The 56686-nt window shown below is 60.3% G+C and carries 50 protein-coding genes (2 of these 50 running past the window's edge); 21 read left to right on the top strand and 29 right to left on the bottom strand.

The features are described from left to right. Both ACZ5DH_RS12855 and mutY read right to left on the bottom strand, forming a co-directional pair. On the bottom strand, nucleotides 1-1391 hold the 5' portion of the coding sequence (locus ACZ5DH_RS12855) for a type I secretion system permease/ATPase (protein WP_464254648.1). Its footprint begins 952 nt before the window's first position; only the first 1391 of its 2343 coding nucleotides appear in the window; the start codon lies at nucleotides 1389-1391; the stop codon falls past the left edge of the window. A 102-nt stretch (nucleotides 1392-1493) separates the two neighbouring features. Next, on the bottom strand, nucleotides 1494-2798 hold the full coding sequence (gene mutY, locus ACZ5DH_RS12860) for an A/G-specific adenine glycosylase (RefSeq protein ID WP_464254649.1): 1305 nt from the start codon (nucleotides 2796-2798) through the stop codon (nucleotides 1494-1496). A 118-nt stretch (nucleotides 2799-2916) separates the two neighbouring features. Between mutY and ACZ5DH_RS12865 the strand changes: the two genes are divergently transcribed. From ACZ5DH_RS12865 to ACZ5DH_RS12875, 3 genes are all read left to right on the top strand, one after another. Further along, entirely contained in the window at nucleotides 2917-3426 is a 510-nt protein-coding gene (locus tag ACZ5DH_RS12865) for a peptidylprolyl isomerase (RefSeq protein ID WP_464254650.1), read from the top strand. 255 nt (nucleotides 3427-3681) lie between these two features. Continuing rightward, nucleotides 3682-4161, top strand: coding sequence for a DinB family protein (locus ACZ5DH_RS12870; protein WP_464254651.1), 480 nt, complete (start codon nucleotides 3682-3684; stop codon nucleotides 4159-4161). Nucleotides 4162-4545: 384 nt separating this feature from the next. Then, nucleotides 4546-5061, top strand: a complete 516-nt coding sequence (locus tag ACZ5DH_RS12875) for a YceI family protein (RefSeq protein ID WP_464254652.1) — start codon at nucleotides 4546-4548, stop codon at nucleotides 5059-5061. Nucleotides 5062-5242: 181 nt separating this feature from the next. Here the strand turns inward: ACZ5DH_RS12875 and ACZ5DH_RS12880 are convergent, their stop codons facing one another. The 5 genes from ACZ5DH_RS12880 to ACZ5DH_RS12900 all read right to left on the bottom strand — a co-directional run bounded on the left by ACZ5DH_RS12880 (nucleotide 5243) and on the right by ACZ5DH_RS12900 (nucleotide 11068). Then, on the bottom strand, nucleotides 5243-5713 hold the full coding sequence (locus tag ACZ5DH_RS12880; RefSeq protein WP_464254653.1) for a hypothetical protein: 471 nt from the start codon (nucleotides 5711-5713) through the stop codon (nucleotides 5243-5245). A gap of 27 nt (nucleotides 5714-5740) precedes the next feature. After that, complete coding sequence (locus ACZ5DH_RS12885) at nucleotides 5741-6553, bottom strand: DUF4198 domain-containing protein (protein ID WP_464254654.1); 813 nt, start codon at nucleotides 6551-6553, stop codon at nucleotides 5741-5743. A gap of 299 nt (nucleotides 6554-6852) precedes the next feature. Then, a complete protein-coding gene (locus ACZ5DH_RS12890) occupies nucleotides 6853-7476 on the bottom strand; it encodes a class II aldolase/adducin family protein (RefSeq protein ID WP_464254655.1) in 624 nt (207 codons plus the stop codon). 189 nt (nucleotides 7477-7665) lie between these two features. After that, on the bottom strand, nucleotides 7666-8712 hold the full coding sequence (gene thiL, locus ACZ5DH_RS12895) for a thiamine-phosphate kinase (protein ID WP_464254656.1): 1047 nt from the start codon (nucleotides 8710-8712) through the stop codon (nucleotides 7666-7668). Nucleotide 8713: 1 nt separating this feature from the next. After that, the gene (locus tag ACZ5DH_RS12900; RefSeq protein ID WP_464254657.1) at nucleotides 8714-11068 is read right to left on the bottom strand and encodes an ATP-dependent helicase; all 2355 of its coding nucleotides are present in this window, start codon (nucleotides 11066-11068) and stop codon (nucleotides 8714-8716) included. Nucleotides 11069-11320: 252 nt separating this feature from the next. Here ACZ5DH_RS12900 and ACZ5DH_RS12905 point away from each other — a divergent pair, with 252 nt between their 5' ends. From ACZ5DH_RS12905 to panB, 5 genes are all read left to right on the top strand, one after another. After that, nucleotides 11321-12607 carry a multidrug effflux MFS transporter gene (locus ACZ5DH_RS12905; protein ID WP_464254658.1) on the top strand — a complete coding sequence of 429 codons (1287 nt, stop codon included), beginning with the start codon at nucleotides 11321-11323 and terminating at the stop codon, nucleotides 12605-12607. Between the two features lie 223 nt (nucleotides 12608-12830). Then, a complete protein-coding gene (locus tag ACZ5DH_RS12910; RefSeq protein ID WP_464254659.1) occupies nucleotides 12831-13364 on the top strand; it encodes a hypothetical protein in 534 nt (177 codons plus the stop codon). A gap of 3 nt (nucleotides 13365-13367) precedes the next feature. Further along, complete coding sequence (locus tag ACZ5DH_RS12915) at nucleotides 13368-13547, top strand: MnmM family RNA methyltransferase (RefSeq protein WP_464254660.1); 180 nt, start codon at nucleotides 13368-13370, stop codon at nucleotides 13545-13547. A gap of 295 nt (nucleotides 13548-13842) precedes the next feature. Next, entirely contained in the window at nucleotides 13843-14718 is an 876-nt protein-coding gene (gene speB, locus ACZ5DH_RS12920) for an agmatinase (RefSeq protein WP_464254661.1), read from the top strand. Between the two features lie 81 nt (nucleotides 14719-14799). Further along, nucleotides 14800-15633, top strand: a complete 834-nt coding sequence (gene panB, locus ACZ5DH_RS12925) for a 3-methyl-2-oxobutanoate hydroxymethyltransferase (protein ID WP_464254662.1) — start codon at nucleotides 14800-14802, stop codon at nucleotides 15631-15633. Nucleotides 15634-15875: 242 nt separating this feature from the next. Here the strand turns inward: panB and nspC are convergent, their stop codons facing one another. The 6 genes from nspC to ACZ5DH_RS12955 all read right to left on the bottom strand — a co-directional run bounded on the left by nspC (nucleotide 15876) and on the right by ACZ5DH_RS12955 (nucleotide 24162). After that, nucleotides 15876-17096 carry a carboxynorspermidine decarboxylase gene (gene nspC / locus ACZ5DH_RS12930; RefSeq protein WP_464254663.1) on the bottom strand — a complete coding sequence of 407 codons (1221 nt, stop codon included), beginning with the start codon at nucleotides 17094-17096 and terminating at the stop codon, nucleotides 15876-15878. A gap of 1640 nt (nucleotides 17097-18736) precedes the next feature. Further along, nucleotides 18737-19948: a saccharopine dehydrogenase family protein gene (locus ACZ5DH_RS12935; RefSeq protein WP_464254664.1), complete on the bottom strand. Its 1212-nt coding sequence runs from the start codon at nucleotides 19946-19948 to the stop codon at nucleotides 18737-18739. 360 nt (nucleotides 19949-20308) lie between these two features. Next, on the bottom strand, nucleotides 20309-21739 hold the full coding sequence (locus ACZ5DH_RS12940; protein ID WP_464256561.1) for a histone deacetylase family protein: 1431 nt from the start codon (nucleotides 21737-21739) through the stop codon (nucleotides 20309-20311). Further along, on the bottom strand, nucleotides 21732-22073 hold the full coding sequence (locus tag ACZ5DH_RS12945; RefSeq protein WP_464254665.1) for a hypothetical protein: 342 nt from the start codon (nucleotides 22071-22073) through the stop codon (nucleotides 21732-21734). The genes ACZ5DH_RS12940 and ACZ5DH_RS12945 overlap by 8 nt, the downstream gene beginning before the upstream one ends. 428 nt (nucleotides 22074-22501) lie before the next feature. Further along, nucleotides 22502-23155, bottom strand: coding sequence for a dTMP kinase (tmk, locus tag ACZ5DH_RS12950; RefSeq protein ID WP_464254666.1), 654 nt, complete (start codon nucleotides 23153-23155; stop codon nucleotides 22502-22504). After that, nucleotides 23131-24162, bottom strand: coding sequence for a 3'-5' exoribonuclease YhaM family protein (locus ACZ5DH_RS12955; RefSeq protein ID WP_179980300.1), 1032 nt, complete (start codon nucleotides 24160-24162; stop codon nucleotides 23131-23133). Before ACZ5DH_RS12955 ends, tmk begins: the two co-directional genes overlap by 25 nt. A 108-nt stretch (nucleotides 24163-24270) precedes the next feature. Between ACZ5DH_RS12955 and surE the strand changes: the two genes are divergently transcribed. The 3 genes from surE to gap (ACZ5DH_RS12970) all read left to right on the top strand — a co-directional run bounded on the left by surE (nucleotide 24271) and on the right by gap (ACZ5DH_RS12970) (nucleotide 27727). Next, nucleotides 24271-25038, top strand: coding sequence for a 5'/3'-nucleotidase SurE (surE, locus tag ACZ5DH_RS12960; RefSeq protein WP_464254667.1), 768 nt, complete (start codon nucleotides 24271-24273; stop codon nucleotides 25036-25038). A 728-nt stretch (nucleotides 25039-25766) separates the two neighbouring features. Then, complete coding sequence (gene fba / locus ACZ5DH_RS12965) at nucleotides 25767-26693, top strand: class II fructose-1,6-bisphosphate aldolase (protein WP_464254668.1); 927 nt, start codon at nucleotides 25767-25769, stop codon at nucleotides 26691-26693. 32 nt (nucleotides 26694-26725) lie between these two features. Further along, on the top strand, nucleotides 26726-27727 hold the full coding sequence (gene gap, locus ACZ5DH_RS12970; protein WP_464254669.1) for a type I glyceraldehyde-3-phosphate dehydrogenase: 1002 nt from the start codon (nucleotides 26726-26728) through the stop codon (nucleotides 27725-27727). Between the two features lie 100 nt (nucleotides 27728-27827). Here gap (ACZ5DH_RS12970) and ACZ5DH_RS12975 read toward each other — a convergent pair whose 3' ends face one another. Both ACZ5DH_RS12975 and ACZ5DH_RS12980 read right to left on the bottom strand, forming a co-directional pair. Further along, on the bottom strand, nucleotides 27828-28787 hold the full coding sequence (locus ACZ5DH_RS12975; RefSeq protein ID WP_464254670.1) for a TIGR01777 family oxidoreductase: 960 nt from the start codon (nucleotides 28785-28787) through the stop codon (nucleotides 27828-27830). A 488-nt stretch (nucleotides 28788-29275) separates the two neighbouring features. Beyond that, a complete protein-coding gene (locus ACZ5DH_RS12980; RefSeq protein ID WP_464254671.1) occupies nucleotides 29276-29737 on the bottom strand; it encodes a nuclear transport factor 2 family protein in 462 nt (153 codons plus the stop codon). Nucleotides 29738-29958: 221 nt separating this feature from the next. Here ACZ5DH_RS12980 and cysK point away from each other — a divergent pair, with 221 nt between their 5' ends. From cysK to ACZ5DH_RS12995, 3 genes are all read left to right on the top strand, one after another. Then, nucleotides 29959-30882 (top strand): cysteine synthase A, encoded by a 924-nt coding sequence (cysK, locus tag ACZ5DH_RS12985; RefSeq protein ID WP_464254672.1) that lies wholly within the window; start codon nucleotides 29959-29961, stop codon nucleotides 30880-30882. Between the two features lie 479 nt (nucleotides 30883-31361). Beyond that, nucleotides 31362-32348 carry a chemotaxis protein gene (locus ACZ5DH_RS12990; protein WP_464254673.1) on the top strand — a complete coding sequence of 329 codons (987 nt, stop codon included), beginning with the start codon at nucleotides 31362-31364 and terminating at the stop codon, nucleotides 32346-32348. 693 nt (nucleotides 32349-33041) lie between these two features. Next, complete coding sequence (locus ACZ5DH_RS12995; protein WP_464254674.1) at nucleotides 33042-34319, top strand: DUF4910 domain-containing protein; 1278 nt, start codon at nucleotides 33042-33044, stop codon at nucleotides 34317-34319. Nucleotides 34320-34458: 139 nt separating this feature from the next. Here ACZ5DH_RS12995 and ACZ5DH_RS13000 read toward each other — a convergent pair whose 3' ends face one another. The 7 genes from ACZ5DH_RS13000 to ACZ5DH_RS13030 all read right to left on the bottom strand — a co-directional run bounded on the left by ACZ5DH_RS13000 (nucleotide 34459) and on the right by ACZ5DH_RS13030 (nucleotide 40769). Next, the gene (locus ACZ5DH_RS13000; protein WP_464254675.1) at nucleotides 34459-34584 is read right to left on the bottom strand and encodes a hypothetical protein; all 126 of its coding nucleotides are present in this window, start codon (nucleotides 34582-34584) and stop codon (nucleotides 34459-34461) included. Between the two features lie 647 nt (nucleotides 34585-35231). Further along, complete coding sequence (locus tag ACZ5DH_RS13005) at nucleotides 35232-35924, bottom strand: DVU0298 family protein (protein WP_464254676.1); 693 nt, start codon at nucleotides 35922-35924, stop codon at nucleotides 35232-35234. A 624-nt stretch (nucleotides 35925-36548) separates the two neighbouring features. Beyond that, entirely contained in the window at nucleotides 36549-37148 is a 600-nt protein-coding gene (locus ACZ5DH_RS13010; RefSeq protein ID WP_464254677.1) for a LysO family transporter, read from the bottom strand. Beyond that, on the bottom strand, nucleotides 37145-37498 hold the full coding sequence (locus ACZ5DH_RS13015) for a LysO family transporter (RefSeq protein WP_464254678.1): 354 nt from the start codon (nucleotides 37496-37498) through the stop codon (nucleotides 37145-37147). The genes ACZ5DH_RS13010 and ACZ5DH_RS13015 overlap by 4 nt, the downstream gene beginning before the upstream one ends. A 477-nt stretch (nucleotides 37499-37975) precedes the next feature. Next, a complete protein-coding gene (locus ACZ5DH_RS13020; protein ID WP_464254679.1) occupies nucleotides 37976-38905 on the bottom strand; it encodes a hypothetical protein in 930 nt (309 codons plus the stop codon). Then, nucleotides 38887-40140, bottom strand: coding sequence for a bifunctional phosphopantothenoylcysteine decarboxylase/phosphopantothenate--cysteine ligase CoaBC (gene coaBC, locus ACZ5DH_RS13025; RefSeq protein WP_464254680.1), 1254 nt, complete (start codon nucleotides 40138-40140; stop codon nucleotides 38887-38889). Before coaBC ends, ACZ5DH_RS13020 begins: the two co-directional genes overlap by 19 nt. Then, on the bottom strand, nucleotides 40137-40769 hold the full coding sequence (locus ACZ5DH_RS13030) for a hypothetical protein (protein WP_464254681.1): 633 nt from the start codon (nucleotides 40767-40769) through the stop codon (nucleotides 40137-40139). The genes coaBC and ACZ5DH_RS13030 overlap by 4 nt, the downstream gene beginning before the upstream one ends. A 128-nt stretch (nucleotides 40770-40897) precedes the next feature. On the opposite strand from ACZ5DH_RS13030, the gene queA reads away from it, so the two are divergent. The 5 genes from queA to ACZ5DH_RS13055 all read left to right on the top strand — a co-directional run bounded on the left by queA (nucleotide 40898) and on the right by ACZ5DH_RS13055 (nucleotide 44900). After that, complete coding sequence (gene queA / locus ACZ5DH_RS13035) at nucleotides 40898-41995, top strand: tRNA preQ1(34) S-adenosylmethionine ribosyltransferase-isomerase QueA (protein ID WP_464254682.1); 1098 nt, start codon at nucleotides 40898-40900, stop codon at nucleotides 41993-41995. A gap of 200 nt (nucleotides 41996-42195) precedes the next feature. Further along, nucleotides 42196-42420, top strand: a complete 225-nt coding sequence (locus ACZ5DH_RS13040; RefSeq protein ID WP_464254683.1) for an indolepyruvate ferredoxin oxidoreductase subunit alpha — start codon at nucleotides 42196-42198, stop codon at nucleotides 42418-42420. Further along, nucleotides 42417-43532 carry a 3-methyl-2-oxobutanoate dehydrogenase subunit VorB gene (gene vorB, locus ACZ5DH_RS13045; RefSeq protein WP_464254684.1) on the top strand — a complete coding sequence of 372 codons (1116 nt, stop codon included), beginning with the start codon at nucleotides 42417-42419 and terminating at the stop codon, nucleotides 43530-43532. The genes ACZ5DH_RS13040 and vorB overlap by 4 nt, the downstream gene beginning before the upstream one ends. Nucleotides 43533-43534: 2 nt before the next feature. Further along, complete coding sequence (locus ACZ5DH_RS13050; RefSeq protein ID WP_464254685.1) at nucleotides 43535-44368, top strand: thiamine pyrophosphate-dependent enzyme; 834 nt, start codon at nucleotides 43535-43537, stop codon at nucleotides 44366-44368. Next, nucleotides 44361-44900 (top strand): 2-oxoacid:acceptor oxidoreductase family protein, encoded by a 540-nt coding sequence (locus ACZ5DH_RS13055; RefSeq protein ID WP_464254686.1) that lies wholly within the window; start codon nucleotides 44361-44363, stop codon nucleotides 44898-44900. Before ACZ5DH_RS13050 ends, ACZ5DH_RS13055 begins: the two co-directional genes overlap by 8 nt. 517 nt (nucleotides 44901-45417) lie before the next feature. Here the strand turns inward: ACZ5DH_RS13055 and lpdA are convergent. The 5 genes from lpdA to ACZ5DH_RS13080 all read right to left on the bottom strand — a co-directional run bounded on the left by lpdA (nucleotide 45418) and on the right by ACZ5DH_RS13080 (nucleotide 52107). Next, nucleotides 45418-46821, bottom strand: coding sequence for a dihydrolipoyl dehydrogenase (gene lpdA, locus ACZ5DH_RS13060; protein ID WP_464254687.1), 1404 nt, complete (start codon nucleotides 46819-46821; stop codon nucleotides 45418-45420). A gap of 41 nt (nucleotides 46822-46862) precedes the next feature. After that, nucleotides 46863-47258, bottom strand: coding sequence for a glycine cleavage system protein GcvH (gene gcvH, locus ACZ5DH_RS13065; RefSeq protein WP_464254688.1), 396 nt, complete (start codon nucleotides 47256-47258; stop codon nucleotides 46863-46865). Between the two features lie 188 nt (nucleotides 47259-47446). Further along, on the bottom strand, nucleotides 47447-47917 hold the full coding sequence (locus ACZ5DH_RS13070; protein ID WP_464254689.1) for an OsmC family protein: 471 nt from the start codon (nucleotides 47915-47917) through the stop codon (nucleotides 47447-47449). Nucleotides 47918-47929: 12 nt separating this feature from the next. After that, entirely contained in the window at nucleotides 47930-49525 is a 1596-nt protein-coding gene (locus ACZ5DH_RS13075; RefSeq protein ID WP_464254690.1) for a sodium:solute symporter family protein, read from the bottom strand. 857 nt (nucleotides 49526-50382) lie between these two features. After that, the gene (locus tag ACZ5DH_RS13080) at nucleotides 50383-52107 is read right to left on the bottom strand and encodes a sigma 54-interacting transcriptional regulator (protein WP_464254691.1); all 1725 of its coding nucleotides are present in this window, start codon (nucleotides 52105-52107) and stop codon (nucleotides 50383-50385) included. A 655-nt stretch (nucleotides 52108-52762) separates the two neighbouring features. Between ACZ5DH_RS13080 and ACZ5DH_RS13085 the strand changes: the two genes are divergently transcribed. After that, nucleotides 52763-53152, top strand: a complete 390-nt coding sequence (locus ACZ5DH_RS13085) for a hypothetical protein (protein WP_464254692.1) — start codon at nucleotides 52763-52765, stop codon at nucleotides 53150-53152. 90 nt (nucleotides 53153-53242) lie between these two features. Next, nucleotides 53243-54778 (top strand): methyl-accepting chemotaxis protein, encoded by a 1536-nt coding sequence (locus ACZ5DH_RS13090; protein WP_464254693.1) that lies wholly within the window; start codon nucleotides 53243-53245, stop codon nucleotides 54776-54778. 237 nt (nucleotides 54779-55015) lie between these two features. On the opposite strand, the gene gap (ACZ5DH_RS13095) is transcribed toward ACZ5DH_RS13090, so the two are convergent. Together gap (ACZ5DH_RS13095) and ACZ5DH_RS13100 are read right to left on the bottom strand one after the other, a co-directional pair. Then, nucleotides 55016-56032, bottom strand: a complete 1017-nt coding sequence (gap, locus tag ACZ5DH_RS13095; RefSeq protein ID WP_464254694.1) for a type I glyceraldehyde-3-phosphate dehydrogenase — start codon at nucleotides 56030-56032, stop codon at nucleotides 55016-55018. 391 nt (nucleotides 56033-56423) lie between these two features. Continuing rightward, a protein-coding gene (locus ACZ5DH_RS13100; RefSeq protein WP_464254695.1) for a GAF domain-containing protein crosses the window boundary here: on the bottom strand, nucleotides 56424-56686 show its final stretch. Its footprint extends 292 nt past the window's final position; only the last 263 of its 555 coding nucleotides appear in the window; the start codon falls outside the window, past its right edge — the gene reads right to left on this strand; the stop codon is at nucleotides 56424-56426.

Here is a 56686-nt window from a genome sequence, read left to right on the forward strand (position 1 = left end):
GCCATGCGCGACTGGTGCAGGCGTGAGATCATGCCCGCCAGCTGCATGAGCGGGGCCATGGCACGGCCTGCCAGAATATTGCAGGCAATGAGGCCGCCCATGGTCATTGAGTTGTCCATGATGCGGTATACGCCCCATACGATGACCCCCACGGACACAAGCTGGCTGAGCCCGCTCGACACGCTGAGGGTCAGGGTGGCATAGCGGCGGGCCATGCGCGACGTTTCCGCCGAGGCATCACAGACCTGTTCCCACAGGTTGAGCAGGCGGCTTTCGGCCCGGCTGGTTTTGACAGCTTCAAGCCCGTGCACGATTTCAACCAGCAGGGCGTGTTTTTGCATGTTCAGCAAATAGTTGGAGGCTGCATGCCGCCGCGCGCCCAGTTGCAGCAGAAGGCCCAGGCCCACCATGAGGGGTACGGCCGCCAGGGGCACGCTCACAATGGGGCCGCCGATAAGAAATATGAGGCCGAGAAAGATGATGAGAAAGGGCAGGTCGGCCAGAACCACCAGACTGCCGGAACTGAAGAAATCCCGTAACGATTCGAATCCGCTGAGGTTGTTTACCAGCGCGCCCGTGGAGTCGGGCTTTGCGTCCATGCGCAGATTGAGCACCTTTTCCATAAGCTTGCTGGACAGCACCACATCGGCATTGCGCCCGGCCAGATCCACAAAATAGCCGCGCACATTGCGCAGGATGAAGTCGACCATATAGGCCAGCAGCACGCCCGAGGCCAGTACCCACAAGGTTTCCTCGGCCTGGTTGGGCACAACGCGGTCATAGACGTTCATGGCAAAGAGCGAGCCCGCCACGCCCAGAAGATTGATGATGACAGTGGCAATGATCACATGCTTGTACAGCGGCATGTAATGGCCGATGACGTCCCAGAACCAGCGTCTGGTGACGGGCAGGGCGATGCGGGCGCGGGCGTCCAGCTTGCCCCTGAGGCTGCCGAAAACAGCGTAGCCAGTGTACTGGGACTCCAGTTCCTGGCGGTTCACGCTCTTGGGGTGGTCGCCTTCCTCGGGAAAAATGACTTCAGCCGTGTCTGCCCCGGCATCCTGCTTGAGCAGAACGCAGCTCAGATCGTTTTTAAGCAGCAGAATGCAGGGGAGCACAAGGGAGGAGATACTGTTGAGATTTTTGCGGCGCACTATGCGCGCTTCGAGTCCGTAGCGTTTGGCAGAACGCAGACAGGCCGAGGGCGAATCTGAACTTGGCCCGCCGCGTATGCCGCTGAGCAACAGGGGGAGAGACACCGGCTTGCCCAGAAGGCGCAGCAGCGTGCGCAACGAATGGGCGAAGGACGGCGTATGGTCCGCGCTTTCGGGTATGCTGTCTGACACGGCCTTGAGGTCCATATCAGGCGCAAAATCTAGCTCTTGCCTCATGCCTGCCTTTTGCAGGACATCCTCTTCTCTCTATTCAATAATAAGAAACATTATATAGAAAAGGCAAGAGGAAATACGTTATTTTCTAAGTATTGGCCAATATCAGAAAAGCCTGCCCTGTTTTTCCCGCTGTGGCGCGCGCGGCAGCGGCTCTTCGCCGGACGGGCCAAAAAGGCTGTCCGCAAGCTTGCGGTGCGCTGCGGGCATGGCCAGGGCCTCCAGTTCATCAGGGGTTGCCCAGCGGTATTGGGTGGCGGCGGTGAGTTGCGGCGGCGCGGGGCAGGCGTCGCCATGCGGCGGTATTGGCGCGTTTGCGCCGCTGTTCGCCAGTTCAAGACCAAAGCAGTGCAGGGTAAGCCGATAAGTCGTGTAGCCGTGGCGTATGACGCCATATCTGGCGGCCACCCGCACCGCAAATCCCGTTTCTTCCATAAATTCACGCACGGTGGCCTGCTCCGGGCTTTCATCAGGCTCGACCCTGCCGCCGGGAAATTCCCACAGGTTTCCCCATACGCCGGAAGGCGGACGTTTTTGCACGAAAATGCGCTTTCCTATGCGAAGCACTCCCGTGACAGCGCGGACCGGCGTGATGACCGCGCGCTTTCCCGGCACGGGCCGCTGGTCCTGTATGCCCAGATGACGGCTGACGCAGAAGCGGGCCAGAGGGCAGAGTTCGCAGCGAGGTTTTTTGCGGCAGATGAGAGCCCCCAGTTCCATCATGGCCTGGTTGTGCTCGCGGGATTTGCCTTCGGGCACAAGGCGCAGGGCCCATCGGTGGATTATGCCCGCGGCCGGGTCCTGCTTCACGGGGCTGTCCACATCAAAAATGCGCGAGATGACGCGCTCCACATTGGCGTCCACGCAAGGGAGCTTTTCGCCAAAGGCTATGCTGGCAATGGCCCCGGCCGTGTACGGCCCCACGCCCGGCAGGGCGCGGATGGAGGCAAGGTCGGAGGGAAAAACGCCCCCGTGTTCCGCCATGATCTTGCGGGCGGCAGCCAGAATATGGCGGCTGCGTGAATAGTAGCCAAGGCCCTCCCACAGGCGGAGCACGTCCTCCTCATGGGCGGCGGCCAGAGTGGCGATGTCCGGGAAGCGCCGCATCCAGCGCAGAAAATAGCTGACGCCCCGTTCCATCTGCGTCTGTTGCAGCATGACTTCTGAAATCCAGACTTCATAGGGCGTGTAGCTGGCGCGCCACGGCAGGTCGCGCTGATGGACGGCAAACCAGTCGAGTAGCGCCTGCCGCAGGGCGGGAAGATGCCTGTCCGGCGGCTGGTGTGTGACTGTTTCAGCCCCGGATGCGGGAGGGCAGGCGGGCTCAAGACCGGGCAAAAGGCTGGCGGCCGGTTCGGCGCCTTTGGCTGCGGACACGGTGACGGATGCTTTTTTATTTTTTGTGGGCATGCAAGTAATCTATACCCGGCGGCAGGCATTGTCATCTTTCGGGCCATACTCTATATTCCGGCTCAGGGCGCGCTTTTCGTTCACGCAGGCGCGTGCCATCACCACTAAAGGAGCTGTCATGGCTGATAATCCCACGGTTTTGCTGGAAACCACGTCCGGCGACATTTTGATTGAGCTCTTCCCCGACAAGGCCCCGAAAACCGTTGCCAACTTTTTGCAATATGTGGATGAGGGTTTTTACACCAACACCATCTTCCACCGCGTTATTCCCGGCTTCATGATTCAGGGCGGCGGCCTTGGCGCGCGTATGGACGAAAAAGCCACCCGCGAACCTGTGGCCAATGAGGCCGATAACGGCGTGAAGAACGAGCGCGGCACCATCGCCATGGCCCGCACCCGCGACCCGCACAGCGCCACGGCCCAGTTTTTCATCAACCTGGTGGATAATGACTTTCTCAATCACAGCTCCCCCACCCTTGACGGCTGGGGCTATTGCGCCTTTGGCCGTGTGACCGAAGGTCTGGATGTGGTTGACAAGATCGCCAAGGTGAAAACCAAGAGCATGGGCATGCACGAAAACGTGCCCGTGGACATGGTGCTGATCACCAACGCCAGCCGTTTCGAGTAACATCCGTACCGCCGCCACACGCTGACGGCGCTGACGCCATATGCTGACGGCACGTTCCGGCAGCCGGCTGATGCATGTTCAGGCCCCCGCTTTGCACAAGGCGGGGGCTTTGGTTATGGTGGAGGCAGGCGGAGTGTCCGGCGTGGGCGTGCAATGCCCCGCGCATGAAAAACAGATGAAAAAAGCCTGCACTACCATTGCGCCTGGCCTTCAGCCCCACACGTTACGGCGGCAACGCCCTAAAAGGAGAAACGCATGTCACGAGACATTATCAATGCCATTCAGGCCCCGTATCGCCATTCCTGGAGCCTTCTGACACAGTTCATCGACGTCTGCCCCGACAAGATATGGAAGGAAACGCGCGGCGGCTGGCCCGTGTGGCAGCAGATTGCCCATGCCCTTGCCGTGCTGAATTTTTTCACTCTTGGTGAAAACGACGCTCCTGCGTCCGCCCCCTGCGACATGGCTACCCTCATGCTCAAGGTTCAGGGTCCCTGCGTCATCGACAAGGACGCCATGCGGGAGTATGCCGAAACTGTGCGGATCGGCGTGGACGCCTGGCTGGACGGCCTTTCGGACAAGGGCCTTACCCGGATTCACACGGTGCTGAGCAAAAAGATCGGGCGCGACGTGGCCTATGGCGCGGCGGTGGCCATGCTGGCCAGCCACACCTGCTACCATATCGGTTCCTGTGACGCCGCGCTGCGGGACAACGGACTGCCTGGCGTATTTTAGCCTCTAACTAAGGCAACGCTATTTTACATTGAAATACTCTGTGGGGGAGGGCCCTTTTTGCAAAAGGGTCTCCTCCCCCACGCCCCCACCCCCTAAAACCTTTATTGCGTGTTGTGTAAGACAAGGTTTTTTGAACTGACGCGGGGCTTCCAGGGAGAGCTTCTCATGGGCCTCCACCATCTCGCATTTGAAGACCCCGCTACGCAGTTTACCCTCGCGGACAGTTGCGCGTATGCCTTGGCGGCAAGCGCATGCCCGCGCATCCGCCAGCGCATTGCAGCCTGCAAGCGCTCCGCACATGCCCGGTTCGGGTGGCCAGAGTTTTTGCCCCGCGGAAAAACTGTGCACTGTGTGCAGAGGCGGCAAAAAAACAAGGAGAATACCATGACCACATGGAAGAATGATCCGGCCCATTCCCGCCTTGGCTTTGTAGTCAGGCACCTCACCATAACCGAAATAACCGGCAGGTTTGCCGAATTCACGGTCACTGCCGAGATCGGCAGGGACGACCTCTCCGACGCGAAATTCAGCATGGCCGCCCAGGCGGCCAGCATTGATACAGACGTGGCTGCGCGCGACGAACATCTGCGCAGCGGCGATTTCTTTGAGGCGTCGGTGCACCCCGTAATCACCTTCGAGAGCAGCAAGGTATGGCTTGAGGGCGCGGGCGAGGGCAAGATCAGCGGCACGTTGACCATACGTGGCGTGGCAAAGGACGTGACCTTCAACTTCCGCAGCAGCGAAGTGGTGACCAACCCCATGACAAATAAGCCCACACGCAGCTTCAAGGTGTGGGGCGACATAAAAAGAAAGGATTTTGGCGTGGGCGTGAACGAACCCGCCGCCATGGTGGGAGAAATTGTACACGTCTCCGCCGATGCGGAGTGCTCGCCCGCGTAGCGTAAATCCAGGGAAAACGGCTCTGGCCCGGTAACGCGGCGCAATATGCGGGTCTGCATCCTTGAGGATACAGGCCCGCAAAAATGCTCCGAACACTGGGCAGAGCGCCGCACGGCGTCTGTAAATAAAGGAGGCCCGCCCATGATGGACGGGCCTCCTGGCCGTGTTGCCAACCTTGGCTTTACGCCTTGCGGCGTTGACGCCACAGCACGGACATTGTTCCCAGATTCAGCAGCAGACTGACGCCCAGCAAGGCCCGCAGGGGTGTGGCAAAACGTCCCCATGCGTCAGCGGCGGCGTCTGCCGTGGGAGCGGCGCCGCCGTTTTCGGCCACGGTAGTCTCGTGCGCTACCTTGTGGCCCATGTTGTCGGCCATGATCACACGCCATTGGCCCGGGGCATTGGGCACAAAGGCGAAGCGTCCCTGGGCGTCGGTGCGGCCATTCTGGAATTCCGTGCCCGCATCGGCCGGGCCGTATACTTCCACATTCGCGTAGGCAGGCACTTCGCCCGTGGAATAGGCAAACTGCATGACAACGGCCCGCCCCTGATGAATTTCGGCGGCGCGCAGGGCGTGACCGGCGGCGTGCCGCGCGTTTGCCAGCACAAGGCAGGCGCAGAGTAGAAACAGGCTGAAAACCTTTGTGAACACGGCAACTCTCATAATCATGCTGTCGTGTTATCGAACCGGGAAAACGTAGGTGGCCCGCAGGTGGTGCGCGTCGGCGTCCGTGCCCGGCGTTTTTTCAACGGTGGCGGTGCGGACCATCCAGAGCGCGGGTTTGTCCACTGCAAGGGCGGCTTTTCCCTGCGCGTCGGTGGTGGCCGTAACCTTGTAGGCGTCTTCTTCCTTGCTGAAGCCGTCGTGGGTCAGGCCCACGGCAGCGCCCGGCAGGGGTTTGCCGCGCAGCAACACCTGCACGTTCATGACGCCGCCAGGCTTGACGGTCGCGGGATTGTCCAGCAGGACGATTTCCAGCATCTGGTTTTGCGGAGTTTTGTACAGCGTGTCGCTGGCGGCGGGGTTGAGCAGGGCTTTGGCAAACTTTTCATACTTGCCCACAGAGCGGACTTTTTTGCCCTGCGCTTCAAGCTGGGCGCGGTTGCCCTCAAGCACGCCCTCCGTGGTTTCGCTCCATATCTGGGGCAGGCGGTGGCCCACCAGCAGGGCCGGGGCTGTGTCCGCCAGAAGAATGTCGCCCACAAGGGCGGCAAGCGAAGCGTCTTCGGTCAGGGTCACAGGAGTGGGCTTGCCCTTTTGCACAAGTTGCAGGTTCACGCTTTCGGGCTTTTCCGCTTCTTCGCTGATCATGAAAACATGCGAAGCCTGGGCCTGCACGCGGGTCTTCTGCCCGGCGGCCGGGGTGGCCGTGTCAGGCTTGAGGATGAACTCGTGCGCCGTTGCGGGCAGGGCCGCGCCCAGCAGGGCCGTGAGGGCCAGGCCGCCGAGGATGGGTTTTGCCTTATGGCCGAGCTGCTGCAAAAGGTTCATGCCAGACTCCTTGGTAAGATGCTGCAATGGAAATTGTGTTACGAATTTTTTAAAAATGCTACACAAGGGCAGGGTGTTTGGCAAGCAAAAAAACACGATTTTATTAATCGTGTTACTACGAGGTTCATTTGGGATCGCTTGGGCGGTTGCGTGAACGGATGCGCGCCGTGGCGGCCGTCTTGCCTCCTGTGGGAACGCCATTCGCACCGCGCACTTGCCCCAAGGGCAGCAAAAAAGGCCCGATCGCGGGCCGTTACCTCTTTTGGCGTGAAGTGGGGGGGTAGAAAGGCGAAAGCAGATCAGCGCATGATCAAAAGCTGGATGGCGGCCAGATGCTCCAGCTCTTCGGTCAGGCAAAGCGCTTCGGCCAGGGTCGCGCCCGTGCTGCACAGGCCGTGCCCGGCCATCCACACCGCCGGACGGTCGAGGCTTGCCCTGGCCACCGCCTCTGCCAGTTCCGTTGTTCCGGGCGGCAGCGCAGGGGCGAAGCCCAGGCGGGCGCGCCACACGTCCGCCTCAAAGAGCGGGAGGCGCAAAAAATCTTCCAGACCCTTGTGTTCCATTTCAAGACGCAGACTCAGGGCCAGCAGGCGGCGCGGGTGCGTGTGCAGAATTGCCCCGCATTGGGGCTTTGCGCGGTAAATGGCCAGGTGCATGCCGGATTCCGTTGACGCCGGGCCGCCGTACAGCGGGGCCGCGTTCTCGATCTCCACAAGGCAGCAGTTCTGCGGGGCAAGGCGCCCCTTGGCGGCCCCTGTACAGGTCAGGCACGCGACGCTCTGGTACGGGGCTGGCAGGCGACGACTGGCGTTGCCGTTGCAGCCGGAGAGCAGGCCCTGCGTCCATGCATCCCGACAGACGCCGCGCATTTCTTCCACGTACGGGACTATGACTTCCTGTGCCGACTGAAAATCCTTGTGCATGCGTGTTCCTGCCAGGCAAAGACTCTTGTCTGTTTTTAAAAAAGTTGTGGAGTATGCAGCGCACCGTAACATAGTGTTGATTCTGACGAAAAGCGTATTTTCAGGCAGGATGGCACCTTTGAAATGCTTGCTATTTCAAAGGTGATCTGATCTGGACCGCGTTTTTTGTGCGTCGCAGGCCGAACCGGCTCAGGACTCAAAGTGGTCAAACCCGCCGCCAAGACTGTCCAGCGGCGCGTTGTTGCACACAATGCCGCCGCCGGATGTGACCACGCCAATGCTGTACAGGCCGGGAATGGCCGCGTGCAGGGGGGGCAGCATGTCGGGCGCGCAGGTGCCGAGCAGGGCGTAGTCCTCACCGCCGAGCAGGGCTTCATGCACAGGGTTTTTGCCCGTGGCCGCTGCGTAGCGCAGTATTTCGGGGTGCAGCCGGCCCTGCGGCAGCACGATTTCCGCGCCGAGGCCCGTGCATTTTTCCGGGCAGACGGCGCTGAGTTCTCCTGTGAGGCCCAGCAGGCGCGGCAGGTCGCGCATGATGCCGTCCGAAAGGTCCATGAGGGCCGGGGGCCGCGCGTTGTATCCCGCGCGCGCCAGCATCAGGCCCGCGTCCACTTGCGGCGCGGGCCGCAGGTGGGCCGCGCAGGCGGCGGGCCAGGCTTCAAGGGCCTGACGGCCTTGCGCTTCCAACTGGGCCAGGCCCACGCGGGCCAGGCCCAGAGGGCCGACCACAAAAAGCACGTCTCCGGGCATGCTGCCGCCCCGCACCAGAAAATGGCCGGGGTCCGCCGTCTCGCCCCAGACGGTTATGGAAATGTGCAGGCTTTTGCTGCGCGAAAGGTCGCCTCCGGCCAGCGCCATGCGGTGCTGGCCGGCCACCTCGGCCATGCCGCTGAAGAATCTGTTGAGCCATTCCATATCCGCCCATGCGGGCAGGCCAAGGCAGAGCGTGAAGCCAAGGGGCCGCGCGCCGCAGCCCGCCAGATCGCTGACATTGACGGCAAGGGCCTTGTAGCCCGTGTCTTCGGGCGAAAAATAGGAGCGGCGAAAATGGATGTCTTCCAAAAAAAGGTCGCTGCTGACGCAAAGGGGCCGTTCGGCCTTGAGCACGGCGCAGTCGTCACCCCTGCCCAGCAGCAATGAGGAGTGGGTCTGGGGAAAATATCCGGCCAGGCAGGCCAGTATACGGTCTTCCGAAAGTGGCGCGGCGGAGCCGCCGGACAATGGGGGCGGAACCATATCAATTCTCCATGAGCAGGTATTCGCTCAGAATGACCTTGAGGCCGAAGCCGGGAAAGTTCACCTGCACCTTCTCGGGCGACAAATGCTTGATAATCTTGCCGCGCCCGAAGATGCGGTGGCGGCAGTAGCAGAGTTCCCCCTGTGGGGCGGCTGCGTCGCCCGTGGCCGCCATGCCGGAACTGCCGGTCGCGCGGTTTTCGCTCACGGCCGGGTTCTCCTGATGGGGCGCAAGACCGCGCGGCCGTGCGAAGTTCAGGCCGGGCGCGGTATTTTCCTGTTCCGGGGGCAACTGGCAATCGTCAAAGGCGGCGTAATCGCGGCCAGCCTGCGGGGATGTCTGCGGGGACGTCTGCGAATGTGCTTGCGACTGACCCAGGGGGCGGGCCAGCGCTCGGGGCTGATACATGTCCACGCCGCCGAAGCTCCCCGGCGTGCGGCGTGAAAGGCCGCCGCCAAAACCCTCCACCCATTCCTCCACAAGGCCGGGGGCCAGTTCGCGCACAAAGGGGCTCTGATTTACGTGCTGGCTGCCGCGTTCGGCCCTGTTATACAGGGAGGCCGGGGCATAGAGATCCAGATTCTGGCGGGCGCGGGTGCAGGCCACGTACATGAGACGACGCTCTTCTTCAAAGTCTTCGGGTCGGGCCAGGGCGTGACGCGAGGGAAAGCGGTCTTCGACGAGGTCGATGATGCACACGGCGTTCCACTCAAGCCCTTTGGCCGAATGCACGGTGGAAAGCGTGATCTTGCCCTCGGCGTCGTTTTCGTCCTCTTCGGGCGACTCCAGCGCCAGATCGGCCAGAAAAAGATCCAGGTGCACGTAGCCCGAAGCCATCTGTATGATTTCTTCAAGACCCTGCTGACGGCGGGGCCAGTCTTCGGGGTACAGGGTTTCCAGCCGGGGGCGGTAGTGCTCCAGTATGGCCGCCAGCGTGGACGAGGGCGCCATGGGACGCGCGCGCAGATCGTTGATGAAGCGCATGTCTTCCAGAAAGCCAACGTGTTTGCCAAAGGCCTTTTCCGTAGCGGCCGCGTCGCCGCTGCGGGCCACGGCGTAGAGTTTTTCAACGGTTTTGGGGCCGATGCCGCTGTGCTGGGCGGCCACGCGGGCAAAGGCGGGCAGATCCAGCGGGTTGAGCAGCAGGCGGGCGTAGGCCATGACGTCCTTGACGTGGGCGGCCTCGGTATAGCGCAGGCCGCCGTACTTGCGAAAGCCGATGCCAGCCTGGTTGAGCGCCATTTCAAGGTTGTAGGAGTGGAAGCCCGCGCGGAAGAGCACGGCGATTTCGTGGGGCAAATGCTCGCGCAGCAGTTCCTCCACGCGGCGCACCACAAGCTTGGCCTGGCTGGCGTCGCTCAGGGGCGTGACCAGGCGTACCGGCTCGCCGCCCTCCTTTCTGGTGAACAGGTTTTTATGAAAGGACTCCGCCGCATGGGCCAAGAGGCTGTTGGCCACATCCAGCACGGGCTTGGTTGACCTGTAGTTTTCCTCCAGCCGTACGACCTTGGCGCCCGGAAAAAATTTGGGGAAATCCAGAATGTTGCGAACATTCGCTCCCCGGAAGGCGTAGATGGACTGGGCTTCGTCGCCCACGGCCATGACATTGCCTGGGGGGCCGTCTTCCGGACCGGCCAGCAGACGTACGATGCGCGCCTGCACGAGGTTGGTGTCCTGGTATTCGTCCACAAGAATGTGGCTGAAGCGCTGGCGCAGGCTGGCGGCGGCCATGTCATTGGTGCGCAGCAGGTCTTCAAGCTCAAAAAGCAGGTCGTCATAATCCATGAGGCCTTTTTCGCGCCTGTAGGCGTTGTAGGCCTCGCCCAGGCGGGTCAGGCTTTCGGCATGGGGCAGCAGGTGAAAGGCCTCGCGTCTGAGCACTTCGTCCAGCGGCAGTTCCTTGTTGCGCGCCTTGCTGAGCAGGCCCACCACGGTCTGGGTTTTGGGAAAGGACTTGTCGCCCTTGCCCAGCTTGAGATCGTCCTTGCAATGCTTGACCGCTGCCGTGATGTCCGCGGCGTCCATAACCGTAAAGGGGCGGTCGGCCAGCCACGCGGGTTTCCAACGGCGCAGCACGCTGAAAGAAAAGGCGTGAAAGGTGCCGCCCTGCACGCCGGAGAGCCCCTGGTTCAGCAACAGGCCCGCGCGGTGCAGCATTTCCTGGGCGGCCTTGCGGGTAAAGGTAAGCAGCAGCATGGCGTCGGGCGAGATGCCGTTTTCGGCCAGCCAGGCCAGACGGTACACAATGGTGCGGGTTTTGCCGCTGCCCGCGCCAGCCACCACCAGCACGGGACCGTCGCCGCTGGTGGCTGCCTGGTATTGGGCTTCGTTGAGCGCTTGAGCGTAGTCGATCATGACGCGACCCTAGCACAAGGCTTTTCGGCCCGCCAGAGCGTCGTACGGTCAGTGACTTGTGGCGGAGTAACTTGACTTTGCCCACAGCCGGGCTGACTAGAGAATTTAACACTTGAAATGCTCGTGTACGGCAGGCAAAAGTCTGCCTACGCGCATTTCGTGACAAGGATTTTCCTGAAAATCCTTGCAGAGCAGTTAATTCATTTCATTCGTAAACTGCTCTATCCGCCAAAATCGAAGGAATAGCACCGCATGAGTTTTACGCAGAATGACCTTGTCGTCGGGCCCGGGGCCCGGCTGAGCCGCGCCCGCAGACTTTTTTTCGCACTGCTGCTGGCCATGCTGGGGGCATTTGGCCCCTTGAGCATAGACACCTATTTGCCGAGCCTGCCCCAGATCGCCGGGGACCTTTCCATCTCAACGGCTGCCACGCAGATCACCATCACCGCCTTTCTGCTGGGCATGGCCATTGGCCAGATATTCATAGGCCCCATTTCCGACAGTCGCGGGCGGCGCGGGCCCCTGCTGCTGGCGCTGGCCTTCTTCACGCTTGCGTCATTTTTCTGCGCCCGGACAGGCTCCGGCGAAGGTTTTATTGCCCTGCGGTTTGCGCAGGGGCTCAGCGGGGCAGGGGGCGTGGTGCTTTCGCGCGCCATTGCCTGCGACCTTTTTCGCGGGCCGGAGCTCACAAGCTTCATGGCCGTGCTCATTGCCATACAAAGCGTGGCCCCCATCGTGGCCCCGCTTCTGGGGGGCGCGCTGGCCGCGCTGGGCGGCTGGCATGCGGTCTTTGTCTTTCTGACGGGCTTTGGACTGCTGCTTGTGTGCCTGTGCGCCTGGAGGCTGCCGGAAACGCTGCTTCCAGAGGCCCGGCGGCCCGGCGGCGTGCTCGCCTCCCTGCGCTATACGGGCAAGCTCTTCAGTGAAAAGGCCTTCATGTGCTTTGCCGGGGTGCAGGGCTTCACCATGGCCGGATTTTTCGGCTATGTGGCGGCCTCGCCCTTTATTCTGCAGGATATGTACGGCTTTTCACCCACGGTCTACGGCATGATCTTCGGGGCCAACGCGCTCAGCCTGTCCCTCATGGCCGTCGTTACCGGGCGGCTGGCCCGTCGCGTGAGGGAAGAAAAGCTGCTCGTGGTCGGAAACGTCCTGCGCTGGGTGGCCTGTCTGACGGTGCTGGGCGTGACCCTTGCGCGCCCGGTCTCGCCCTGGCCTCTCATTGCCGCCCTGTATTGCATGATCACGCTCCAGGGCGTGACCTTCGCCACCAGTTTCACCCTTGGCATAGCGGCGCAGGATGTGGGCGCGGGCGCGGCTTCGGGCGTGATCGGCGTGGCGGCCTTTATTTTCGGGGCGTTTTCCTCCCCGCTGGTGGGACTGGCCGGGCCGGGAACCGCTGTCCCTCTGGGGATAGTCTGCGCGGTGACGGGAAGCGCCGCCCTGGCTTTGAGCCTTATGGGCACCAGGGCGCTGCGCCTGCGGCGCGGACGGCTGGCCGCATCCGCACTGGCCGCATCTGACCTGGCCGAAAAATGATATGCGCCCCGGCTTTACGGCGTGCCGCATTGACGCGGGCTGGCCCGGATAGTACATATGGAGGCGCTTGCGACATTTTTCTCTAGGCCGTGCGGCATGAGCGCCTTTCAGGGTGTCTTTGCGCCGGGCATGGTCTGATGGTCTGTTCCAGAAATACGTGAGCCAAGTTCTGATGGCGCTTGGAGCCAGGGTGCTTGCGCCGCCAAAAAGTGAAGGAGTTTCCATGCCTGAGCCACAGAGCCAATTCCAGAGCGCCGTAGCCTCCATGATTGAAGCGGTGATGTTTGAAAACTGGCTGCGATTCTATTTTATCAGCGAAAAGCCCGATGCCGCTCCGGTAGACGGCGAAGCGCCGCTGTTTATGGCCGTGCCGGTCAAGGGTATGGAGCGCATTGCCGAACTCTACCCCCATCTGCTGCCCCTGGCCGATGAAATGAACGGTCAGGAAGTGACCTTTGAAATGTCGCAGCGCGCCATCTGCAACTTCGTGGCCACCCATGTGGAGGGCAAGAGCATAGCGCGCGACAGCGCGGCCATGATTTTCAACAGCTCCACCTTTCAGGTGCAGATGCAGCTTTTCAATACCTGGGTGCAGATGCACGAAGATCAGCTGGACCGAGGCTTCACGGAGTTCGGCGCGTGGCGCAAGCTGTTTGACGAATGGCGTCAGACCCCCGGCGCGCGTGAACTGGCGGAAAAGCTGACTCTCAGCATACAGGGGTCCCCGACCGCTGGCGGCAGGGAAACGGTGCAATAAGGCTTGAGCGGTGAGGGCCACGCGGGCGGCGCTGAAGAGGCGCAAGCCCTGGTCAGCAGGGTGCGGACGCTGCCGCTCCGGCGCTGGCGGGTGGTGCCCCTTGCCGATACCAACAGGGAGCGGGCCGCGGAAAGCCTGCTGCTGGTGGAGCGCCTGCCGGTAAAAACGTCGCAACAGCCATAAATCTGGGCTGGCGGCGTGCATCCGTGAGATAATTTTTTGTACAGCGGCAAGCCTGCAACGTGGGGCACAGGGCAGGAGAGTATAAGTTTTTAAACGAAACAGGATTTGTTCCTGAAATAAATTACAATAAATTACGCATAATTAAAGAAACTTATTTCTTAAACCCACTTGGCACGGCCATTGCAGAATAGAAAGTACCTTCCTTTCTTTTGCTGACAGCCTCCTCCAAATAAGACGGCCTGCCTCCCCAAGCGGGCCGTTTTATTTGGTTCATCCATACAGCCTGAGGATAGTCATGCAGCATTTTCTTGCATCCGAATACAGCCCCGCCCGGCCTGATCAGGCCGCCTTTCATATTATCCCCGTTCCGCTGGAGCAGAGCGTCTCTTACGGCGCTGGCACGGCCCACGGCCCTGAGGCTCTGCTCACGGCTTCCCAGCAGCTTGAAGCCTGGGAAAGCGGCCTTGCCCCCGGAGAATCAGGTTTTTATACCGCGCCGCCAGTGGACTGCAGCGGCCCTGTAGAAGGGGTCATTGACCGTATCGAGGCTGCCACGGCCCAGGCGCTTGCCTGCAATGCCGTGCCGGTGCTGCTCGGCGGCGAGCACACGGTGAGCCTTGGCGCATTGCGCGCCCTGGCCAGACAGGCGCAGAGCACGGGCGAACCCTTCGGCATCGTGCAGTTTGACGCCCATGCCGATCTGCGTTCAAGCTATGAGGGCAGCCCCTATTCGCACGCCTGCGTCATGCACCGCGCTGTGGCCGACCTGGGCCTGCCGCTGGTGCAGTTTGGCGTGCGCGACTTCTGCCGTGAGGAAGCCGAGGTGCGCAAGGCGCGCAACGTCACGCACTATGACGCCTATTTCATGGCCCGCGTGGGTCTGCCCGAGCTGCCCCTGCCCGAGGGTTTTCCGCAGCGGATTTACATCACCTTTGACGTGGATGCCTTTGACGCCTCCCTCATGCCCGCCACCGGAACGCCATCGCCCGGCGGCATGAGCTGGCGCGAGGCCCAGTTCATTCTTGAGCGTTGCGTTGAGGGGCGGCAGGTCGTGGGACTGGATGTGGTGGAGCTTGCCCCCATTGCGGGCCTGCACCACTGTGATTTTACGGCGGCCAAACTGACGCATCTGCTTATGGGGCTCGCGCTGGCGGCCAATAGCCGGTCCTGACGCGCCTGCCGCCGTCCGGATCTCTGGCCGTCAGGTATCTCCGGCAGTTGCCGACACGGTTTTTACCAAGGAGCATTCACCATGAAGAACACTGTGGTCACATTTCGCGCCGCCAAGGGGCAGGACAAGCTTGTGGTGCTTACCGCCTACGACTACAGCACGGCCCGCGTTATGGACGATGCCGGGGTCAACGCCCTGCTGGTGGGGGATTCGCTCGGCATGGTCATGCTGGGGCACGCGGATACGCTCAGCGTCACCATGGACGATATGACGCGCCATTGCGCCGCTGTGGCGCGGGCGGCGGATCAGGCCCTTGTGATCTGTGACATGCCTTATATGAGCTATCACGCCAGCGTGGATGAAGCCGTGCGCAATGCGGGCAGGCTGGTGACCGAAGGGCGCGCCCAGGCCGTCAAGCTTGAAGGCGGTTCGGAATTTTGTGATGTGGTCAAGGCCCTTGTTCGGGCGTCCATTCCCGTCATGGGGCATCTGGGGCTTACCCCCCAGTCTGTCAACGCATTCGGCGGGTTCAAGATGCAGGGCAAGACGCCCAGCGCTGCCCAGAAGCTGCTGGACGATGCCCGCGCCCTTCAGGATGCCGGGGCCTTTGCCCTGGTGCTGGAATGCGTGCCCGCCGTTCTGGCCGCCCGCGTCACCAAGGAGCTTGCCATTCCCGTTATCGGCATAGGCGCTGGCGCGGAATGCGACGGGCAGGTGCTGGTCTGGCAGGACATGACCGGCCTCAACACCCGGCCTTTGCCGCGTTTTGTCAAGTACTTCGGCTCGGTGGACAAGGCCCTGCGCGACGCCATTGAGGCCTATACCCGTGAAGTGCGCGCCGGGGCTTTTCCCGGTGAAGAGCACTGCTACCCCCTGCCAGAGGGTATGGAAAAAGCCGTCAGAAAGCTCAAGTAGGCACGCGCCGAACACAGATTTTTTTCAAGTGCGCGAAACAGAAAAACCCCGGCAGTGCCGGGGTTTTTCTGTTTCAGATGTCAGAGATGTTTCAAGCTGCCGCCAGGCGTAGCAGGAGCCTCGCGGATGTCGGCAGCATCGCTGGTGAAAGTGCTCTTGCGCGGCATTTCAAGTGTTAAATGCTCTAGACAGTGTCGTCACGAGCGCCTTTCCAGTCGTGACGACACTGTCTGGCGGGCGCATCAGGAAAGCCGGGTTTTAAAGTCCGCGTAGCCGAACTGCCGCAGCATGCGAAAATCCGCCCCCCCGTCGGCGTCTTGACCGCAAATGCCGATGGACGGCAGGCGCAGGCCGTTGAAGGTGGTGGTCTTGACCATGCTGTATATGGCCATGTCTTCGAATATGAGGCGCTGCCCCGGCTTGAGGGGAGCGTCAAAGGAATATTCGCCAGCCACGTCGCCCGCCAGGCATGACTTGCCCGCCAGACGGCAGGTCCAGGCTTTTTGGCCCGCTTCGCCCGCCTGTACGGCTGCGCCGTCATGCTCATACGTCACGCGCGGCCTGTACGGCATTTCAATGACGTCGGGCATGTGGCAGGGCACGCCTATGTCCAGAATGACAATGGGCATGTCGGCCTCAATAACGTCCAGCACCGTTGTGACCAGCCAGCCCGCGTCCAGGGCCACGGCCTCGCCGGGTTCAAGGTATATCTGTGCCTGACAGCGGTCGCGCCACTGGGTGAGCAGGCGGCAGAGCAGGTCCAGGTCATAGCCCGGCTTGGTGATGTGATGCCCGCCGCCCATGTTGATCCATTTGCAGCGGGGCAGCCACTGGCCGAAATTTTTCTCCACAGCGGCCAGGGTGCGCTCCAGCGCGTCCGCCCCCTGCTCGCAAAGCGTGTGAAAATGCAGGCCCGAGATGCCGTCCAGAGCTGTGGGGTCGAAATGTTTGCGCCGTATGCCAAGGCGTGAGCCGGGCGCGCAGGGATTGTATATTTCGGTCGCGCCTTCGGAGTGCTCCGGGTTGATGCGCAGGCCGCACTGTATCTGTCTGTCAGGGCAGCGGCCGTGATTCCACGCCTCGATGGCGGGCGCGAATTCGCGCCACTGCGCAATGGAGTTGAAGACGATGTGGTCTGTCAGCGTCAGCAGTTCCGCCACTTCGCGCTTGTTCCAGGCCGCCGCGAAGGAATGGACCTCGCCGCCGAATTCCTCACGGGCCAGGCGGGCTTCGTCCACGGAACTGGCGCAGGCGCCCCACAGGGGGCCGTGCCCCTTGAAGCGGGAAAGCAGGGGAAAGGTCGCCCAGGCCGCATAACCCTTGAGGGCAAGAAGGATTTTTGCCCCGGTGCGTTCCTGTACTGTGTTGAGGATGGCCGCATTGGTCAGAAGCTGGTTTTCATCCAGGACAAAGCAGGGTGAAGGGATGCGGGCCGGATCAAAGAGAAGGTGCTGACAGTGCATTAAAGTTCCTCTGGGTGAATTTGCTGCGCAGGCGTGGAATCGGCGTGGCGTTTTGCTCGGAGTTGGTGTGGTGTTGGCGTGGCCTGCTTTTGGAATTTTGACGTATTGGCGGCGTGGGTGCAAGGGGGTGGGGGGGGACTTCCGCAGTTGGCGTTTTGAGGAGAATAAAAATAGGGCCTGTCCTTTGAGAGATGGCTTCTGTGCCCTGCGGGCACGGGGGCTTTTCATTTATTTAGTTTTGGTCGCCTGCGCGGCGAGGCGAGGGCAAGCGCGACGGGCGTTCCGAAGAAAACAAATCCGGGCCTGTCCTTTGAAAGATGGATTCTGTGCCCTGCGGGCACGGCGGCTTTTCATTTATTTCGTTTTGGCCGCCTGCGCGGCGGGCGGCAAGGCGGGGCCGGTTATGGGGCTGCGCCCCCTTCTCGGCCCCCCTTGCATCCCCCCCGAAGCACCCCGCTGTCCCACCCTGACCAACAAATTCCCTTTTTCGTGGGCGGCTACGCACGAACCTCGCCGACGTGTCGGCTTCGGTTCTTTATGACGCCGCCCCCGGCGCTAGTCCGAGCCCTGTCTGAGAAGCGGCACAGGCTTGAGGCATATTACCGTGATAAAAACGCTGAACTCCCTTGCCAGATTTTTTGGTAACTCCAGACGCGGCCCAAACAGCAGAAAAAGAAGGCCGCCGTGCCCGCAGGGCACACAAGCCATCTCTCTAAGGACAAGCCCTGCTTTATTCTTTTTGAAGCCCCCGCTACGCAAGTACCGCCGCCATTACGTGCCTTTTCCCAACAGTGATATGCAGTTTCTGAGGCTCCCCCACAGCCAAAGAGACGCCTCCCTGACGCTCACTCAGGGCGAGATCACACGCTGGCATTGCGCGGCGCGGAGGGAGATCTCCGAGCGAAGCGAGGAAGCTCCCGAAGCAAAAGCCGCGCAGCCCTCGGAGAATGATGGAATATGGAAGGCCCTTAAGGGCTAACCCGCGGGAGTGGGGATATACGACAAACCCAGCGGGGTCGTCCGGGGGGAGTGCAGAGGGGGCCTCGGAGGGGCGGCAGCCCCTAACAGGCCCCCATCTGCCGCCCGCCGCGCAGGCGGCCCAAACAGCAGAAAAGGATAAGCCGTCGTGCCCGCAGGGCACAAAAGCCACCGCTCAAAGGACAAGCCCTGCTTTGTTTTCTTCAGAGCGCCAGCCCGTAGCTCTCACATCGCCGCCCGCCGCGCAGGCGGCCCAAACAACAGAAAAAGAAACGCCTCCCGTGCCCGCAGGGCACAAAAGCCACCGCTCAAAGGACAAGCCCTGCTTAATTTCTTTCGGCGCGCCCGTCGCGCATACCCACGCCCGCCCGCCGCGCAGGCGTCCCAAACGAAATAAAAGGAATGCCGCCACGCCCGCAGGGCACAAAACCCATCTCTCAAAGGACAAGCCCTGTTTTCTTCTCCTTGAAGACGTAGCTACGCAATCCCCTGCCCATCAAAGAAAAAACCGAAAGGCTGTCCACCCGTAACCGGGCAAACAGCCTTTCAAAAAGCAGACGCAGTAAAACAGACGTATTTTTTCTGACCGTGAAATACTCACAGGAATGTCGCCTTGTAGCTTTAACGACACCCCTCGCGGGCAATTCAATCGTGAGAAAAAACTAGATTTTTCCCGTCACATCCACGCACTGCCAGGGCAGCCCGTATTTGCCCAGATCCTTGAGGAAGGGATCGGGGTCAAACTGCTCCATATTCCACACGCCGGGCTTGCGCCACGTACCCTCGGCCACCATCTTGGCGCCGATCATGGCGGGCACGCCCGTAGTATATGAAATGGCCTGCGAGCCCACTTCGGCGTAGCACTCTTCGTGGTCGCAGATATTGTAGATATATACGGTTTTTTCCTTGCCGCCGCTGACGCCGCGCATAAGGTCGCCGATGCAGGTCTTGCCCTTGGTCAGGGGGCCGAGAGAGGCCGGATCGGGCAGAAGCTTGGCCAGGAACTGGATGGGCACAATGTCCTGCCCCTGGAAGTTCACGGGATCAATGCGGGTCATGCCCACGTTGCCGAGCACTTTCAGGTGGTTGAGGTAGTTGTCAGAGAACGTCATCCAGAAGCGTGCGCGGCGCAGTCCCTTGAGGTTCTTGACCAGGGATTCCAGCTCCTCGTGGTACATGAGAAAGCACTTCTTGCCGCCAATGCCGTCTGGGAAATCAAAATTCATTGACCAGGACAGCGGATCGGTCTCCACCCATTCGCCCCGTTCCCAGTAGCGGCCGCGCGCGGTCACTTCACGAATATTGATTTCAGGGTTGAAGTTGGTGGCAAAGGGCTGGCCGTGGTCACCGGCATTGCAGTCGATGATGTCGAGCACATGCACTTCGTCCAGTTGGTGCTTCATGACCCAGGCGGCAAAGACGTTGGTGACGCCGGGGTCAAAGCCGGAACCGAGCAGGGCGGTGAGCCCGGCTTCGCGGAAGCGCTCCGCGTAGGCCCACTGCCACTTGTATTCAAACTTGGCGGTGTCCAGCGGTTCGTAGTTGGCTGTGTCCACATAATGCACGCCGCATTCAAGGCAGGCGTCCATAATGTGCAGGTCCTGGTAGGGCAGGGCCACGTTGCACACAAGGTCGGGCTTGACGCTGCGGATAAGCGCGCAGAGTTCGGGCACGTTGTCCGCGTCCACCTTGGCGGTGGCAATGTCCACGCCGTAACGCGCCTTCACGCTCGCGGCGATGGCGTCGCAGCGGGCTACCGTGCGGCTGGCAAGGGTTATCTTGTCAAAAGTGCCGCCTTCCTTGGCCACCTGGGCGCATTTGTGGACAACCACGCTCCCGACGCCGCCCGCGCCGATGATAAGGATATTCGCCATGGCTCTTCCCTCTCAGCAAGATAGGGGGTCAAAAGAAAATCCGCGCGGCTGCGCCGCCCGGTCACGTCCCATCACACAAAAAGCGCCTTTGGCCGCAAGGGGCATTACGGGCGCAAAGTCCGGCTATATGCCTGCAAAGACCGGATCAGTCAACCGGATTCTACGGATCACGTGCGGTCTTTATTGGCAGTCAGGCATACTGCCTTTGAAAATTCAAAGTGTGCCCCGCAAAGGAGACGCGCCCAGCCCATGCCGCAGAATGTGCGCAAGGCCGCGCGGGCGTCGAAGTGGTCGCCTCTGCGCCCGCAGGTGGCGCTGTCATGCCCATAAGTGCCAGTTGTCATGTCCGCGCGGGGACGTCTACACCCGCAAATGCTCGCGTTCGGCGGCTGGCAAAAGGCCTGCGGCATCGCCGTCCAGCAGCAGCACGTGGGCGTGGCGTCCGGCCTTGCGGGCTTCTGCGGCAAGCTCCTGTCCCTTGGCCCGGCAGGCCGGGCAGGCATGGCGCGGTATGAGCAGGCAGAGCGAGCGGGCCACGCGATCCGACGCCGTTTCGATGCGTCCGAGGCCGGAGCAGTCCGCGCAGAGCCGCCAGCCTTCCGTCTGGCCCTCGCTGATCATGTCAGTATCATAAAAAATATGCTTTTGCCGTACCCACCAGCGGTCCTGGCCCCGGCCTTCCACCCGGCCCTCAAAAGGCTCGGCGGGCGGGTTGAAATAGCAGTCGCGCACCTGCCCGCACAGGCGGGCTATGTACTGTCCCACCCTGGGGTCCTGGCGCGTGGCTTCCGGCGTCCAGCCCGGCTCGCGGATGTCGCCGGCGTCCAGCCCCGCCAGGGCCATGCAGATGCCTAGGTTCACGTAGGGCAGAGCGCCGCGAATGGCATAGCCGCCCTCAAGCACCGCCACATGGGGATTGAGCAGCCTTGTGAGGGCCGCGTAGCCCTGCGCCGACAGCTTCATATTGGCCAGAGGATCGGTGAAATGGTTGTCCTGCCCGGCGGAGTTGATGATGAAGTCCGGCTTGAAGTCTTCGAGAATGGGCAGCACCGCGTGTTCCACGGCGTAAAGATAGCCTTCGTCCGAGGTTTCCGGCGGCAGGGGGATATTGATGGTGCGGCCAAGAGCGCCGGGGCCGCCGCATTCTTTAACAAAGCCGGTGCCGGGATACAGGGTGCGCCCGTCCTGATGCAGGGAAATGAAGAGCGTGTGCGGGTCGTTCCAGAACACGTCCTGGGTGCCGTCGCCGTGGTGCACGTCCGTGTCCACAATGGCGATGCGCAGGGGGCGGCCGTCGGGGTGCGGGTAGGTGTCGCGGATGTACTCCACCATGACGGCTTCATTGTTGATATTGCAGAAGCCACGGTTGCCGTGCACCACGCGCATGGCGTGATGTCCCGGCGGGCGCACCAGGGCAAAGGCGCGGTCTTCGTGCCCTTCAAGCACAAGGTGGGCGGCGCGTATGGCTCCGCCTGCCGCCGCCAGATGCGAATCCGTGCTCACGGCGCGAACCGTGGGCAGGCAGAAATGGGCACGTTCAAGCTGCGCGTGGCTGGCGAAGGCAGGGCGGTATTCCGTAATGCCGGGAATATCGAACAGACCTTCTTCCACAAGCTGGTCGCGCGTGTAGAGCAGGCGCTCCTCGCGTTCGGGGTGTGTGGCGGAGATGGCCCAGTCAAAAGCGGGAAAAAAGACCACTCCCAGCCGTTGCGCGGCACGGAATGCGGCCTTTGCGCCCACCTGCGGGAAAGAGTGTGTTGCCGGGCGTTGCCCGGCCCACGGCTCAGTCATCATTTTCGTCCAGCGCGTCAAAGATGTCCGCCCCGTAGCGGGCGTAGGTCACCATGCGGCCCATTTCGGCCAGACCCAGCGAATAGGCCAGGTTGCTGGCCGCCACGGCCACGAAGAGCAGGCCGTTTTCGTCGTACATGGCAAAGAGGCCGCCGCGGCCGTCTTCCTTGCGGAAAGCCACGCAGTACATGAGTTCCGGGTCGCCCAGAATGCCGGCGGCCGTGTGGTCGGCAGGGGGCTCGGGCAGGGCGAATTCAAAGCCGGCGGACCCGTCTGCGCGGGGAATGAAATGCAGCTTTGTGCCTTCGATCTTGAGGTCGTAAAATTCTTGCATGATATTCTCCCCGTCAGACGGATTGTAAACAGGTTATGTGACAGAATTGTTATGGCCGACTGTCACGGCACGGGGCGGAAGATCCGCGCTGCCGCGCTGCTCAATGAGGCGGCCCTGGTGATGGTTGCCTTGTGGAGCAATGGCCCCCTGAAAGTACTCCGGCGGCTGCGTGGGCATCCGCCCCGCCGTGAAGACGTCCGCGCGGCTTGCCTGTGCTCTTGCTGGCCGCTGCGGGCGTCTTCAATTTTTGAGAATGTGGATTCCCAAAGGTGTTCTGCTCCGGAGCATTTTAACTTTGAAAAAGTGTAAATGCTCTAACGCTGTACGAAAGTACAGCGCGCCACAACGTGGCGTGGATTCAGCCGAAAATCGCATTTTTCGGCTGAATGAAAACTTTGAAATGTGAAGCATTTCAAAGTTAATCTGCTCTAGTCGAGCCCTCTGCCACGGCTGCGCAGATGCGCCTCAATGGCCGAGCGGCACTGAAGCACCACGTCTTCGGGCGGCTGCGCGGCGTCAATGATGGCAAAGCGTTCGGGTTCCTCTTCTGCCAGGGCGCGGTAGCCCCGGCGCACGCGCTCATGAAAATCCAGGCTCTCGCTGTCAAAGCGGCCTTCGGCAATGACTATGCCGGAGGCGCGGTTGCGTTCTCCGGCGCGCACCAGTCCGCAGCGCACGGGCAGATCCAGCAGCAGGGTCAGTTCCGGCTGAAGTCCCCCAGTGGCTGCCTGGTTGAGACCGCGCAGGTATTCGATATCCAGCCCGCGCCCGTAGCCCTGATAGGCCAGCGTGGAGTCCGTGAAGCGATCGCAGAGCACCACCTGCCCGGCCTCAAGGGCGGGACGGATGACCTCGGACACATGCTGGGCGCGGTCAGCCAGAAAAAGAAACAGCTCGGCCCGGCTGCAAAGCCCCGTGGTGCGTACGTCCAGCAGCAGCGAGCGCAGGCGTCGGCCAAGGGCGCTGCCCCCCGGTTCTCTGGTGGTGACGGGGTCATATCCGTGGGCTTGCAGGTACTCCACAAGAAATTCAATGGCTGTGGATTTGCCCGCGCCCTCTATACCTTCAAAAGTGATAAACATTCTTCTTTGACCGCCTTTTTGCGGGTTGCGGGGGCGGCTTTTTCCGGTGTCCGTGCTGCCCGGTATACGGGGCGTCCCAGGGTGGCCTGCCAGGGGGTCCAATCCTGCCCCTCGTCGTCCAGTTGGGCGAAAAGGCCACGGCACTGGGCCATCTTGGCGTCCAGATTGTCGGCATAGTGCAGGGCCATGGCCTCGGGCGTGTGGGGCGGGCGCACCGCGCCGAACTGGAGTTCGCCGTGGTGGCTCAGGATAAGGTGCTTGAGATGCCGTTGCAAAGGCTCTTCAAGGCCGGATTTGGCCATGAAGGGGGCCAGCATTTCTATGCCAAGCATGAGGTGGCCGAGCAGGCGGCCCTCGTCGGTATAATCGTTGGCAAGACCGCCGGAAAATTCGCGTATCTTGCCGATGTCGTGAAAGAGCGCCCCGGCCAGCAGGGTCTGACGGTCCAGTTCCGGATACTGGTCGGCGATGCGGCGGCAAAGGGTGAAGACGCTCAGGGTATGCTCCAGCAGGCCGCCCACATAGGCGTGGTGTACGCCCTTGGCGGCCGGGCATATGCGAAAAGCGGCCCGCAGTTCTTCATTGTTGAAGAAGCCCTGTACCAGTTTGCGCCAGGGCGCGTGGGTAAACTCGGTCTTGATGAGCCCGTCCAGTTCCTGAAGCATGTCGTCCAGCGGATAGGGGCTGGCGGGCATAAGGGCGGTGTGGTCCACGGCGGCGCTTTCGGCCTCGTCGAGCAGGCGCATGTGCTCCACCGTGAGCTGTACCTGATCGCGGTAAAGCCCGGCGCGGCCTTCAACCCAGACAAGGGAGCCGGAGGGGATCTCGCTGAAATCAGCGCTGAGGGGGCTCCATATCTTGGCTTCCAGACTGCCGCTGGCGTCCGTCAGGGTAAGCCGCCAGTACGGCCCGTTGCGGGACTGGCCCTGAGCCGCCTGACTGACGGCGAACAGACCGCGCGCTTCTGACGCGGCGCTAATGTCTTTGACGTAACAACCTTTTTCCATATATCTTTCCAGGAGCGGCCAGCGCTCCGCGCTTTTGGGTCTCCGTACACGGCGGCGGGCCGCAACGGGTCTATGGCCCGAATTTCCCTTCTTTCCGAGGTATTGTCAATGAACGTTCTCCTGACCAATGACGACGGCATCCGTGCCAGGGGCCTGCGTGCCCTGTACGCGGCCTTGATGGAAGCCGGGCACACGGTTTTCGTAGTGGCCCCCATGCGCCAGCAGTCCGGGGTGGGGCATTCGCTCACGGTCTTTGAGCCCGTGCGGGCCATGGTGATTGAAGAGCCCGGCTTCACGGGCACAGGCGTTTTTGGCACGCCCACAGACTGCGTAAAGCTGGCCCTGGGCCGTCTGCTGCCCCAAAGGCCCGACCTTGTCATGTCCGGCATCAACGCCGGGGCCAACGTGGGGCCGGACATCCTGTACTCGGGCACCGTGGGGGCCGCCACCGAGGCCGCTCACGAGGAACTGCCCAGCATGGCCGTCTCGCACGACAGCTTCAGCCACAACACCGGCCCGGACGTGGACCTCATGCCCCAGGCCAGGCACGCGGTGGCTCTGGCCAGCCGCATCAACTGGGCTGAAGTGGGACGCCGCCGGGTCATCAATGTGAATTATCCGGCCTGCCCGCTGGAGGAGGCGCGCGAACTGCGCATCTGCCCCCAGACCAGCGCCGTGTGGAAAAACGTCTATCTTGAGCGTGAAGACCCGAGGGGCGTGCCCTACTGGTGGCTTGAGGGCGAAATCCCTATGGAGAGCATTGAGCCTGATTCGGACAAAGACCTGCTCAACCGGGGGCACATCACCATGACGCCCCTGAATTTCGAGTTTACGGATCACAGGGGCATGCGCGCCCTGGGGAAGATGGGGCTTTAGGGAAACGCTGATTTATTCCGTTTGGCGGTGTTGCTTCACTTTTTTTGAAACAGTCGAGGACGGAAGAGTCCACTCCTGCTTCAAAAAAAGATCGCGCCTTGCCAAATGAAACAACTGCGCGTTTCCAGGAGGCTCTTTAATCAGCGCTTCCTTAGAGCAGTTAACGAATGAAATGAGTTACCCGCTCTGCAAGGATTTTCCTGAAAAATCCTTGCCACGAAATGCGAGCAGGCAGGCTTTTGCCTGCCGTCCTCGAGCATTTCAAGTGTTAAGTGCTCTAATCCGTTAGGGCATTTTACCTTCTCGGCCCGAGGCTTCCCTGAAACCCCGGGATGTCGCGGGCCTTGGCCGGGAGCCCTGGAACGCGGCTCCCACTGGCGCGCAGGCTGTTCACAGAGTGCCCGCAGGCTGGCAGCCGCGCCATACTGCATAAAAGTGTTCAGTGTTTTCCCGCTCTGTGCATATTTGTATATGTATTGAATTGGCGGGGGGATATGCCCCAAAACGGCCATGGGTGCGCGCCTGCCGTGGAGCAAAAATCGTCAAGCGGCCAGGGATGCCCTTGTGGTGGTGTTAAACCATTCCCCTTCGCGCAAATTTGGTGTATGTGACTCTTGCTTGTGACGGGCGTTGGTGCTAGCCATGCTGTCTTGATGTCTGCACGGGCAAATGCCATTTAACCTTGAGTATTTCGGCAGCCCTTGCCGCAGAAAACCACGGAGGAAGTCATGCCTCTTACCAATCCCAAAGAAATGTTCGCCGCCGCCTATGCGGGGGGCTATGCCATTGGCGCGTTCAACGTCAATAACATGGAAATAATCCAGGGTATTATGAATGCGGCCTCCGAAGAAAAATCGCCTGTCATCCTTCAGGTTTCTTCCGGCGCGCGCAAATACGCGGGGCAGGTGTACATCATGAAGCTGGTGGAGGCCGCCCTGGCCATTGACGCCAGCGTGCCCGTGGCCGTGCACCTTGACCATGGCCCGAGCTTTGAGATGTGCCGCGACTGCATTGACGGCGGGTTTACCTCGGTCATGATCGACGGTTCGCATCTGCCCTTTGAAGAAAACATCGCCCTCACCAGGCAGGTGGTGGAATACGCCCATCCCCGTGGCGTGTGGGTGGAGGCGGAACTTGGCAAGCTGGCGGGTATTGAGGAGCACGTGCAGTCCGACGAGCACGTGTATACCGACCCCGCCGAGGCTGTGGAATTTGTGGAGCGCACGGGCTGCGACTCCCTGGCCATTGCCATCGGCACAAGCCACGGCGCGTACAAGTTCAAGGGCGAGGCCAGGCTGGATTTCGACAGGCTTGAAACCATCAGCAAAAAGCTGCCCGACTATCCCCTTGTGTTGCACGGCGCGTCCAGCGTGCCGCAGGAATTTGTCGCCCTGTGCAACCAGTACGGCGGCAAGGTGGGCGGCGCCAAAGGCGTGCCTGAAGACATGCTGCGCAAAGCCGCGGGCATGGGGGTGTGCAAGATCAACGTGGACACGGATATCCGCCTGGCTGTCACGGCCTGCATCCGCCAGTATCTTGCCGAACATCCCGAAGAGTTCGACCCCCGGTCCTATCTCAAGCCAGCCCGGGAAGCTGTCAAGAACATGGTGGCGCACAAGATCCGTAATGTGATGGGATCTTCGGGCAAAGCCTAGAAACCACATAAGCCTTCGTCAAGGAGCGCAACATGCCCGTCAAACTGGGAATGAACGGTTTCGGCCGCATTGGCCGCTATCTGCTGCGGTTGCTGGCCGACGACCAGGATCTGCAAATCGCCGCCATCAACGCGCGCGCCGATAATGCCGCCCTGGCCTATCTTTTCAAGTACGACTCCACTTACGGCACCTTTGCGGGCAGCGTGGACCACGACGAAAACGGCATCATAGTCAATGGCCGCCACATCGCCGTAACCCGCTGCAAGCCCGGTGAATGGGAATGGAAGCGCCTGGGCGTTACCATTGCCGTGGAGACGACGGGCACCATCAAGGACGGCGAGGGTCTTGCCAAACATCTGGCCTGCGGCGCTGAAAAGGTCGTCATATCCGCGCCCGCCAAGGAAGTGGACGCCATGGTCGTCATGGGCGTCAATGATCATGTGTATGACTGCGTCAAGCACAGGATCATTTCAGCGGCTTCCTGCACCACCAACTGTCTGGCCCCTGTGGCCAAGGTGCTGCACGAGAAGTTCGGCATCCGTCACGGCCTCATGACCACCATTCACAGCTACACCATGAGCCAGCGCATTCTGGACGGTTCGCACAAGGACTGGCGTCGTGGCCGTGCGGCCGCCGTGTCCATGGTTCCTTCCAGCACGGGCGCGGCCAAGGCCGTGGGCATCGTGATGCCCGAACTTGAGGGCAAGCTCAACGGCATGTCCGTGCGTGTGCCCACCTTTGACTGTTCCCTTGTGGACCTGACCTGTGAAGTGGAACGTCCCTGCGACGCGGCGGCCGTCAACGAGGCCCTCAAGGCCGCCAGTGAAGGCTCCTTGGGCGCGCATATGGGCTTTACCGAAGAGCCGCTGGTTTCCATCGACTTCAGGGGCAGCACCCACGGCGGCGTGGTGGATGCGCTTTCCACCCAGGTGCTCGACGGCACCATGGTCAAGGTGCTCATCTGGTACGACAATGAAGCCGGCTTTACCCATCAGTTGCTGCGCCTGCTGCGCATGGTGAGCGGCACCTGCTGATCGCTGCCAATCACCTGTAGAGATTGAAAACTTACAGGCGGCACGGACTCTGCGTTCGTGCCGCCTTTCTGTGCAGATAGTTTTTTGAAAAGACGCGGAGTTACGCACGCCGCGTGAGCGTCTCGGCCAGGGCCTGTTCGAGTTCAGGGCACTGAAAGTTGTAGCCAGCTTGCGTGAGCCGGGCGGGAAGCGACTTTTGCCCGTTCAAAACCAGTTCTTCAGCCATCTGCCCCAAAGCCAGACGGAGCGCGAATCCGGGAACAGGCAGCCACGATGGGCGTGAACAGGCCTTGCCCAGAGCGCGGGCAAACTGGCGCATGTTGACCTGGGTGGGGGCGCTTATGTTGAAAATGCCTTGCACGTCCTCACGCTCAAGCAGAAAGCGCACGGCGTGCGTTACGTCCGACATGTGCACCCAGCTCATGGGCTGACGGCCGGAACCGACCGGGCCGCCAAGAAAATACAGAAAGGGCGTCAGCATCCGTTCCAGAAATCCCCCCACGGCTCCTGAGGCTTTTTGCCCCATAACGGGCGAAAACCGCAGGATGCAACGGCGGACGCCCAGCGTTTCCACAAGATCTGTGCTCTCTTCCCACAGGGCGCACACATCTGCCAGAAAACCCTGCCCCTTTGGATGTTTTTCGTCACAGCCGGGGGCCGTTGCGGCATCCTGCCACAGACCGTAATAGCCGCAGGCCGATGCCTGCAACAGGGTGCGCGGCAGGCGCAATTCCCTGTCACGCAGGGTTTGCAGCGCTGCGGTCAGGGCATGCCCCGCGTTGAGCCTGCTTTGCGCTATGGCCTGTTTTCGGGCGGCAGTCCAACGGCCTGCGCCGATGTTTTCCCCCTGAAGATTGATCACCGCATCCACACCTTCAAGCAGGGGGATCAGCCCTGGCATGTCCATGCCGTTCCAGGCCGCGTACGCAAGACCCTTTTGCGGGGGACGCCCGTTCGGATTGCCGCGCACGGCGGCGCGAACCATATGCCCCTGCTGTAAAAGATGGGATGTGATGTGTGATCCCAGAAAGCCCGTGGAACCCAGAATAAGTATATGCATGGTTTGTCCTGTCGTGAGGAAGGTTCTGAGGCGGGACAGCCGCGCCCCCCCCTTGAGTGTCGTGGGGCAGAAGAAGATGCCGTGGAGCGCGGCCAGAGTAATGTTCCGGATGCAGTGCGCTGGCGCATGGCTGTGGGCGGCACACGGCCACATGGTGATGGGCGGCGTGTGCCCGAGTCCGGCTGTCCGTGGAGCAGACTGTATGCGCAGGGCCGTCAGCTCGGCGACGGTCGATGCTGCAGGCCCATTGGCGACAGGGCCGCGAGCGACTGACAATGCCGCAGGCCGACTGCCAGCGGGCGGTGTGGGATCTGCTGGCATCCTTGCGGCCATCATAAACCGTATTGCCGCGTTTCTCCAGCATGCCGGGCGGAAACAAAAGGCGCGGAGCATGCCGTGAACAAAAAAAGCCCCGTGGTGACGGGGCTTCGGTAGTAGGGGAAAAACCGCCGGAGCGGCTACTGGGGCTTTGGCGACGGGCTCTCGGGCTACTGGATCTTGCAGTTGCCGTCCCTGCAGTCAGGGGTGGCGACCACGGGAGTGGCCTGGAACAGCACCACCTGTTCGCGGTTCTGGTTTTTCACAACCACGAGGGTAAAGCGCATGAGTCCTTCGGGCTGCGCAGGATGGGAGATGCCCTTGAAATAACCGTTGCCCGTCATCAGGGTGGCGCCGCCGATCATAGTGGTGCGCACATTGGTGATGGTCAGGCGGTCAACGACCAGTTCCTTGTTTTTGATGGACTGGATGAAGTGTTCCTTGTCCTCAATGTGCCCGTTGCCGGCGATGTGCCAGTAGTTGGGGGCCAGCAGGGTTTCAAGGGCGGGGATGTCGCCGGTCATGACCGCTTCGGTATACAGGGCTACTGTGTCGGCCTTGGCGTGAGCCTGACCGGCGGTAAGGCAAAGGAACAGAGCGCAGACAAGAAATGCGGATTTCAGAAAATTCATGGTATCCTCCGTCGTTATGCTGGGCCGGCACCTGCGGCGCAAGGCTGTTTCGCGCCGGGAGCTGGCCCGGCATGTATATTCAGGAAAGTTTGCCAATGCACGAGCTTTCCTCTATTCTCTAGTCCTGACTGTTAAGCAAAACGCGTCTGTTGTAAAGCTCCACCTGCCCATCCTACAGGATTTTCGGGACGTTCCCTACGATACCATGAGGTTTTCTCGCCATGCTTACCAACATTCTTCAGGCTATTGGCAATACGCCTCTGCTGCGGCTGGATATGTCACAAGATCTGCCCGGCACGGTCTGGCTCAAACTTGAAAATCGTAACCCCGGCGGTTCCATTAAAGACCGCGTGGCGTTTCACCTTATTGAAAATGCCCTTCAGTGGGGCGAACTGGAGCCGGGTGGCCTTGTTGTGGAGGGCACCAGCGGCAACATGGGCATTGGCATAGCCCTGGTTTCGGCCGTTCGGGGCCTGCGCTGCGTGCTCACCATGCCAGAATCCATGAGCATTGAGCGGCGCAACCTGCTCAAGGGCCTTGGCGCGGATCTGGTGCTTACCCCGGCTGCCAAGGGCATGACGGGTGCCGTTGAAGAAGCCCGCCGCATCGCCGAAGAGCAGGGCGGTTTTATCCCCGGCCAGTTCACCAATCCGGAAGCCGTGCAGGCCCATTACAAAACCACCGGGCCCGAAATTTACAGCGACAGCGTTGGCAAGATGGATGTTCTGGTGGCTGGCGTGGGCTCAGGCTCGTCCATCACGGGGGCTGGCCGCTTTTTGAAGGAGCGCATCCCCGGTTTCAGGGTCATTGCCGTGGAGCCGGAAGCCTCGCCCGTGCTTTCGGGCGGCAAGGCGTCGCCGCACCTCATTCAGGGGATAGGGGCCGGCTTTGTGCCCGCCATCCTTGACCGTGCCCTGCTGGACGAAATCCTGCTGGCCGATGCCGAAGAAGCCCTGGTCACGGCCCGCAAACTCATGCGCTGCGGCATCGTGACCGGCATATCCACCGGCGCCAACGTGGCGGCCGCCCTCAAGGTCGCGGCGCGCCCGGAAATGAAAGGAAAAAACATCGTCACCTTTGCCTGCGATACTGGCGAAAGGTATATGTCCACCAGGTTGTTCACTGATATGACGCAGTCGGCCTAGACAGTGTCGTCACGAGGGCCTTTCCAGTTATTTCTGCGTCGAACGTCGCCTTTTATTCCGGTCGAGTACCATCAGAGTACACTCCCTGCATAAAAGGCTCGCTCTCCTTGATATGACTGGAAATTCATCTCGTGACAACACTGTCTGGAGCATTTTACCTTTGAAATGTGAAGCATTTCAATCTGATCTAAACAGGCACGGGGCCGTCCTTTTTCGTCAGGCACCATGCGGATGAAAGAGTGCTGCCCGCTGGCCGGGGCACCCGCTGCCGGTCCTCCGGGGCTGCTGGCGGCGCGGCCCCTGCGTGCTGTCGGTTTCAAGTTTCTGGCACGGCGGCTGCGGGGAACTGATATTTTATTTTCATGAGGTAAATAGTTATTTTTTCCTGCCGATAAGTTTGGCAAGAAATAGAGCTTCGGCACTGGATTTTCCGCATGCGGCACGTTATAGCGGCCCGGTCCGTTTAATGGAGAACTTTCATGGCGCAGACCAATATTTTGCTCGAAACCGGCACCAATGAGCTCGAAATCGTGGAGTTCTACGTCAACCAGGATGGCTACGAGGCCCACTATGGCCTCAACGTGGCCAAGGTGGTTGAAATAGGCCGTCGGCAACCTGTGACGGCCATGCCGGAAATGCGCCATAAAGCCCTGCTGGGCGCGTTTCTGCACCGTAATGGGCGTATCGTGCCGCTCATCGACATGGCGCGTTTTCTTGGCAGCGCTCCCATTACCAATGAAGACGCCAAGGTCATTGTAACGGAGTTCAACGGGGTCTGTACGGGCTTTCTTGTGTCCGGCGTGAATCGCATCTACAGGTTGAGCTGGACGGACGTTGAAGCTCCCGGCCAGTTTTTGCAGAACATGAGCCGCAGTTCCGTCACCGGCGTGGTACGGCTTGAAGAGCGCGTCATATTTCTGCTGGACCTTGAGGCCATTGTGGCCGAGTTGCACCCGGCCATGGCCCTGCGCTTTGACGCAGCCGACATGGGCGCTACGGACGGCAAGACGTACACCATCCTGCATGTGGACGATTCCAGCAGTATCCGCAGCCTGCTGCTGGACCTGCTCAACAAGGAAGGACGCTTCAAGGTGGAGCAGCGCGTCAACGGGCAGGAGGCTTGGGACTACCTGCAAGCCGTGCGTAATCGCTGCGAGGCGGAGAACCGCCCCATATCGGACTTTTTGCAGGGGATCATCACGGACATAGAAATGCCCGCCATGGACGGCCTTGCCCTGTGCAAGCGCATCAAGGAAGATCCTGTGCTCAAAAAACTGCCCGTGGCCATCTTTTCCTCAATGATCAATGAGAGCCTTGCCAAAAAATGCGTTCTGGTGGGGGCGGACGCCCAGTATACCAAGCCGGACCTCAAGGCTCTTTCCGTCAAGCTGCATGAGCTTATCACCACTATCTGGGGCCACCAGGGCCAGAGTCAGGACCAGAATCAGGGCCAGACCGCAAGCTGAGAACAGCGCGAATCTGATGGCGCAGCCGCCCGGCTGTCGCCTCGTCAAAGGCTCCCCTCGAAAGTGGGGAGCCTTTGACGTCGGTGCGTCCTGATACTGCTTCGATGGCTGCCAGCCGCAGGCGGCCCGGCATGCATCGCGAAAAAGCTCTTTCGGCAGACGGCGTTTATGCTCCTGCCCGCGTGCGCCTTTGTTTCAGTGGCGTGACGACAAGCCCCGGATTGCTCCGGCGTGCCGCAGATCAGCCATGCGGTATTAAAAAAAATTATTAATTCGGAAAGCCAGTTATAAAAACTGATTCCTTCTTTTGAGCATATCATGCAAACAGTGCTGGACAATTAGCGGTCTTTTTGCTTCCGTATGCCCCGTATAGCCCCACATGTCGGGGAGATACACGGACTGGGGCGACACCCCGGCCTTGAGAGACCCGATAGGGATCGGATGCCTGCATCGCAACGCGGTGGGGCTTCCGGCCGGATGCCGGGGTGAAGCAACGAGAGGAGAGCGGCGAGAAGGTTCCGAACGGGGGCCAGCGCCGCGTGTTGAGGCGGCCCATGTGGCTCGCCATCTGTGCAGGAGGGAAGATGCCGTTTTTGCTTTGCCACAATGGCCCACACAAGGCGGCTTGTCCTTTTACTTCATTTATACGCCCACGCCCCCCTGGGCGGGCAAGAGACGCACAAGGCTCTTCCCATGCCAAATCTGCACAGTTTTCTTCAGCGGCTTTTTCCCATTTGCCGAAGCATCACCGGCAACGGCGTTCGTCAGACGCTTTCCATACTCAAGGAAGAACTGCCGGGCCTGCAAATTCATGAAGTCCCGTCAGGCAGCCAGGTGTTCGACTGGACAGTGCCTGACGAATGGAACATCACCGGAGCACAGCTGACAGGCCCGGACGGTGAGGTCATCGCCGATTTTTCTCACAGCAATCTGCATGTGGTGGGCTATTCCGAGCCTGTGGATATCATGCTGTCCCTTGAAGACTTGCAGGAGCATCTCTACTCCCGGCCGGACCTGCCCGAAGCCATCCCCTACGTAACGTCCTATTACGCCCGGCGCTGGGGTTTCTGCCTTAAGCACAGCGTGCGCCAGAAGCTCAAACCGGGCATGTACCACGCGGTGATCAAATCCACGCTCGCCCCCGGTCACCTCACCTATGGCGAACTGGTGCTGCCGGGGCAGAGCGAGAAGGAAGTCTTTCTTTCCACCTATGTGTGCCACCCCTCCATGGCCAATAATGAGCTTTCCGGTCCCGTGGTGGCCACAGCCCTGGCCCGCTGGCTGCTGACAGCGCCGCGCCGTTATACGTACCGCGTTGTTTTTGTGCCCGAAACCATCGGGTCCATCACCTATCTCAGCAAAAACTATCAGCAGTTGCGCCAGCGGGTGGTGGCCGGTTTCAACCTGACCTGTCTTGGCGACGATCGCGCCTACTCCTATCTGCCGAGCCGCAAGGGCAACACCCTGGCAGACAAGGCGGCCCTGCATGTGCTGCAGCGCTTTGCCCCGGACTTTGCGCGTTACACCTATCATGACAGGGGCAGCGACGAGCGGCAGTACTGTTCGCCGGGCATTGATCTGCCCTTGTGCAGCGTCATGCGCACCAAGTACCATGTCTTTCCCGAGTACCACACGTCGCTGGACGACTGCTCGCTGGTCACGGAAAAAGGGCTTCAGGGCGGCTTTGAAATAATGCGTAAGGTTCTTGAAACAATTGAAGAAAATGTAACATACCAGTGCAGGGTTCTGTGCGAACCGCAACTGGGCAAGCGGGGGCTGTATCCCACGCTGAGCACCAGATATTCCTGTACCGAGCAGGTGGATCTCATGATGGACCTGCTGGCCTATGCCGACGGAAGTATGAGCTTGCTGGACGAAGCCGAAATCGTGGGCACGGATATTTTTCGGTGCAGCGCCGTCATGCGGCAGCTTGAGGAACAGGGCCTGGTAAGCCGGAAGACAGAAGACTGAGCCGGGATAGATGTACCGTAATATTACTTTGGAGTGCTTTGTGGGGGAGGAGACCCTTTTGCAAAAGGGTCTCCTCCCCCACGCCCCCACCCCCTAGAGCAGATTACCTTTGAAATGCTTAACATTTCAAAGTTTTCATTCAGCCAAAAAATGCGGTTTGCGGAGCCGTCAGCGGGTCTTTGCCGCTTACGGATGGCGACAGCGATTGTAAGGGACAAGCCGTGTCGTTACGCATGCTGTCTTCAAGCGTAGTTTCCTGCGTCACAACGCTTTAAGCCTGCGCCACAACGCTTGAAGCATCCGTAGCTTCCTTCGTCACAACGGCTAAAGCTCGGCTGAATCCACGCCACGTTGTGGCGCGCCGCACTTTCGTGCAGCGTTACTCTTGTTGCAGTTCTGCATGGCACAATGGATTTTCTGAGCTGAAGCCGGCGACCCAGATAAACGTTTATCTGCTTTAAAATCTGGCGGGCTTCTTATCGTAGTCTGAAAAACAGACGCCAGGGCGACCGTGACGTGACGGTGCCCCTGGCGTCTTCTTTTGCCGTGGCAGCCCGCGCACGGCTGTGCGTAAAAAAAAGGAACATTTGTGCGCAACTGCGATAACATGATAAAATAAAAAGGGTTATTTTGCACATAAGAGCAGGCTGACACTGCGCGTATCAGTGCGTAACGGCTTTGGCGCGCCAGCGTCGACGCGAGCGGGCACAAACAACAGAGGCGTTTACACCCCACGGCAGGCGGGCGCTCCCCAAAGCCAGAGCACGTCGCACGTGAAACCGTTCTGGCGTGGCTTGTGTCGTGTATGGACGTGCTGCGGTGCTGCGGCAGATGCCGTGAGGCGCCCGGACGTTCATGATAGAAAAGCCCCCGAAAGGGGGCTTTTCTATGTGCGGGGATTTTATGGAAAAATCAGGCAGTGAGTTTTTCCAGAGCATCACGGGCGATCTGGCTGACGCTTTTTTCATACACGATGTTGCCGTCAAAGAGTTCGCACTGTTCTTCGAGCCCGGCGTCAGCCAGGCGGCGCAGGGCGGGCACGTCCATGAGGTCCGGGGGCAACTGGCTCAGGGCCCAGGCGGCCATGCCCCGGCAGATGACATCCTGGTCTTCCAGCCCGTTAAGCAGCCATTTTCGCGCGCCAAGGCACAGTTCTGGCCGCTCCTGCGCCAGTCGGCCTATGCCCCAGTAACAGGAGCGCCGCAGGATGTCGTGGTCGCAAAAATTGTCGTCATGACCAAGGTCAATGACGTAGGAAATAAGAATGCGGTGAAAATCCTTGGCAAGGGGGGCGCTGGCGGCCAGAATTTCGGCAAAGGCGTTGGGGATGCCCCAGCCGATATTGCCGGATTCTTCATTGAGGTGCCACATGAGGCGGCGGATGATGTTTTTGGCGGCCTCGGGCTGGGTTTCGGCAAGCCGGGCCGTTACCTGTCCCAGGGCCACGGCGGCCCGGTGCATGGTTTGCGGGCCGAGTAAAAGAAAAGAAAACAGCGGGCCTACGTTCTCAAGGCCGCCCTGGGCTATTTCGTCAAGATGGCTGCGCCATTCCGGACTGTTGATGGTATCTTTCAGCTTGTGTTTGGCTGAGCGCATGCGGGCCATGATCCATATCCTCCAGAGGCTGTGTTCTGGCTCTTCATCCATACTTATGGTTTTTTACTCTCCTGGCAAGGCGACCCGTCACATTTCTTTTTTTCAGGTTCATGCGTAGCGGCGTTGCCTGCGCCTGCCTTGGTGGCGCTGCTTGTCGCTGAGAATATATATTCGCAAAGATTCAACCCCGCTCTTTCGCGTGCGTAACCGCGCTGATACACAGTTCATATGCCCTCATCGCGCGCTTCCACTCCCGCGGTCGCCTGAGAAATTTAACAATAAAATTATAAAACAGATATACTTTTAAATGATGTCTGGAAGGCGCTGTCTCTCGCGCCAGCGCCTCAGATCAGAAAATTCGTTGTACCAGAACAGATTAACTGTGAAATGCTTCACATTTCAAAGTTTTTATTCAGCCGAAAAATGCGATTTTCGGCCGAATCCACGCCACGTTGTGGCGCGCTGCACCTTCGTGCAGCGTTAGAGCATTTACACTTTTTCAAAGGTAAAATGCTCTATACCAAAACACAGTAAAAGTTTTAGGGGGTGGGGGCGTGGGGGAGGAGACCCTTTTGCAAAAGGGTCCCTCCCCCACAAGGCATTTCAATAAAGCATTTCAACATGAACGCTGGCTCAAATGCTGCAAAAAAACGTCACCCAGAACGGCACGCTGAAGTCCAGAACAAGGGCGTGCACAATGGATATGAACACCCACTGGTTTCCGGCGTAGCGAGTAATGACGGGCAGGGTTGTGTCGACGGTGGAAGCGCCGCCGCAGCTGATGGCCGCCGTGGGGCCCATAAAGCGCACCAGCAGCGGCGTGAAGAGCAGGGTGATGAGTTCGCGGAGGATATTGCTGATAAGGGCAATGGTTCCCAGTTCCGGCCCCTTGTATTGCGTGATGAAGATGGAAGAAAGCGAGTAGTAGGCAAATCCCGCGCCCACAGCCATGCATTCGGCAGCGCTGTATACGAGAAAAAGGCTGACAAGGGCCGTTCCGGCAAAAGTACCCACAGTGGTGGCCAGGGGGAGCAGCAGCACACGGGGCCGCAGGCTGCGCAGCATTTCGCCGAGCCGCCTGTCCGACCCCATTGAGATGCCCACAAGGATCATGAGCAGCCACAGCATGAAGAGCGTCATGTCGTGTTCAATGAAATAGTCGGGGATAAAGCCCACGCGGGCCAGCAGCAGGCCAGCGCCGAAAAAAAACAGGATGACGAGGCTGCCCGTCATGCCTGTGAACCCTCACGACTGGAAGAAGACGGCGCGCCCGCCTGGTTCCCGGCGTGAGGCCGTGGCGAGAGGGCATCGGGTTCCGGCGGTTGGCGAAAAAAGCGGCGGATGCAAAGCACGCAGGCAAGAGAGCCCGCAATGCCCCCCAGGGTGAGCACAACGGCAGCGCCGCCCAGTTTGGGCAGGGTCGCCATGAGGGCGCTGTTGCCGCCCACGGAAATGCCGAGGGCAAAGAGCAGCAGCATAATGGCCGGGGTGACGCAGCGCGTGAGCTTGGCGGCCAGCGGCCTGCCGCGCAGCAGAAGGCCCACGGCAATGCCCAGAAACATGAGGCCGATGGCGATAAACACAAAATCCTCCCAAGCCAAAAACAGTTTTGCGCAGCCCGCGCCGAAAAAAACGGCGAAGAACGGCGCGTGTTTTACAGGGGCTGGCGTACCCCGCGTGGCGTTCAAAAAAAAAGCAACAACACTTCGGGCTGGGTGCAGCGGCGGTACGGCTCCAGTTGATGCCCAAGACCTTCCTTCCCATGCGGCACGCCGCACTTTCGTGCGTTTTAGAGCAAGTTCATTTTGAAATTGCTCTTCTAAGGAAGCCCTGATTAACGAACCTCCTGGAAACGCGCAGTTATTTCGTTTGGCAAGGCGCGATCTTTTTTCAAGCAGGAGTGGACTCTTCCGTCCTCGACTGTTTCAAAAAAAGTGAAGCAACGCCGCCAAACGAAATAAATCAGCGTTTCCCTAAAAGTTTTAGGGGGAGGGGGCGTGGGGGAGGGACCCTTTTACAAAAGGGTCCCTCCCCCACAAAACCTCTCAAAGTATATTGCCCTAGCGGGCGACCTGCCGCAGGGCCTGCCGCAAAAAGGCCAGCATGGAGGCATAGCGCTGGTCTTCACGCTGCATATAGTCCACATCCCACAGTACCCACACCATGTGGCCCCTGTAGCGGGTCTGCTGGAGGGGCCGCAGGCCGGGGGGCAGGCCCAGCGCCTTTACGGCCGCGGAGCCCATAACCACCACGCCCCGTGCGCCGAGGCGCGAGGTTCCCGACCAGAAGGCGTCGGCGTGCGGCACAAGGCCTTCATCCATGCCGGGCGTGCGGTCTTCCGGCGCGGAGGGCATGCCGGCGGGCCAGAAGGTATGGGTGCCGGCAGGGTGCGCCAGATCCTGAAGCAGTTTTTGCAAAAAAGCCCTGCGCTCAAGGCGGCCTTCAGCCTGCGGGTCGCAGAGATCAAGACCGAGACTCCAGTAGGTCCACAGCACCAGACCGGGTCGTGTTTTTTCCATCTGCTGACGCCAGGGCGCGGGCCAGACGTGGGGCGGCAGGGGCTTCCACGGGTGGCCGGACGCAGCGTCTGCGCGCCCGCCGGATGCGGGCTGGGACGGCGCGGCCTGTGCCGCCGCGCGGTGTGCGCCATGCCCGTCCTGCCCGGCTGGGCCGGCAGGTAGGCGCGCTGGCCTGGAGCTTTGCCCCAATGGCCCCGGCCGGCCCGATGTTTCTGCTGGGCCTGATGCGCCTGTTGGGCCGGGCGTTGTCGCCTGTCGTGATGTCCCTGTTTGGCCGGAGAACGTGGCCGTTCCGCTCTGCCTGCCGCCATGGCCGTTCGCCGCGCTGCCCGCAGTCCCGCGCATGGGCGGCCGGGCCGTGGTTTCAGGCTGCGGCGGCGCAAAGGCGTCAAAGCCTTCGGGCATGAGCAGATTGGAGAGGCCCCGGCGTTGCCACAGGGCTGACAGGGGATTTACATACGCAAAAGCCACGAACACAACTCCCAGGCCACGTCGGCCTTGCTCTGGTTGGGCCAGATTTCTTCGCGCCCCTTGGCGTCCACCACGGCCATGCTGTTGGTGGGCGAGCCAAAGCCGCTGTCTGCGGCATTGACGAGGTTGCCAGCCAGGAGGTCGGCCTTTTTGCGGGCAAGCTTGGCGTGGGCCAGAGGCAGCAGGGCGTGCATGTCCGGCGCGGTTTCAGCGGCAAAGGCCAGAATTTTCTGTCCGGGCGCGCGCTGCTCCGCAAGGCTTTGCAAAATGTCGGGATTGGGCTGAAAGTCCAGGCTGAACCCCTGCGGAGCTTCGGATTTTTTGAATTTGCGCCCGCCCAGGGGCTTGGGCGAAAAGTCCGCCACCGCGGCGGTGAACATGCCCACATCCATCTGGGGCCAGAGGCTGGCGGCCACGGCAAACATGTCTCTGGCGCTGACAACGTCCCGCCGTGCCATACCCTGCGGCATGCGCGTGCGCACGCCGGGGCCGCATATGGCCGTGACCTCCGCGCCGCGCAGCCACGCGCAGACGGCCAGGGCCGCGCCCATGAGGCCGCTGGAGGGGTTGGACCAGAAGCGTACCCCGTCCCAGGCTTCGCGCGTGGGGCCAAGGGTGACCATAACGCGCCTGCCCGCCATATCCTGCGGGGACAGCGCCCGCAAGGCGGCAAGAAAAATGTCGTGCAGGGGGGCCAGCCTGCCTTCGCCCTCATCGCCGCAGGCGGTGCCGCCGCAGCCGGGGGCGACGACGCAGGCTCCCCGTTCGCGCAGCAGGGCCACATTGGCCTGCGTGGCGGGGTTGGCCCACATGCGCGGATTCATGGCCGGAGCGACGACAAGAGGACCGTCAAAGGCCAGTGCCTGCGCGGCCAGCATGTCGTCGGCGGCGCCGTGGGCAAGGCGGAAGAGCGCGTTGGCCGAGGCCGGGGCCACCACCATGACGTGGGCGTGCTGCCCCGGTTCAAGATGGGCGAAAATTTCCTGCCCCGGGGTGAACATGTCTTCATAGACAGGCGTCGCGCCCAGGGATTCAAAAAGCATGGGCGTCACAAAATGCCGCGCTCCGGGAGAGAGCGTGGCCGAGACATGGATGCCCATGCCGCGCCAGGCCCGGAGAAGATCCGCAGCCCGGTAGCAGGCCACGGAGCCGCACACGCCGAGATGCAGGCGCTTTTGCGCAAAGCGTGTGCTGTGATCAAAGGGCGTTTTCAGGCCGCTTTTCTGGTCGATCATAAATTTCGCTCCTGTATGCCGCCGCTGCTGCTGCCGCTGCTGCCGCCACTGCCGTATGTACCGCCGCTACGGCCAGTCTGCCCGCCCTGGGGGGCGGTGTTCATGCCGCCGGCATCGCTCGAGCCGCCAAGGCCGCCGGACCCGCCGGAGCTTGAGCTTGCGCCTGCGGCGTCCTGCATGGGCAGGGGCGCGCCGTCGGGCAGGCGGTCGGCCACCCAGATATTCAGAACAGTCAGCAAGGTCTGGCTGTCAAAGGTCAGCACAGCCATGGCAGCGCCACGGTCATACACATAGACGGCGCGCGCCCCCTTGCGCAGGGCCACGCGCAACTGCCAGCCCTGGCTTTGCAGGCCGGAGTACATGACCTGCGCCGCAAATCCCGTGTCCACCTTGCCGCGCAGCACTTCCAGCCCCTGGCGCCCGCCGCCGGGGCCAAAGTCCTGAAAGCCGTGCGAGCCGAAGCGCTGCATGCCTGCGGGCGTGGGCACGCCGAGCAGCAGGCTTGTGGTGGTGTCTGTGCCGCCAGTCAGCGGGTCGTTGGAAAAAGGATTTTCCAGCCCTATGGAGGCGCAGCCCGGCAGAGTTGCGAGAAGTGCCAGTAACGTAATGATGACAAGAGGCCGCCGCATGGCTATACTCCTTCCCTCCCATCGTAACGCCGAGGGGGGCAATCAAGTCACCCTAGCCTCAACGCCCCGCGCTGACAAGAGCGGCAGCGGCGCAACTGGCGGGAACATATAACCAAGGCTCGGAAGCCATGCACATTGAGGAAGCGGATTTTTTACTGGAAAATTATAATTTCGACCTGCCGCAGGAACAGATCGCCCAGTTCCCCCCTGAAGAACGGGGCAGTTCGCGGCTGCTCGCCATGTCGCGCACAGGCGCGCTTGACCTGCGCCATGAAAAGTTCAGTGACCTGCCGGACTGTCTGCCCGAAGGGGCATTGTTGATAGCCAACAATTCCCGTGTATTGCAGGCGCGCCTTCTGGGTACGCGCTCCACGGGCGGCAAGGTGGAATTTTTGCTGCTCACGCCCCTGCCCCTGGTGGTCGAGCGGGCCAAGGCCGACAAAAGCGGCGGCTTTTTTGCAGAAGCAGAGGGGCTTGTGCGTTCGGGCGGCAGTGTCCGCGAAGGGGAGTCCTTTGATTTTGGCGCCGGTATCCGCGTGACCGTGCTGGAATCCGGCCCCTTCGGGCAGCGCCGCGTGCGCCTGGGCTGGAAGGGCGATCTGGCCGCGGCTTTTGCGGCCACGGGACACATTCCCCTGCCGCCTTACATCAAACGCCCTGACGGAGAAGAAGACCTGAGCCGCTACCAGACCGTCTATGCCCGGCAGGACAAGACCGGGTCGGTAGCCGCGCCCACGGCGGGCCTGCATTTTACGCCGCCGTTGCGCGAAAGGCTGGCGGAAAAGGGGATTCAGTGGGCAGAGGTGACCCTGTACGTGGGGTATGGCACCTTCAGCCCTGTGCGGACCCCCGACATCCGCAGCCACCGCATGCACCGGGAATATGTTGAAATTCCTGAATCTACGGTTCTGGCCATTGCAGAGGCGCGCGCGCAGAAAAGGCCCGTCATCGCCGTGGGCACAACCAGCCTGCGCGCCCTTGAGGGCGTTGCGGAACTGTGCGGCCGGGTGCAGGCCTATACGGGCTGGACGGATATTTTTCTTTACCCCGGCAGGCCCTTCCGCGTGGTTGAAGGTCTTGTGACCAACTTCCATCTGCCGGAATCCTCACTGCTGATGCTGGTCGCAGCCTTTGCGGGGCGCAAGCGCATGCTGGACGCCTATGCCGAGGCTATTGCCAAAGGGTACAGATTTTTTTCATATGGGGATGCCATGCTGATCCGCTGACGCCCTTTGCCGCTGGCCGTCAGTTTTTCCGGCAAGCCGGAACAAGGGCGGGCTGCGGCATGGTCTGCCGCGCGGGGTGGTCCCGATGCGGCATGACCTGGCACAGACGAGGCTTTGACGGCAAAGCCTCCCGGAACGGGCCTGTCGCAAGACTGCTCTTTCCCATCCCCCCGGCGGGCAAGGCGCCTCAAGGAGCATACATGTCACGAGTCGTTTTTCTGGAAGAACGCTGCAAGGGCTGCCGCCTGTGCGTGGAGGCCTGTCCTGTGCATATTTTACGGCCATCGGGCCGTTTTAACCGTCATGGGTACGAGGTTATGGAGATGGACGGGCAGTGCACCGGCTGCGCCTCCTGCGCCCTGATGTGCCCTGATTTGGCCATTCGTGTGTTCAAAAGCGAAAAAAAGAAAGGGGGCGAGGCATGAGTCAGGGCCAAAACTCCTCTGAACGTATTCTCATAAAAGGCAACGAAGCCGTGGCCTTTGGCGCTGTGGACGCGGGCTGCCGCTGCTATTTCGGGTATCCCATCACGCCGCAGAATGAAATCCCGGAAGTGCTTTCCTCGCTGCTGCCGGAGAACGGCGGCCAGTTTGTGCAGGCCGAAAGCGAAGTGGCGGCGGTCAATATGCTGCTGGGCGCCGCGGCCTGCGGCATTCCGGCGCTCACGTCTTCATCGAGCTGCGGCATATCCCTCATGCAGGAAGGCATTTCCTACATGGCGGGCAGCCATATTCCTGGCGTCATGGTCAACATGCAGCGCGGCGGGCCGGGTCTTGGCGACATAGGCCCCTCCCAGGGCGACTATTTCCAGGCCGTCAAGGGCGGCGGTCACGGCGACCACCGCAACCTGACGCTGGCTCCGGCCACGGCCCAGGAATGCTATGACTTCATGTTTCGCGCCTTTGCCCTGGCCTACAAGTACGCCAACCCGGTCATGGTGCTTGGCGACGCCATTGTGGGCCAGATAAAGGAACCGGTGCGGCGTGTGCCGCCCGCTGACGCGGTGTCGCCCGAAGCGCTGGCGGCCATGAGCAGGGACTGGAGGCTTGAAGGATACGGCAAGCGGGGCGCGGACGCCTCGCCGCGCCTGCTCAAGTCCGTGTATCTTGCTGAGGGCGCGCTGGCCGAGCGCAACCGTATGCTTATGAAAAAGTACGAAGACATGAAGGCCGAGTGCGCGTGGGAATGCGTGGACGTTGACGACGCCGAGCTTGTGGTGGTGGCCTTTGGCTCCATTGCCCGCATAGCCCGCAGCGCCATACGCCAGTTGCGGGCCGAGGGCCACAAGGTCGGCCTGTTCCGCCCCGTCACGCTCTTTCCTTTCCCGGATGAGGCCCTGCGCGCTCTCGCGCCCGGACGCCGTTTTCTGGTTATGGAACAGAATACGGGGCAGATGGTGGAAGACGTCCGGCTGGCCCTTTTTGCCCAGCCCGGCGTAAGCGCGTCTTCCGTGCTCTGGCACGGCATCATGCCCGGCCTCTTCATCGGTGCTGACGCCCTGCGTGAACCCATGCTACAGGCCCTCAAGGAGAAATAGCCATGTCAGCTCAGCAAATGGACGCCCAATGGCTGCCGCAAGAGGGCGAAACCCTGGTTTTTGATGTGAACCCCGTGCTCAACGAGCGCCAGACCCACTACTGCCCCGGCTGCCACCACGGCATAGCCCACAGGCTGGTGAGCGAGGTGCTGCACGAACTGGGCGTGGCGGACCGCACCATACTTGTGGCTGCGGTGGGCTGCGCCACCTTTACCTATGACTACTTCAACGTGGACGGTCTTGAAGCCCCGCACGGACGCGCCTGCGCCGTGGCAACGGGCGTGCGCCGCGCCAGGCCGGAATCCGTGGTCTTCACCTATCAGGGCGACGGCGACATGGCCGCCATCGGCATGGCCGAATCCCTGCACGCGGCCAACCGCGGCGAAAAGATCACCACCGTCTTCATCAACAATACGGTGTACGGCATGACGGGCGGCCAGATGGCCCCCACCACCCTGCTGGGGCAGAAAACCACCACCACGCGCCAGGGCCGCAGCCTTGGCAATGAGGGAGGCCCCATCCGTATGGCCGAAATCATGGCCCAGCTGGACGGCGTGGCCTATGCCGCGCGCTGTTCGCTGGATTCCGTCAAAAACGTGCGCGCGGCGAAAAAGGCCGTGCGCAAGGCCTTTGACGTCCAGTTGCAGGGGCTCGGCTTCGGTTTTGTGGAGTTGCTTTCCGGCTGCCCCACCAACTGGCATATGGACCCCATAGCCGCCAACAAGCGCATTTCCGAGGTCATGATTCCCGTGTTTCCCCTGGGCGTGTACAAGGATGTAACCGTGCCCGCAGAAGGCGCGACGGGGCATACAGCCGGGGAGGCAGGCCGTGAGTAGTTATCAGGACGTCATTATAGCCGGGTTCGGCGGCCAGGGGGTCATGCTGATAGGCAACCTTCTGGCACAGGCGGGTATGGAGCACGGCCTTGAGGTGAGCTTCATCCCCGTATACGGCGCGGAAATGCGCGGCGGCACGGCCAACTGCACGGTGGTTATGGACGAACACGCCATCGGTTCACCGCTGGTGCGTGAGCCCTTGTCCACCATCATCCTCAACGAACCCTCGCTGACCAAGTTCCAGCCGCGTCTGCACAAGGACGGGGTGCAGGTGGTCAACGCCTCCCTGGTGGGCAAGGAGCTTCTGGACGCCTCCCTGCGCACTGTCTATATCCCGGTCAACGACATGGCTCATGAACTGGGCAGTGTGAAGATGGCCAACATGGTGGCTCTCGGCGCGTGGCTCAAGGCTACGGGAGCGCTGCCGCTCGCCGAAGTGCAGGAAACGATCAAACGGGTGACAAGCGCCCATTACGCCAAGCTTATTCCGGCCAACATGAAGGCTCTGGAAGCTGGCTACGCCTTTGCCTGACCATTTCGCTTTCTGAAGCGTGGGCGGGCATGTCCCGGTCGTGTACCAGGCAGTACCAGGTGCGACCATGCGCACGATAGACGCATAAAGGACGCACAGCAGGCGCGTAACAGACTGATACACAACAAAATCCCCGTGGATTTCCACGGGGATTTTTTGTTGGCGCGCGGCAGGGCGCCAGCGGGTTTTACCGTCAAACCACTCAGAAGCGGATAAATTTAACATGGCGTGATGCCTGGAAAAGCGCTGTTTCCGGCCTCCTTAGAGCAATTTAATTTTTAAATTGCTCTGAAGGCTGCGTGAGCAGACGTTCGCTACGGAGGCGTCAGCGCAGTTTATCTGCGCGGTTAAACGCCGAAGTGAGCGTGCCTTAAACTTTGAGAATGTATATTCTCAAAGGTAATCTGCTCTAAGATTAGAAAGCCCTTTGCCCACACTAAAATACAGTAAGAGTTTTAGGGGGTGGGGGTGTGGGGGAGGGACCCTTTTGCAAAAGGGTCCCTCCCCCACAAAGCATTCATTGCCGCGCGGCCTTGTGGCAAAGTTCGTAAAAACCTTCGGCCAGGGTGGGGTGGGCGTGAATGGTGCGCGCCACATCGTCTGCCGTAGCTCCCATGCGGATGGCCAGGGCAGCCTCGGCCACAAGGTCAGTGGCGTGCGGGCCGCAAAGGTGCGCGCCAAGAATGGTATTGTCCCCGGCATGCGCCACCAGCTTGAACACGCCGGCGATTTCGCCCATGGCGTGGGCCTTGCCCAGTTCCCTGACCTGCATCATTGTGCAGCGCACAGGCAGGCCGCAAGCCACGGCCTGCTCTTCTGAAAGACCCACGCAGCCGATTTCCGGCGTGGTGAAGATGGCCGAGGGCACGACGCTGTAATCGCAGGGCGCGGGCGCATCCAGATGCGCCACCACATGTTCGGCTTCGGCCGAGGCCATATGGGCCAGCATGATTTTCTCGGGCCCGAGAACGTCGCCAATGGCGTATACGCCGGGCAGGGACGTTTGCAGGCAGTCGTCCACCTTGATCCAGCCTCTTGGCGTCACGGCGATGCCCGCTTCCGCAAGGCCGAGTCCTCCGGTTCTTGGCTCACGACCCACGGTAACAAAGACCGACTCCGCTTCCAGCACGCCCGCGTGAGCCTGACCGGCATCCTGAGGCCGTGCGGAAGCTGTGACAAGCTTTACGCAGTCGCGCTCCGTCACGGCGGAACTGACGGTCTTGCCGAGTTCAACGCGGATGCCCGCTTTTTTCATTTCCCGCAGCAGCAGTTTGCTCATTTCCGCATCAACCGAGGGAATGGGCAGCAGGCGGTTCTGGCCTTCGATAACGGTGACGGCCGCGCCGAAGGATCTGAAGATGCAGGCCATCTCGCAACCGATGACGCCGCCGCCGACAATAATGACCGAGGGGGGCATGTGGTCCAGCCGCAGCACGTCATCGCTGTCGAGAATGCGCTTATGGTCAGTGGGCAATGAGGGCAGGTTCAGGGGGCGGGAACCTGTGGCGATGATGACGTTGTCGCCCGCCACAGGCATGGAGCATTCCTGCGTTGTCACCACAACTTCCCGGCGGCTTGCCACCCTGCCCCTGCCCCGCAGCAGCGTGATGCCAAGGCTGGCGCAGGTTTTTTCCAGCCCTGTCGCCAGCAGGTTGATGACGCTGTTCTTGCGTGCGAGCAGGGCTGGCATGTCAATGGCGGCTTTGGTGCAGCCGGTGATGGCGAGCCCGTCCGCGTGGCGGATTTTTTCCAGCGTGTCTGCCGAACTTTTGAAGGTCTTGGTGGGAATGCAGCCGGTGTGCAGGCAGGTGCCTCCGACGGCCGCGCTTTCCACAAGGGTTACGCTGTGCCCGGCTCTGGCTGCCGCGAATGCCGCCGTGTATCCGCCGGGGCCGCTGCCGATGATGGTCAGTTTTCGCATTTTTTTACCTCGTGCTGCGCGTGATGTTGGCCCGGACAGGACTACGCCTGCGATTCCAGGAGCGCCCGGTATTCTTCGGCGGTGAGCAGAGCTGTTGCCGAACGGGGTTCTGTCCTGCGCAGGCGCACAATCCAGCCCTGCCTGTAACAGTCGCTGTTGACAAGCCCTGGCCGGCTTTCAAGGCTGGTATTTATGGCCGTAACCTCGCCTGCAACAGGAGCGAACAGGGCATTGACGGACTTCATAGATTCCACGGAGCCGAATTCTTTTCCCGCTTCAAGCGGATCACCCACAGCAGGCATGTCAACATAGACCACTTCTTCCAGCTGGGCCTGAGCATAGTCTGAAATTCCGATGGTGAAGCCGTCTTCGTCTTCAAGCAGCCAGATGTGCTCACTGGTATATGTGCGATCCTCGGGCAGGGTGTGGTCAGCCATGTTTTCTCCTTATGGTTGCCGGTGTGAAAAGCCGCCGCGCTTCCTGTTGCAAGAGGCGCGGCGGCGGGTCCGGAAAGACGGAAGCCTGCATCACGGCGGATTTGATGCGGCAGGGGTTTGGCTGCCGCCTGACGGGAGTCCGCCCGGCGTGGCGTCACCGTCTTTTCGGGGTAGCGGCCCCGGACGGGTTAACCCTCGGCCGTATCGTCAGCCTGTTCTCCGGACAGAGGATAGGTGTGGCGCTGGCCGTTAAGAACGAAGCTGTAATTGATCTTGCTGCACGCCTTGAGCATGTTGGCCACGGAGCAGTATTTCACAGCGCCAAGTTCAAAAGCGCGCACAAACCTGTCCAGGCTGATGCTCTGGCCTTCAACGGTATACTCCACGTTGATTTCGGTGAATATCTGGGGCACTTCCTCGCGGCGAACGGCGTCGGCGGCTATGCTGAAGGCTGTATACTCAAGGCGCATCTTGTTCATGGCGTGGCCTACTTCGATCCCCGTGCAGCCGGCCAGGGAAATAAGCAGCATTTCCATTGGCCGCACGCCCTGATTGTTGCCGCCGTAAATGGCTGAAGCGTCCATGACCAGGCTGTGCCCGTCGGAATCCTTTCCCTCAAAAATCATGTTTCCTTTCCATTCCACGTGAATCTTGGGCATGATGTGAAATCCTTATATCGTAGTGGTTTTTTGGCGTTCTGTGCTGAAGATAAGGGCGACCCAGGCGCAGAGGACGGTCAGGAAGGCCGTCATGCCCCAAAGGCCTGTCTGGTAAAACCACGTGCCAGCCGCCGCGAGGGCCGCGCCCAGTATGATGGCAAGCGCCACGGCCGCATTGCGCAAAACCTTGAGCCCGCCGGAGGGGCTTATGAAGCTCCATCCCTTTTCCGCCAGGGAAACTATGCACATGCCGATGATGTTGGCCGCCATGGCTACCCATACAGGATGGATCTTGAGGTAAAAGCTGCTGACGGCCCATCCGCCGAGCCAGTTCCAGACAAGACCCGCGCCGCAGCCCGCGATAAGGGCCGTCAGAGCGCCGCGCGGCGTGGCCACGCTCCAGAAGAGGGCCGCCACCATCGGGGCGAAGGTTGCGCCGTTGCGGGCTGTCCAGGCGAAGATGTTCCACCATGCCGCCTGCTCCGAGCGCAGATAGCCGAACAGGATCATGAGGCAGGTGAGGGCCAGCAGTGAAAGGCGGGTAAGTTTGACGAGTCTGGCGTCACTGGCGTCGGGCCAGATGGCCGAGCCCACGTCGCGGCCAAGGCTGGTTGCGCCGGAGAACTGGCAGGGAGCGCCCCAGCCAAGGGCGCAGGCCCATATGCCCAGGGTAAACAGGCCGACCATGGGCGCCGGCAGGGTTTCCATAAGATATTTGGGCACGGCAACCAGGCCGCGCGCGTTGCCGGGCATGGCAATGGCCGCCGCCGCGCCCACAAGCACGCCCATGGCAATGAAGATGACGTTGAATCCGCTGGCGATGAGCAGACCCTTGCGGCCCTCGTCAGCGGTTTTGCACGAAAGGGCCATCTGAAAAGCGGCCTGGGCCAGCAGCACGTTAATAAGAAAGGTGCCGAACCATGCCAGGATGGTTTGCAGGCCAACACTGGTAAGATTGCCGTATTTGGCGTCCCTGGTCAGCAGGTCGGCCACCGCGCCAAAACCGGGATTGACCGCGATGGCATAGATGGCGACCGCGAACATGATCATGAAAACAAAGAAGTTGGCGGTCTGCGTCATGGCCACCGACCACATGCCGCCCGCACTGAGAAAGACGTACATGAGCGCGGCCGTGAGCACCACGGAGAGCAGCATGTCCATGCCGGTGATGGCGTTGATGCATGAGGCGAACGCCAGAGCCGTGGCCACTGACCACATGGGAAAGGTGATGGCCGTAATGCCCCCGGCAATGCCCTTGGCGGCCCTGCCGTACTTGTCGCCGATGAGTCCGGAAATCGTGACCATCATGCGCTTGCGGAAGGGGCCGATAAGCACCAGGGCGATGATCAGCACATGGGTCAGTTCTGCCACGCCGTACCACAGGGCTGAAATGCCCGTGAGGTAGGAAAGCTCGAGAATGGCTATATAGGTGGAACCGGAAAACAGGCCCGTGATGCAGAAGGCCACGGTCCAGCGGCTGAACTTTCGCCCGCCCACAAAAAAATCTTCACCCGCCCGCGCCTTTTTTCTGGCTATCTGGCTCATGACAATGAGCAGGAGCGTATAGGCCAGGGCAAGCCCAAACATCCAAATGGCCGAAGATGACATGATTACTCCTCATATTTTTCAAGAGCGTTTCTGTTTTTACCGTGGGCATTTCGCTGAAATGCCCTGGCAGTGCGTCATGAAGTGCGCCCGCCCGTAACATCGGCGCGAACAGGGTTTGCGTGCTGCTGGACCAGATTCATTTTGCCGAAAATGCGATTTGCGGCAGAATCCACGCCACGTTGTGGCGCGCTGCACTCTCGTGCAGCGTTGGAGCATTTAACCGTTTCAAGGTTGAAATACTCCAAAAAGCAACCGTCAAGCGAAGGCTGCCCGAAGGGGCCATGGCCGTTCACGTCCGGTTTTCGGCAGCGGCGCCTCTTCGCGTTCCCGGCCACGACTGCCCGGCATGTTGCCCCATGCCGGGCAGTGTTGTGAGACAGCACGTCCTTTACGGCGTGTAACCACGCAAATAAGCAGTTATGCCGTCTTCACCGCGGGGGCTGCTCACGCAGCCGCCTGAGCATTTCAAGTTGAAAATGCTCCAAGCCCTCTCGACTCCCTCCAGAGCAGAACTCCGTTGCCGCTGACGGCAGTGGAGCGCTCTGGCGCTCCTCGCGGGTATACCGGTAAGGATGCACCCCTGTAGCAAACATTGTTCCAAAAAGTTTTTTTAATTATTTCAATGTATTGAGATAAGATGGCGCAGAATATGCGCAAGACGGGAGGACAGGGGAGGAGATTGTGCGGCTTTATAACAGGCCTTGATTTATTGATATTTTTTTCACGATCCAGGCATGTCCGGCTAAGGGTGATGGTTCAAGATCAAACCATATGGTTGAGATTTGAACCATCACCGCATTTGCGCGCTGGGCTGGCAACAGATTGGCGGGATCGGGCCTGTGCGCCCGAGGTATGGTTTAATTTTGAACCACGATGTCGTATTCCCGCATTTTACGCAGAAGCGTGGCGTGTGAAATGCCGAGACTGCGGGCCGCTCCCCTGATGCTTGGCGCATTGTGCAGGGCGCTTTCAAGGCATTGTTTTTCAAAATGTCGCAACTGCTCACGCATGGGTGCGCTGCGGGAGGGGGCAGGCTGCCCTTCCTGCCGGGCGAAGCTTTCCCATATCAGTGCGCTGTTTCCGGGTGAAAGGTTCGCAATGGTCAGGCGTTCCATAAAATTGGCGAGCTCCCGCACATTGCCGGGCCAGGAATAACCGAGAAGCATCTCTTCTTCCTGAGGATTTATGTGGCAGTGGCAGGAGTATTTCTTGCCGAAGCAGGAAAGGAAATGCCGTGCCAGCGGCAGGATATCTTCGGGCCGCTCCCGCAGGGCAGGCACGGAAAGGGGAATGACATTGAGGCGGTAGTAGAGATCCTCGCGGAAAGTATTTTCGCGCACCATCTTGAGCAGGTCGCGGTTGGTCATGGCTATGATGCGCACATCAATCCGGACAGGCTTGCGCCCGCCTATGCGGTAGATAACGCCCTCCTGAAGGGCGCGCAGCAGTTTGACCTGAAGGGCCATATCCATTTCGCCCACTTCGTCGAACATGAGCGTGCCCTCATGGGCTACTTCCAGCATACCCACACGGCTCGAGTTGGCGCCCGTAAAGCTGCCTTTTTCGTAGCCGAACAGCTCCGCTTCCTGAAGGTGCTGCGGGATGGTGCCGCAGTTGATCTGCACGAGAGGGCCGTGGCGGCGCTTGCTGTGGTTATGGATGTTCATGGCCACAACTTCTTTGCCCGCGCCGGTTTCTCCGGTGATGAGCACGGTGGAGTCCACCCCGCCCAGGCGAGCCGCTTCGTCCAGCAGACGCAGCATGGCGGGGTTGTGGGCAATGATTTTCGTGCCCTTGAGGCTGGCCTCCTGAAATGCCGCCAGCTTGCGGCGGCTGTTTTCGGCCTCTTCCTGCAAGCGCGTGATTTCGGTCATATCCTGGGCGGAAAGAACGCAGCGGAAAAGCCGCTGGTCCGCGTCAAATATGGGGGTGATGGTAAAGACCACCTGTTTGCCGCTGCAGTCTTCCAAAAGAGTGCTGCCCGCCCTGCGTGAGGACATGGTTTTTTTGAGCAGGTCGGCCACCGCCGTCATGGCGGGAGAATCCGGCTCCCGCAGGTTGTCGCAGTCCGGCAGCAGGGAACGTATTTTATCGTTGGTGTACAGGGGGACGCCTTCCTGGTCAAAGATGATGATCCCGTCCGTGGCGCAGTTGATGACCGCGTCCAGTTCCCTGTTGTGGCAGTCGGCATTGCAGAAGGCATTGTAGATTTTATGGATAAGATCTTTCTTGGTCAGCACGCCCACCAGTTTGTCCTCGTGGTCGAGAACAAGCATCCTGTCTATGGGCAGGCTGCATGCGGAGCCAAATGTTGCGTCATTGCGGATGCTTACAAGGTCCACATCCATTACTTCACCAATGGGCGTCTCAAAGGATTTGCCCTGCCGTATGGCCTGCACAAGACGAAATATGGTCAGAATGCCGCGCACCTTTTTATCCGTATCCAGAATGGGCACGCAGTTGACCCCGTGCCGCTCGTAGACTGGCAGGGCGTCTTTGAGCCTGTGTTCGGGGGTCAGGGTTTCCGGATTGTCATGCATGACCTGTTCAACAAGCATACTTTCTTCGGGCAGTGCGGGCATGTATTTTCTCTGGCTGTGGTGACTGGGAGCGTTCAGGCGCGCCGGTGGGGCGGCCTTGCCGGTTTTGGCAAAACAGGATGGGTTGTGCGCGTGCTTTTTTTCGCGTGTATCGGCGGGCTTGCGGGGCGCATGCGCGGCATCCCGAGGGGCGGCCCCTGACCGGCGGCGATTCGCTGCGAAAACGGCAGCCGCAGGCAGTGTAACGTGCCGTTTCAGTCCGCTGGTATAGTTCCTGTCATATTTGGAAGGTTATTTCAATTTTTAATGCGCTCTATAGTTCTCAGTAGTTGCAGGGCTGTTTTGCGTATGTATTACAAAAAAAATTTATGCGTAAAGGTGTTTGCAGAAAACAGAAATATAATTTTTAATAAAAATTTATATTAAATTATGCAGTAATTATAAATATTATGCATTGAGTGATCGTGTACATATGCAGCTTTTGTTCTTTGCAAGAATATTAGGTTGGCAAATCTCTCTTTAAACGATTTGATGCATTTTTGCAACGCCAGATTGCCGCTTTACACATTGGCTGTATGATATTAGTTTTTCGAAATCGACAAGATTTCCCATTCACAAGGGATATTTTTACAGGCAACCATTGATTGGCAATGGTTTTGCTTGTTATTTTTTTTACAACAGGGGACGTGATGTAGCCATGAGTGCAAAGAGCAAAATTGTTTTAAGTGTTTTCGCTTTTTTTTCATTGGTTATTCTGGCCATGACGGTCAACTCGTACAGGAGTTTCAGTTCGTCATCCAACGCCGCCAAGATTGAGCAGTTGGACACCATTTCAAGGTCAGTGGGCAAGGCCGTTGCCGAGAAGATGGATGTGTATTTCAATATGCTGGAATTATCGGCAAAAATGCTGGCTCAGCCGGTGGGCGTCACTGATCTCGATATGTACGAATACCGCAGGAATGTGCTTGTCCAGTTGCTGCATCAGACAAGGCTTGTTGAAGCCTACTATTGCCTTGAAAGCGGCGAGGCGCACAATAACAGGGGCATGATTACCAATTTCAACGCAAAAAATCTTGGGCGCGAGTGATACAGACGCCTCTTTGACGGTGAAAAGCGCGTCGTCACCACACCCTACACCTCATCTCTCGGGGCCACAGTCATGGCGGTTGGCGTGCCCATGATGGACAAAGGAAAAGTGGCAGGCACCCTGTGCATCAATCTGGGCCTTACGGATATCACCAATTTCGTCAATGGAGTGCTGGATTTTCAGAACGTCTTTCTGACCCGTGCCGATGGCTACATCATGGGCAACAGCAATGAGAAACGCATCGGCAAAAGCCTGTGGGAAGAGATTTCAGGTTTGGATAAATATCGCAACCAGAATTCGAATGGCAGGATATCCTTTACACACAATAACAAGCCGTATGAGGGCAGCCTCTACACCATCCCGGGACTGGACTGGAAGGTGTGGACGTACGAGGAAGATGCCGTCATCCGCCAGGATTCGGATCAGAACCTGCTGTACAGCTCCATTGCCGCCGTGGTGGCCCTGATTGTTTCAGCCTTGATGGTAATGTTTCTTGTGACCCGCCTGATCTTCAAGCCCCTTAATACCTGTGTGGGCTTTGCCGCATCCGTGTCCGAAGGCCGGTTGGACGAAGCGCTGAACGTCAGGAGCAGGGATGAGGTTGGCGTGCTGGCCGACGCCTTGCGCACCATGGTGCGCAGGCTCAAGGAAATGATAACCACCACGGCGGAAAAGGAAAAGCTTGCCGTTCAGGAGGCCGAGCGCGCCCACAGGGCCATGGCCGAGGCCGAAGAGGCGCGCAAGGAGGGCGAATTGGCCACGCAGCGCGGCATTCTTCAGGCGGCTTCGCAGATTGAGGGGGTTGTGGAGCGCATAGCCTCAAGCACGGAGGAACTGGCCGCCCAGTCGGAACAGATATCCAAGGCGGCGTCGGCGCAGCAGCAGCGCATGGCTGAAACGGCCACCAGCATGGAGCAGATGAGCGTGTCAGTGGTGGAAGTCGCCCGCAATTCGGGTGAAGCCGCCACCCATGCCGTAAATACGCAAAAAGAGGCCGGGCGCGGGGCCGATCTGGTGCGTCAGGTGATCACAGCGATCAATGATGTGCAGTCGCAGAGCCGTGCCATGAAGGATGACCTCACTGTGCTGGGACGGCAGGCCAACAGCATCGGGGCCATCATGGATGTCATCAACGACATCGCTGACCAGACCAACCTGCTTGCGCTTAACGCCGCCATTGAGGCCGCCCGCGCGGGCGAGGCCGGGCGCGGATTTGCCGTGGTGGCTGACGAAGTGCGCAAGCTGGCCGAAAAAACCATCGGCGCCACAAAGGAAGTGGGAGAAAACATTTCCGCCATTCAGCTTGCCGCGCAGAAAAGCATCCATTCGATGGATACCGCAGCGGAGGCAGTGGAAAAAACCACGTCGCTTTCGCATGACTCCGGGGCGGTGCTCGAGAATATTCTGTCTTATGCCAAAGACAACGCGGATCAGGCGCAGTCCATTGCCACGGCTGCCGAAGAACAGTCTGCGGCTTCTGAGCAGATCAGCCAGGCCATTGAGGAAGTGACAAGAGTTACCGAAGAAACTTCCAGGGGACAGGCGGAGTCCGCTCTCGCGGTACAGCAGCTTGCCGCCATGTCCGGCGATTTGCGGGCCATTGTGGAACAGCTCAAGCGGTCCTAGAGCAGATTAACTTTGAAATGCTTCACATTTCAAAGTTTTCATTCAGCCGAAAATGCGATTTGCGGCTGAATCCACGCCACGTTGTGGCGCGCTGCACTTTCGTGCAACGTTAGAGCATTTACACTTTTTCAAAGTTAAAATGCTCTAAAACACAATAAAGGTTTTAGGGGGGCGTGGGGGAAGGACCCTTTTGCAAAAGTGTCCTTCCCCCACAAAGCATTCCAAAGTGAATCTGATCTATATGCCTTTTTCAGCCATGAGGCAGGCCAGATCGCAAACGCGGCAGGAGTAGCCCCATTCGTTGTCGTACCAGGCCACCACCTTGACCATCTTGCCGTCCTGCACCGTGGTGTAGGAAGCCTCAAGGATGGAGGAGGCGGGGTTGCCCTTGAAGTCCATCGAAACCAGGGGCTTGTCGTTGTACTCAAGAATGCCCTTGAGGTAGGTCTCCGAGGCGTGCTTGAGCTTGCCCAGCAGGGTTTCGGTGTCGGTTTCCTTTTCAAGAATGCCGCTGAAGTCCACCACAGACACGGTGGGCGTGGGCACGCGCAGCGAGTAGCCGCTGAACTTGCCCTTGAGCGCGGGGATGACCTTGGCCACGGCCTGCGCCGCGCCGGTGGACGTGGGAATGATATTGCACGCGGCGGCGCGGGCGCGGCGGGGGTCCTTGTGGGCCATGTCCAGAATGCGCTGGTCGTTGGTGTAGGAGTGGATGGTGGTCATGTTGCCGATCTGGATGCCGAATTCGTTCTGCAGCACCAGGGCCACGGGGGCAAGGCAGTTGGTCGTGCACGAGGCGTTGGATACGATGTGGTGTTTGGCCGGATCGTAATCCTGATGGTTGACGCCCATGACGATGGTGATGTCTTCTTCCTTGGCCGGAGCGGTGATGATGACCTTTTTGGCCCCGTTTTCAATGTGGACGGAGCACTGCGAAGCCTTGCGGAATATGCCTGTGCTTTCCACCACGATGTCCACGCCGTATTCGCCCCAGGCAAGCTGCTTGGGGTCGCGTTCGGCGAAGCAGTGCACCTTCCAGTCGCCCACGGTCACTTCGGCGCCGTCGATCTTGGCGTCCAGATAGGCGCGCCCGTAAACAGAGTCGTATTCCAGCAGGTGAAAGTTGGTTTCAGCGTCAAAAAGGTCGTTGATGGCCACCACTTCCACGCGGTCGCGGTAGCTCTTGTGCAGGGCGCGAAAAACCTGCCTGCCGATGCGGCCAAAGCCGTTGATGCCTATTCTGATTTTGCTCATATGCGAAATCCTCACAAACTAGAGGGGAGTGTCTTCAGGCGACGTGCGCTCTTCATGCGCGAAACGCCGTTTGCCCGCACGATTCTGAACTGGGGCCGGCCCTTCCGGCAGTGCGCCGGGCTGTCGCCATGCGCGCTGCCGTCTTTGTCGGGGCAGAAAGCCCGCCTGTCGCAACCGGAAGAGGTATGGTCTGTCCGGCGTGCTTTGACCTTTGAGGATGCCTGTCCTCAAGGGCAGTCCGCGCTATAGCATTTTCGCATTGAGAATATCCATTCTCAATGCTTACAAGACGCCCGCTTCGGCGCGTAACAGCGCAAATAAATTGCGCTTGCGCCTCCACGGCGGGCGTCTGCTCACGCAGCCGCCAGAGCAATTTCAAAGTGAAATTGCTCTAGTCTTCGTAGACCGAGTACGCGTGCTTGGTCATCAGTTCGTAATTGTTGCGCAACGCTTCATGCAGACGCGCGTTTTCAATGGCCAGGGCCGAAATGGCGGCCACAGCCTCCATAAAGGTCTGTTCGTCGGCCGTGAATTCACGTTCCTGGGCGGAATATACGCGGATAAGGCCAATGGCCTTGCCGTCCACCATAAGCGGCGCGGACAGAACGGAAACAAGGCCTTCCGCCCTGGCCGAATCGGGGTACTGGAAGCGGC

It is taken from the genome of Desulfovibrio simplex (assembly GCF_055387835.1).

What these genes read in the sequence shown, in the direction of transcription:
- mutY (WP_464254649.1), bottom strand. Translation starts at nt 2,798, where the DNA reads ATGCCCACAAAAAATAAAAAAGCATCCGTCACCGTGTCCGCAGCCAAA.
- ACZ5DH_RS12865 (WP_464254650.1), top strand. Translation starts at nt 2,917, where the DNA reads ATGGCTGATAATCCCACGGTTTTGCTGGAAACCACGTCCGGCGACATT.
- ACZ5DH_RS12870 (WP_464254651.1), top strand. Translation starts at nt 3,682, where the DNA reads ATGTCACGAGACATTATCAATGCCATTCAGGCCCCGTATCGCCATTCC.
- ACZ5DH_RS12875 (WP_464254652.1), top strand. Translation starts at nt 4,546, where the DNA reads ATGACCACATGGAAGAATGATCCGGCCCATTCCCGCCTTGGCTTTGTA.
- ACZ5DH_RS12885 (WP_464254654.1), bottom strand. Translation starts at nt 6,553, where the DNA reads ATGAACCTTTTGCAGCAGCTCGGCCATAAGGCAAAACCCATCCTCGGC.
- ACZ5DH_RS12890 (WP_464254655.1), bottom strand. Translation starts at nt 7,476, where the DNA reads ATGCACAAGGATTTTCAGTCGGCACAGGAAGTCATAGTCCCGTACGTG.
- thiL (WP_464254656.1), bottom strand. Translation starts at nt 8,712, where the DNA reads ATGGTTCCGCCCCCATTGTCCGGCGGCTCCGCCGCGCCACTTTCGGAA.
- ACZ5DH_RS12900 (WP_464254657.1), bottom strand. Translation starts at nt 11,068, where the DNA reads ATGATCGACTACGCTCAAGCGCTCAACGAAGCCCAATACCAGGCAGCC.
- ACZ5DH_RS12905 (WP_464254658.1), top strand. Translation starts at nt 11,321, where the DNA reads ATGAGTTTTACGCAGAATGACCTTGTCGTCGGGCCCGGGGCCCGGCTG.
- ACZ5DH_RS12910 (WP_464254659.1), top strand. Translation starts at nt 12,831, where the DNA reads ATGCCTGAGCCACAGAGCCAATTCCAGAGCGCCGTAGCCTCCATGATT.
- speB (WP_464254661.1), top strand. Translation starts at nt 13,843, where the DNA reads ATGCAGCATTTTCTTGCATCCGAATACAGCCCCGCCCGGCCTGATCAG.
- panB (WP_464254662.1), top strand. Translation starts at nt 14,800, where the DNA reads ATGAAGAACACTGTGGTCACATTTCGCGCCGCCAAGGGGCAGGACAAG.
- nspC (WP_464254663.1), bottom strand. Translation starts at nt 17,096, where the DNA reads ATGCACTGTCAGCACCTTCTCTTTGATCCGGCCCGCATCCCTTCACCC.
- ACZ5DH_RS12935 (WP_464254664.1), bottom strand. Translation starts at nt 19,948, where the DNA reads ATGGCGAATATCCTTATCATCGGCGCGGGCGGCGTCGGGAGCGTGGTT.
- ACZ5DH_RS12940 (WP_464256561.1), bottom strand. Translation starts at nt 21,739, where the DNA reads ATGACTGAGCCGTGGGCCGGGCAACGCCCGGCAACACACTCTTTCCCG.
- ACZ5DH_RS12945 (WP_464254665.1), bottom strand. Translation starts at nt 22,073, where the DNA reads ATGCAAGAATTTTACGACCTCAAGATCGAAGGCACAAAGCTGCATTTC.
- tmk (WP_464254666.1), bottom strand. Translation starts at nt 23,155, where the DNA reads ATGTTTATCACTTTTGAAGGTATAGAGGGCGCGGGCAAATCCACAGCC.
- ACZ5DH_RS12955 (WP_179980300.1), bottom strand. Translation starts at nt 24,162, where the DNA reads ATGGAAAAAGGTTGTTACGTCAAAGACATTAGCGCCGCGTCAGAAGCG.
- surE (WP_464254667.1), top strand. Translation starts at nt 24,271, where the DNA reads ATGAACGTTCTCCTGACCAATGACGACGGCATCCGTGCCAGGGGCCTG.
- fba (WP_464254668.1), top strand. Translation starts at nt 25,767, where the DNA reads ATGCCTCTTACCAATCCCAAAGAAATGTTCGCCGCCGCCTATGCGGGG.
- gap (WP_464254669.1), top strand. Translation starts at nt 26,726, where the DNA reads ATGCCCGTCAAACTGGGAATGAACGGTTTCGGCCGCATTGGCCGCTAT.
- ACZ5DH_RS12975 (WP_464254670.1), bottom strand. Translation starts at nt 28,787, where the DNA reads ATGCATATACTTATTCTGGGTTCCACGGGCTTTCTGGGATCACACATC.
- ACZ5DH_RS12980 (WP_464254671.1), bottom strand. Translation starts at nt 29,737, where the DNA reads ATGAATTTTCTGAAATCCGCATTTCTTGTCTGCGCTCTGTTCCTTTGC.
- cysK (WP_464254672.1), top strand. Translation starts at nt 29,959, where the DNA reads ATGCTTACCAACATTCTTCAGGCTATTGGCAATACGCCTCTGCTGCGG.
- ACZ5DH_RS12990 (WP_464254673.1), top strand. Translation starts at nt 31,362, where the DNA reads ATGGCGCAGACCAATATTTTGCTCGAAACCGGCACCAATGAGCTCGAA.
- ACZ5DH_RS12995 (WP_464254674.1), top strand. Translation starts at nt 33,042, where the DNA reads ATGCCAAATCTGCACAGTTTTCTTCAGCGGCTTTTTCCCATTTGCCGA.
- ACZ5DH_RS13005 (WP_464254676.1), bottom strand. Translation starts at nt 35,924, where the DNA reads ATGGCCCGCATGCGCTCAGCCAAACACAAGCTGAAAGATACCATCAAC.
- ACZ5DH_RS13010 (WP_464254677.1), bottom strand. Translation starts at nt 37,148, where the DNA reads ATGACGGGCAGCCTCGTCATCCTGTTTTTTTTCGGCGCTGGCCTGCTG.
- coaBC (WP_464254680.1), bottom strand. Translation starts at nt 40,140, where the DNA reads ATGATCGACCAGAAAAGCGGCCTGAAAACGCCCTTTGATCACAGCACA.
- ACZ5DH_RS13030 (WP_464254681.1), bottom strand. Translation starts at nt 40,769, where the DNA reads ATGCGGCGGCCTCTTGTCATCATTACGTTACTGGCACTTCTCGCAACT.
- queA (WP_464254682.1), top strand. Translation starts at nt 40,898, where the DNA reads ATGCACATTGAGGAAGCGGATTTTTTACTGGAAAATTATAATTTCGAC.
- ACZ5DH_RS13040 (WP_464254683.1), top strand. Translation starts at nt 42,196, where the DNA reads ATGTCACGAGTCGTTTTTCTGGAAGAACGCTGCAAGGGCTGCCGCCTG.
- vorB (WP_464254684.1), top strand. Translation starts at nt 42,417, where the DNA reads ATGAGTCAGGGCCAAAACTCCTCTGAACGTATTCTCATAAAAGGCAAC.
- ACZ5DH_RS13050 (WP_464254685.1), top strand. Translation starts at nt 43,535, where the DNA reads ATGTCAGCTCAGCAAATGGACGCCCAATGGCTGCCGCAAGAGGGCGAA.
- lpdA (WP_464254687.1), bottom strand. Translation starts at nt 46,821, where the DNA reads ATGCGAAAACTGACCATCATCGGCAGCGGCCCCGGCGGATACACGGCG.
- gcvH (WP_464254688.1), bottom strand. Translation starts at nt 47,258, where the DNA reads ATGGCTGACCACACCCTGCCCGAGGATCGCACATATACCAGTGAGCAC.
- ACZ5DH_RS13070 (WP_464254689.1), bottom strand. Translation starts at nt 47,917, where the DNA reads ATGCCCAAGATTCACGTGGAATGGAAAGGAAACATGATTTTTGAGGGA.
- ACZ5DH_RS13075 (WP_464254690.1), bottom strand. Translation starts at nt 49,525, where the DNA reads ATGTCATCTTCGGCCATTTGGATGTTTGGGCTTGCCCTGGCCTATACG.
- ACZ5DH_RS13080 (WP_464254691.1), bottom strand. Translation starts at nt 52,107, where the DNA reads ATGCCCGCACTGCCCGAAGAAAGTATGCTTGTTGAACAGGTCATGCAT.
- ACZ5DH_RS13085 (WP_464254692.1), top strand. Translation starts at nt 52,763, where the DNA reads ATGAGTGCAAAGAGCAAAATTGTTTTAAGTGTTTTCGCTTTTTTTTCA.
- ACZ5DH_RS13090 (WP_464254693.1), top strand. Translation starts at nt 53,243, where the DNA reads ATGATGGACAAAGGAAAAGTGGCAGGCACCCTGTGCATCAATCTGGGC.
- gap (WP_464254694.1), bottom strand. Translation starts at nt 56,032, where the DNA reads ATGAGCAAAATCAGAATAGGCATCAACGGCTTTGGCCGCATCGGCAGG.